The following is a 57,671-nucleotide window of genomic DNA, read 5'->3' on the forward strand; positions in this document are numbered from 1 at the left end:
CCTAAAACCCATTTCCGACACTCAAAAAACGCCCAGCCTTATCAGCTAAGCGGGTGCAAATATAGAGAGGTTTAAATGATACCACAAAACAATTTTGAAAAAAAATTCAAAAAAAATACAATGATTTGATTTTCAATGTTTTACAGTTAAAATAAATTAACCAGCGGGCACCACTAAACTTCCCTTCAAATTATTGCGACTTGTAAGATACTGAAAGAAAGTTAAATAGCAATCTAAACCGTCCACTATTGTAAGCATCACATCAAGATACTATCTTTGCGCTCCATCCAAAACAAAGGAGAACAAATGATCGAGATTACATTGCCTGATGGCGCAATTAAGAAAGTTTCCGAAGGGACCACTCCCATGGAAATAGCGAAAAGCATAAGTGAAGGGTTAGCCCGTAATGTTATTGCAGCTAAATTCAATGATACGGTTGTGGAAACCGTCACTCCTTTAAGCCAAGATGGAACACTGACCCTATATACATGGAATAACACCGAAGGCAAACATGCGTTTTGGCATTCTTCTTCACATGTGTTGGCCCAAGCTTTGGAGGAACTTTACCCAGGAATCAAATTGACTATTGGGCCTGCAATTGAAAATGGATTCTATTATGATGTCGATTTCGGTGATCACACCATTTCTGAAAAGGACTTTCCGAACATTGAAAAGAAGGCATTGGAAATTGCCAGAGGAAAGCATGATTACAAAATGCGAAGTGTATCCAAATCAGATGCGTTGTCCTATTACAAATCACAAGACAACCAATACAAGGTAGAATTAATTGAAAACCTGGAAGATGGTACCATCACCTTTTGTGACCATAGCTCCTTCACCGATTTATGCCGAGGTGGACATATTCCAAATACGGGCATCATAAAAGCTTTCAAAATCCTTAGTGTTGCCGGAGCGTATTGGAGAGGCGACGAAAACAACAAACAACTCACTCGAGTATACGGGATTTCCTTCCCAAAGCAAAAAGAGCTGACTGAATACTTAGAGCTACTAGAGGAGGCCAAAAAAAGAGATCATAGGAAACTTGGTAAGGAATTGGAGCTTTTCACATTTTCTCAAAAGGTAGGACAGGGTCTTCCGCTTTGGTTGCCAAAAGGTGCTGCTCTTCGGGATCGATTAGAGCAATTCCTAAAAAAGGCTCAAAAGAAAGCTGGGTATGAAATGGTGGTTACACCACATATCGGTCAAAAAGAACTTTATGTGACTTCTGGTCACTACGCTAAATATGGTGAAGACAGTTTTCAACCCATACATACTCCAAAGGATGATGAAGAATTCTTGCTAAAACCAATGAACTGTCCGCATCACTGTGAAATCTACAATAGTAGCCCTTACAGTTATAAGGATCTACCTAAAAGATATGCCGAATTTGGAACGGTTTATAGATATGAACAAAGTGGTGAGCTTCATGGTTTAACGAGGGTGCGCGGATTTACGCAAGATGATGCACATATATTCTGCACGTCTGACCAATTGAATGAAGAGTTCAAAAATGTAATAGATCTTTCCTTATACGTATTGAATTCTCTAGGTTTTGAAAATTTCACAGCTCAAGTATCTGTTAGAGATTTGGATAAACCGGAAAAGTATATTGGGGAACCAGAAAATTGGGAGCGCGCGGAACAGGCCATAATAAATGCTGCAGAGGAAAAAGGTTTGGATTTTGTTATTGAGCCTGGTGAAGCTGCATTTTACGGTCCAAAATTGGACTTTATGGTTAAAGATGCGTTAGGCAGACAATGGCAATTGGGTACAATACAAGTAGACTATAATCTACCGGAACGATTTGATCTTACCTATAAAGGCAGTGACAACGAATTACATAGACCAGTGATGATTCATCGCGCACCTTTTGGAAGTTTAGAGCGATTCGTAGCAATTTTGCTGGAACATACTGGTGGAAATTTCCCATTATGGCTAATTCCAGATCAAGCTATTGTATTGCCTGTCAGTGAGAAACATGAAAAATATGCACAAAAAGTTTTGAATTCACTGGAAAATCACGAAATTCGCGCGCTCATTGATAATAGGAATGAGACGGTCGGGAAGAAAATCCGTGAAGCTGAAATGAAGAAAATCCCATTCATGCTTATTGTCGGTGAGCAGGAAGAAGCGTCTGAAACCATATCGGTTAGAAGACATGGAGGGGAAGATTTTGGAGCCATCAGCATCCGTAAATTTTCTGACTTGGTAGCTACTGAAATAAATAGTACCTTAAAGTCGTTCTAAAAAATTTAGTTTAATTAAAATGTATAAGTCATAGCAATACGTAGAAGATTTAGGCCCCAACCAAGGAGGGAAAATAAAAACCCTCATAATATCAATGACAAAATAACCGCCCCAGAGGTGAGACTTGTTGGGGACAATGTAGAAGTTGGGGTTTACCCAATAGCCAAGGCGATGGCCAAGGCAAATGAACTGGAATTGGATTTGGTGGAAATTTCACCAAAAGCGAGTCCTCCAGTTTGTAAAATTATAGATTACAAAAAGTTCCTTTACGAACAAAAGAAGAGAGAAAAGGCCATGAAGGCCAAAGCGACGAAGGTAATAGTAAAGGAAATCAGGTTTGGTCCGCAAACTGACGATCATGATTACGAATTCAAGAAGCGTCATGCAGAGAAATTCTTGAAAGATGGTGCCAAGTTAAAGGCCTATGTATTTTTTAAGGGTCGATCTATTGTTTACAAGGACCAGGGAGAAATATTGTTGTTGCGTTTAGCCCAAGAGCTTGAAGAGCTAGGAAAGGTTGAACAGATGCCAAAATTGGAAGGTAAGCGTATGACCATGTTCATAGCACCTAAAACAAAAAAGTAGAAAGCGGGATACCGAGCTTTTTCGGTATATTATATAAACAGGAGAAAATGCCTAAAATGAAAACAAAATCCAGTGCCAAAAAGCGTTTTAAGCTTACCGGTTCTGGTAAAATCAAAAGAAAGCACGCTTTTAAAAGTCACATTTTGACTAAAAAATCGAAAAAGCGTAAGCTTAAGTTAACTCACTCTACTTTGGTACATGAGTCTGATGTTAACAGCATTAAAGAACAATTAAGATTAAAATAATTGTTCCAACAGGTACATTAATTATTAACCATGGAGTCAGGCTTTTAAAGTGTCACATTTAGACCGCCTGCTACAAAAAAATGAAACATTATGCCAAGATCAGTTAATTCAGTTGCTTCAAGAGCTAGAAGAAAAAAAGTGATGAAGCAAGCAAGAGGTTACTTTGGAAGACGTAAAAACGTTTGGACAGTAGCCAAAAATGCGGTAGAAAAAGCAATGCTTTATGCTTACCGTGATAGAAGAAACAAAAAACGTAATTTCCGCGCACTTTGGATAACCCGTATCAATGCAGGTGCAAGAATGCACGGAATGTCCTACTCTCAATTCATGGGTAAAGTAAAATCAAATGGTATTGAACTTAACAGAAAAGTTCTTGCCGATTTGGCGATGAACCACCCAGATGCTTTTAAAGCAATTGTTGAAAGAGTAAAATAAGAGTTAATATAAACTTACCCCGCTTATTAAAATCCCGCTCAATTGAGCGGGATTTTTTTATTTCCCAGTTGCAGTAACCACCAAACGTCTGCTAGATGCTCGATCACGATGTTCACATAAATAAATCCCTTGCCATATTCCTAAGTTAAGTTCTCCTTGAGTAATAGGTATGGTTACTGATACGCCAAGCAGTGAAGCTTTTATATGGGCAGGCATGTCATCGGGACCTTCGTAAGTATGAATATAATATGGCGCATTTTCAGGAACCATTTTATTGAAATGGCTTTCAAAATCCAACCTTACCGTTGGGTCTGCATTTTCATTGATACTTAAACTAGCCGAAGTATGTTTAATGAAAACTTGTAGTTGACCAATGGCAATATGTTTCAATTCTGGCAGGCTTTTTAATACCTCTGGAGTTATTAAATGAAAACCTCTTGGGTACGGGCCTAATTGCAATTCTGCTTGATAAAACTTCATATAAAACGAAAATAATATAAAGTTTACATGATTGTGCCTACTTCAACTACCTTTGCGGCTTAAATAGATTTTAATGGATCTTTCAAAAATAAAAATGGTGGTCTCAGATATGGATGGGACTTTGTTGAACTCCAAACATGAAGTTAGTCCACGATTTTTTGAACTATTTCAATTATTGCAACAAAAGAATATCCAATTTGTTGCGGCCAGTGGACGACAATACCATAGCATTGTGGATAAATTAAATCCAATCAAGGAAGACATATTGGTAATTGCCGAGAATGGGGCACTTGTAAAAGACAAGGAAAAAGAACTATTGGTCACTCCAATTCAGCAAGAATTAAAAACCCAACTCTTGCAAATCATTAATAGCATTGAAGGTGCCCATGCCATGTTGTGCGGTAAATACAACGCCTACTTTGATGAAAGATCATCTACTTTTCTTGGTGATTTAAAAGAATATTACTCTAGTTATGAGATTCACAAGAACCTAGGTGATGTAACTGATGAAATCATTAAGATTGCGGTTTATCATAACAAAAATGCCGAAACCTACATCTACCCTGCATTAAAGGAGCTGGAGCACATGCTTAAGGTCAAAGTTTCGGGTTTGTATTGGGTCGATTTAAACCATTCCGATGCCCATAAAGGCTATGCCCTGGATAAACTAATGAAAGCAAATGGTGTAGCATCTGACGAAGTTCTAGTTTTTGGGGATTACAATAATGATCTAGAAATGCTGGAACTAGCCGATTACAGTTTTGCTATGGCAAATGCGCATCCCAATGTCAAAAAAATAGCCAACTACGAAACCTCAAGTAATGATGATTTTGGGGTTGAACGAATTCTGGAAAAGTTACTATGACCCGAATGGCCCAATTGATTAAACAATTTAGTCTCCTACCCCATCCAGAGGGTGGATATTTTCGCGAAAACTATAGAAGTTCGGGCGAAATCAAGAGTACATCACTTGATTCTAATTATAAAGGTTCACGCAATTATTCTACCGCTATTTACTTTTTACTTACATCGGATACCTTTTCAGCCTTTCATAAGATAAACCAAGATGAAATTTGGCATTTTTATGAAGGTTCTCCGATACGACTTTTTACTATATCTGAAAAAGGGGTACTAAGCGAACATTTGATTGGTTCGGATTTTAATAACGGGCAACTACCACAACTAGTAGTTCCAGGCACTCATTGGTTCGCGGCAGAAATTTTAGACCCTAATTCGTATGCATTTGTTGGATGTACAGTTGCCCCAGGTTTTGATTTTGCGGATTTTGTTTTAGCAGAAAGGGAGTCACTTTCAGTAGAATTTCCACAACATAGTGATTTAATTCATCGATTAACTAGAATTGATGCTTAGGTTTTCTGCTTTTTCTTCCGAGCAGCCGGAAATAATACATTGTTAAGGATTAGGCGATAACCGGGAGAGGTAGGGTGTAGTTCCAATTCTGTTTTAGGGTCACCTACTCTATGTTGATAATCCTCGGGATCATGTCCTCCGTAAAACGTAAAGAAACCTTTTCCCTTTATACCGTGAATATATCTTGCTTCCCCGTTTAATTTGCTTTCCCCTAGCACCATTACTGTGGGTTTCACCTGAGCTCTAAAAAACGAGGTGGTTTGCCCCATAAAACCTTTAACCAATGAAGTGTGGTTTTGCGTTAACATCGTTGGTACAGGGTCCCATTTTGCAGAGAATTCCATTAATGAAAAGTAGTCCGACTCCCGGGGGATTTCTCGACGTTTGTTGGTCATATCTATCGAAGAGAATTCGTAGCGCAATGGGTTACGTTCCAAAACAAAATTGGTAAATGCGAAAGTGCTACTGTAATCCAGTTTACCTTGATAATTGGCATCTGAAGGGTCACCATCAAACATGGGTTCACATATATCCACATTTTCCGCGGCTAGGGCTATGTCAAAACTATCCGTTGCAGAACACATGGCAAACATAAATCCACCTCCAATAACGTAATCTCTTATATTGAGTGCTACAGCCCTTTTAGCTTCCGAAACCTTGTTATATCCTAATTTCTGCGCCAATGCTTCTGCTTCTTTCTTGGCTTCTATATACCAAGGTGCAGCCCTATAAGCACCATAGAACTTACCAAATTGCCCCGTAAAATCCTCATGATGCAAATGCAACCAATCATACAATACCAGTTTATTATCTAAAACCTCTTCGTCATACACTGTTACATAGGGTATTTCAGCATAGGTCAACACCATGGTAACGGCATCATCCCACGGATGGTTACCCGTTGGGGTATATACAGCAATCTTTGGTGCTTTTTCCAATATTACGGCTTCCTGATTTTGGGATGGACTACTAATCCTGTCCAAAATGGATTGGGCTTCGCCATCTGACAAAATTTCAAAGGAAACTCCTCTAATTTGGCATTCCTTTCGAATTACTTCGCCATCAGGTAACAAAAAGGACCCGCCTCTATAATTGAGCAACCATTGTACTTTCTGCTGTTTGCTCAATACCCAGTAGGTAATTCCGTAAGCTTTTAAATGATTTTCCTGTCCCTCAGCATCCATAGGAATCAGTATGGCAGACCCATAGCTGGAAAAGGACGCTAATAAAAAAAATAAAAAGAAGTTGGCCACTATTTTAGGTAGTGGTAATACGTATTGCTTAGAACGGTACGTCGTTATCTGGGTCATCATCAGAATTCATAGCACTTCCGAAAGCCTCATTGGTACTTGGAAGATTTGGTGTCGCAAATGGGTTCTCTTCATCCGCATTCATCTTCGATTGGAATTCAAATGGGGAATCAAAGTCATCCAAGTTATCAAATTTACCGAGTGCACCCACAAACTTTAACCTAATATTATCCAAACCACCATTTCTATGCTTTGCCACAATAAATTCTGCCTGCCCTTGAGTAGGTGTTCTTTCCTCATCGTCCCATTCGTCAATTTTATAATATTCAGGGCGATAAATAAAGGAAACAATATCGGCATCCTGCTCAATTGCTCCGGATTCCCTAAGGTCGGATAGAATAGGACGCTTGCTACCTCCCCTGGTTTCAACAGCCCTGGATAACTGTGAAAGTGCAATGACTGGCACATCCAATTCTTTGGCCAACGCCTTTAGATTACGTGAAATTGTGGAAATCTCTTGTTCTCTGTTTCCGCCTTTCTGACTTCCGCCAGCGGTCATCAATTGCAAATAATCGATTACGATTAAACGGATGCCGTGCTGCGAGGCCAATCTTCGAGCTTTGGCCCGCAAATCAAAAATGGATAATGAAGGGGTGTCATCAATAAATAATGGTGCTTTTTCTAATGCTTTAACCTTCACATTCAATTGTTCCCACTCATGCTTTTCCAAACGACCAGTCCTCAATTTTTCTGAAGACAATCCGGTTTCTGATGAAATAAGACGCGTGATCAACTGAACGGATGACATTTCCAAAGAGAAAAATGCAACTGGAATTTCCGAATTGACGGCAATGTTCCTTGCCATGGAAAGTGTTAAAGCCGTTTTACCCATACCAGGACGTGCAGCGACAATGATTAAATCTGAGGGCTGCCAACCAGATGTTAACTTATCCAATTTATCAAATCCTGAAGGAATACCACTTAAACCTTCCTTATTGGAAATCTCTTCAATCTTTTTCTTGGCTTGAATCACCAAATTTTGGGCAGTCTCAGCAGACCGTTTTAAGTTGCCTTGGGTGACCTCATATAATTTAGCTTCAGCATTGTCCAGTAAATCAAAGACATCTGTTGAATCGCTATACGCATCTTCGATTATTTCATTGGAAATCTTGATTAGACTTCGCTGAATGTATTTTTGGAGTATAATTCTGGCATGGAACTCAATATGGGCGGATGATGCCACTTTTTGAGTCAATTTTATCAAATAAAAGTCGCCGCCAATTGCTTCCAAGTGTCCATCCTTCTTTAATTGCGATGAAACCGTTAATAAATCCACTGGTTCAGAGGTTTCAAACAATTTGAAGATAGCTTCGTAGATGAATTTATGCCCTTCCTTATAAAAGACTTCTGGATGTAAGATATCTATTACTTCGTCCACACCCTTTTTGTCAATCATCATTGCTCCAAGTACAACTTCCTCTAAATCAACGGCTTGTGGCGGTATTTTACCACGCTCCAAGTTGATGAGCGTTGATTTATCGATTCTATGTGCACTGATTGGGCTAGGCTTGTCCATAGCTACGAATGTAGGTATTTAACCTTTAGTTAACTTTAAATTTTCACTAGGTGATGTCCACAGGTCATTAACAAAGTTACTGTTGATAACTTGGATTTTATGTTAATAACCCAAAATACTTTGAAGAAAAAAACTGAAAAAATCAGACAGTCCCCAGAAACCCTTGATTAGCCGTTAAAAACACCCATGGAAGCGTATTTTTCCATTCGTGTTTTCACTAATTCTTTTGGTGATAACTTTTTGAGTTCCTCAAAATGAGCAGAAATCTTGCTACGAACTGTTTCAAAAGTCTTGTCCCTATTTGAATGTGCTCCACCTAAAGGTTCTTTGACGATCTCATCAACCAGTTTCTGCTTTTTCATATCTGTTGCGGTCAGTTTAAGCGCATCTGCCGCTTGCTCTTTATACTCCCAGCTCCTCCATAAGATTGAAGAACAAGATTCAGGAGAAATCACGGAGTACCAAGTGTTTTCAAGCATAAGCACTTTATCCCCAACACCTATTCCCAAGGCACCACCAGAAGCACCTTCTCCGATAATTACAACAATGATCGGAACTTTAAGTCGGGTCATCTCCAGAATGTTTCTTGCAATAGCTTCACCCTGTCCTCTTTCCTCAGCTTCAATGCCTGGATAGGCCCCAGGAGTGTCGATAAAGCATACTACAGGAATTCCAAATTTTTCTGCGGATTTCATTAATCGTAGCGCCTTTCGGTACCCTTCAGGATTTGCCATCCCAAAATTTCGATATTGTCTGGTTTTGGTATTATAGCCTTTTTGTTGGCCAATGAACATATAGCTTTGATCTCCTATTTTACCGAGACCACCAATCATTGCCTTGTCGTCCTTTACATTTCTGTCTCCATGTAATTCCAAGAATGTGTCCCCACAAATGGCATTGATGTAGTCCATGGTATATGGTCTATTTGGATGCCTGGAAAGTTGGACACGCTGCCAAGCAGTAAGGTTTTTATAGATATCCTTTCGGGTCTCTTCCAGTTTCTTTTCAATTTGCAAACAGGTTTCGCTTACATCCACATCACTTTCTTCACCAATGATCATGCATTTCTGCAGTTGCTCTTCAAGTTCTTTTATGGGATGTTCAAATTCCAAGTATTCCATGGTAGGTAGTTTCAACTAAAATATAGGGGTCAAATATATAACATTATTGGCATAACCATAGTGCCTCAATTTTTCAAATCCCAGGTAAACTTTAAGGTTATTTTCTAGCGTTTCGCTTTCATCAACATATATACCGCGAAGACGCCGAATATCACATTGGGAATTGTAACTGCGAGGATGGGTGAAAATCCAGATTGCTCTGCAAGTGTGCCAAAAACTTTATCAAAAAAGATGTAAATAAAGGCCACTCCAATTCCAAAAGCAAGGTTCAGTCCCATTCCGCCTCTACGTTTAACTGATGACACTGCAACTGCTATAATAGTTAGGATAAAGGCCGTAATGGGAAGGGCCCAACGCTTGTATTTCACCAATACATAGGTATTGATATTGGACGCGCCTTTACTTTTTTGATCTTCGATAAAGCTATTAAGTTCAAACAGGTTTTTCGTTTCCGCTACATAGGAAACCGGCGTCAAATCCTCTATTTTAAAGCTAAACAAAGTATCCAATCTTCGTTTGGTTTCCATGATTTCCACTCCATCACGTAGCTTTCGTTTTACGTAATTGGTCATTCGGTAAAGGCTATCCTTTTCTACCCACCTTATATTGGAAGCGGAAATTTTATAATCCAACTGTTTGATGGAATCAAAGTGTTCAAAAGTGAAGTTATAGCCAACTTTTCTACTGGGTTCAAATCGACTTACATAAATGTAATCCGTGTCGTTCAATTGATTGAAAATATTCGAAGTTTCCTGGACTTTTCTTCCACGCTTGAAGTATTTGTATTCAAACTCATTGTAGCCAATACTTGCATGTGGCACAATAAACATACCCATTAAAAAAATCAATATGGCCACCATGGTGGCACCTATAAAATACGGTCGTAAAAAACGCCAATAGGAAACCCCTGAACTTAAAATGGCTACGATTTCCGTATTACTTGCCAATTTGGAAGTAAAGAAGATTATGGAGAGGAATAGAAAAATAGGTAACAATAAGTTTCCTATGACCAAGGTGAAATTTCCATAAAATACAATGACTTCTCCTAAGGGTGCTTCATTGTCAATGATTTTCCCCACTTTTTCGGCCAAATTGGCCATAATTCCAATGGGAATAAACAGCAATAACATCCCCAGGAAGGTAACTAGGTAACGCTTTAATATGTATCTGTCAAGAATCGTGAGCATTACAATCTTTTGTCCATTTGTTGAACCATTTGGGTTTTCCACTGGAAAAAATCCCCTGCTAAAATACGTTCTCTAGCTGTACGCACCAACCACAAGTAAAAACCTAGATTATGTATGGTGGCAATTTGTTTACCTAAATATTCATTGGCCGCAAATAGATGCCTCAAGTACGCTTTGGAGTATTCTGTATCTACAAATGTGATACCCATTTCATCAATCGGTGAAAAATCATTTTCCCATTTTTTGTTTTTGATGTTTATGGTCCCGTGAGCCGTGAAAAGCATACCGTTCCTGGCATTTCGAGTTGGCATCACACAGTCGAACATATCAACGCCCAATGCAATATTTTCCAAAATATTAATTGGTGTTCCAACACCCATGAGATATCTAGGTTTGTCTTCTGGAAGAATATCACAGACCAATTCTGCCATTTCATACATTTCCTCCGCCGGTTCTCCAACCGATAATCCTCCAATGGCATTCCCCTCAGCACCAACAGAAGCAATATATTCAGCTGATTGTTTTCTAAGGTCCTTAAAAGTGGACCCTTGAACAATAGGAAAAAACGTTTGTGAATAGCCGTATTTGTAAGGTAGTTTTTCCAAATGGGCAATACAACGATCCAACCACCTGTGGGTTAAATGCATGCTGCGTTTTGCATAATTGTAATCACAGGGATACGGCGTACATTCATCAAAAGCCATGATAATATCAGCCCCAATGGTTCGCTGGATTTCCATGACGTTTTCTGGGGTGAAGACATGCAATGAGCCATCAATATGCGATTTGAACTTTACCCCTTCTTCTTTGATTTTTCTGTTATTGGAAAGGGAATATACCTGATAACCACCACTATCGGTCAAAATATTTCTATCCCAACCCATGAATTTATGTAGCCCACCAGCTTGCTCCAATATCTCAACGCCTGGCCTTAAATACAAATGGTAGGTATTCCCGAGGATAATATCAGGATTGATATCATTGGTCAATTCCCGTTGATGCACTCCTTTCACTGATGCCACGGTACCAACAGGCATAAAAATGGGCGTTTGTATGCTACCGTGGTCTGTCTGGATTTCTCCTGCTCTTGCCTTACTGAGTTCGTCCTTCTTTACTAAAGTAAAATCCAAAAAAATCGCTTTTAAAACCGCAAATATAGGTATCTCGTTAGCAGAAAGCCTTAACAAAAAAATAAAGTTTGTATCCGCAAACCGTTTCGTAAATTATGAGGCAAGTGCTTGTTTAACAAAGTGAATGCCGTTACTTTTGGAACCTTAAAATCAATGCAATGCCAAATACACAAGAATTACAGGATTTAGTGACCCAAGTGCGTAGGGATATTTTGCGCATGGTCCACAAGGTAAATTCAGGTCACCCAGGAGGCTCCTTGGGTTGCACAGAGTACTTTGTTGCCCTTTATAATGATATCATGGATTTGAAAGAGGGTTTTGATATGGATGGAATTGGAGAAGATGTATTTTTCTTGTCCAATGGTCATATCTCACCTGTATATTATAGTGTACTTGCAAGAAGGGGGTATTTCCCGGTTGATGAATTGAATACCTTCCGTTTAATAGATTCAAGACTTCAAGGTCATCCTACCACGCATGAAGGTTTGCCAGGTGTACGAATTGCTTCTGGTTCTTTGGGACAAGGGATGTCTGTTGCCATTGGTGCCGCGCAAGCCAAAAAACTGAATGGCGACGATACGTTGGTCTTTAGTTTACATGGGGATGGCGAGTTACAGGAAGGTCAAAATTGGGAAGCTATAATGTACGCTGCTGGTAATAAAGTAGATAATCTAATTGCCACAATTGATCGCAATGGCCAACAAATAGATGGTGGTACCGAGGATGTATTGCCGTTAGGTGATGTTGCCGAAAAGTTCCGCGTATTTGGATGGGATGTATTGGAAATTGAAAACGGTAATGATTTAGAGCAGGTAATTGCTGGATTAAACGAAGCTAAAAGCAGAACTGGAAAAGGAAAGCCAGTTTGTGTTGTTATGACTACCGAAATGGGTAATGGTGTAGATTTTATGATGTACACCCATGCATGGCATGGTAAAGCACCAAGCGACGAACAATTGGAAACGGCTTTGGCGCAAAATCCAGAAACTTTAGGCGATTATTAATATTCAAGACATCAAGATGACAAAATATACAGACCAAGGAAAACAGGATACTAGAAGTGGGTTTGGGGCAGGAATGACCGAACTTGGACGAACCAATCCTAATGTAGTTGCGCTTTGTGCCGATTTAGTTGGTTCCCTGAAAATCCAAACTTTTATTGATGAAAACCCAGAACGTTTTTTCCAAGTTGGGATTGCCGAAGCAAATATGATGGGCATTGCGGCTGGATTGACCATTGGTGGTAAAATTCCATTTACCGGTACTTTCGCCAATTTCTCAACTGGTAGGGTTTACGATCAAATTCGTCAATCCATTGCCTATTCTGATAAAAATGTAAAAATCTGTGCTTCCCATGCCGGTATTACCTTAGGAGAAGATGGTGCCACACACCAGATTTTGGAAGATATTGGATTGATGAAGATGCTTCCGGGCATGACGGTAATAAATCCCTGTGATTTTAACCAGACCAAGGCCGCCACGTTAGCCATTGCAGAGCACCATGGCCCAGTCTATTTACGATTTGGAAGACCAAAAGTGGCCAATTTCACTCCTGTAGATCAGAAATTTGAGATTGGTAAAGCGCTGATGTTAAATGAAGGTACCGATGTTACCATCATAGCAACAGGACACTTGGTATGGCAATCCCTAATTGCCGCAGAAAATTTGGAAAACCAGGGAATTTCAGCCGAAGTCATTAATATTCACACCATTAAACCACTTGATGATGCAGCAATTCTTGCCTCTGTCAAAAAAACAGGGTGTGTGGTTACTGCTGAAGAGCACAACTATTTAGGTGGACTTGGCGAAAGTGTTTCCCGCGTGCTAAGTACAAACCATCCTGCACCACAGGAGTTTGTAGCTACACAGGATACTTTTGGTGAAAGTGGTACACCTGACCAGTTAATGGACAAGTACGGACTAAACAATAAAGCCATAGAAGCAGCCGTTTTAAGAGTGTTGAAACGAAAATAGTTTTCGGTATCATCTTTGATACATTTCATCAAACTAAAAAACGATGCACGTATGAAAAAAACACTTTTCATGGCAGCTTTTGCCCTGTTGGGAACTGCTGCATTTGCCCAAAGCGGTTCTGGCTTTGGTATTAAAGCAGGATTAAGTTATAACAAGAACGGTGATCTTATCGGCACTGTTGGAGATGCCGCCCAAAACATTGTTGAAGGCGCAGAAGGTAAAACTGGTTTCCATTTTGGTTTCTGGGGTAAATTGGATTTCCCAAAAATCTACATTAGACCTGAAGCTGTTTACACCCGCACCAAAAGTACATATAGCTTGGATGGTGAATCCAATGACTATGATGTCTCTAAACTTGATGTTCCTGTACTTTTAGGATATAAACTCGTTGGTCCGTTACATATTTTTGCTGGTCCAGCTTTCCAATATACGCTTAGCAATGATTTGGGCGATTTGGAAATAGCGGACGTGGAAAACGATTTTACCGTTGGTCTTAATGCTGGGGTTGGCGTTAATTTAGGTAAAGTTGGAGTTGATGTGCGTTACGAACGTGGGTTTTCAGAAAATGAGGCTGAGTTTATTGGCAACAATATCACAGATATTTCTGGTCGTGTAGATTCACGTCCTTCTCAAGTTATTTTTGCAGTATCACTGAAGCTATAAGCTGAAGTTTAGCATTATAAAAAAGGCCCCAAATTGGGGCCTTTTCTATTTTTAGTTTACATCAGGGTCCAAATAATTTGGTATCCCATCGTTATTATCATCTGGGTATGGAAAGATAATCTCACCTTGATCATTGGTAATCTCATCTCTTGTGGTAACACCATCACCATCGTCATCTGCATCTTGGAAATTGGCAAATGAAACGGTAATAGGCTCCGTATCAGCATCAGCATTGTCATCGTACAAATATCCATTCATATTAAAATCCTCTTGAATGGAAGGAATCCCATCGCCATCATGATCCGTTGGATTATACGTATATAAGTCTATTGAAAAAATCAACGGACTGTACTGCGGAATATCGCCTTGTATTCTATTGAAATTGCCGAGTCCAGATGGGAAAATAATCATTCCTACACCGTAATCATTTACAGTCACCGTACCATCACCGTTATCTATGGGTGGTGTTTCTCCTGTTTTAAAACTTGGCACTCCTTCAGCAAAACCGCGGAAACCTTGCGTAAGGTCTTGCAAACGTGCTAAATCAAACCAAACTGGATTGTTTAGCGCACTATCAAACGAAGAACCACTTAGTAGTGTTCCTTCATAGCGCACGAACACTGAATCTGCAACGGTTGGGTTTTCACCAACGCCAGTCCTTGCATCCAATACATAAAATTTATGAGGTATGTCTACTTCGTCTTGATCCAATAAAAACTCTGAAGCTGAAACCGTTACCGATTTCTCCTCAACAAAATCGAGCATCGGGGTTTTGGTAGCATTATCACCTGCAATAGTGTCTATCTTGATTCTAAAATCAAAACCTGCCGGTGGAGCCATAAACTCCTCATAGTTATAAAAATGCGTTTGTAAAAACTCTCTAATTTCCTCATCATTTTCCGCAGCAACCTCGGATAGTGACCTTGGTGGTATGGAGATGATATCGTTATCATCATCATTGCTACAGGAAACAATCAACAAAACGGCAAACAAATAAACAAATACTCCGTGCTTCATCAAGTTTGGTAATTAGCTGCGCAAGATACAATTTTCCACTATTTTTGTTGCGGGCATTAACAAAGATTTGCAGACTTTATGCGCATTGATAAATATCTCTGGTGTACTAGATACTTTAAAACCCGAAACGTTGCCGCAAATGCTGTTAAAAAAGGGCAAGTTAAGATCAATGGCAGTGCAGTAAAACCTTCTCGTGAGGTGTATCCAATGGATGTAATCGTGCTCCGTAAGAATCAAATTGACTACCAATTAACCGTTTTGGATATTCCTGAAAGTCGCGTTGGTGCAAAACTGGTAGACATGTACCGCAAGGATACCACGCCAAAAGAAGCATTTGAACATAACGAGCTATTGAAATTTGCTAAAGACCATTACCGAAAAAAAGGAATGGGAAGACCCACAAAAAAAGACCGCAGGGATATTGACGATTATATGGATGAATCTGAATAAACTGTTTTTTATCTTTGAAGGCATAAAACCCGTTTCATGTTGAACAAAATACTTTCCCACGACCAAATACAGCACAAAGTGAAGCGCATTGCCTATCAGATTTATGAAGCAAATGTGGATGAAAAGGAAATCATTGTAGCTGGTATTGACGGCGGGGGATTGACATTTGCGAAAAAGATAGGAACGGTTCTAAAAAAAATAACAGAGGCCGAAATTGTTTTGTGCAACCTAAAAATGGACAAAACCAATCCTTTGGAAAGTGGTGTCAGCACTTCAATCTCTGACGAAAAGTATAAAAACAAGTCCATTGTTGTTGTGGACGACGTTCTGAACTCAGGAAGTACGTTGATTTACGCAGCGCATCATTTTTTGAAAACGCCGATCAAACAACTGAAAACTGCTGTTTTGGTTAACAGGAACCATAAAAAGTATCCCATAAAAGCTGATTATAAAGGGATTTCATTATCCACCTCACTCAACGAGCACGTAAAGGTGGTGTTCGAGACTAAAAATGATGCCGTCTTCCTAGAGTAATTCCTGCTTGATTTCTGTAATCAACTCTTCAATGGATTTATCCAAACAGTCCAAAACAAGAGTGGCTTGGGAATAGTAATTACGCCTTTCGAACAAATGTTTCCCTACAAACTCCGCTAATTCATCTTCTGATAAGTCTTTTACCAATGGTCTTTGGTCTTTTTCTATGGCCATTCGATTTACCAAAGCCATGACCGGTAGCTGCAAATAGATGGAATGATCGGATTTGGCAAGAATGGTATTCATATTACCAGCATAGCAGGGTGTCCCTCCGCCTGTGGACAAAACCATGTTTTGCTTCTCTTCCAGCACTTTACTTAGCATTTGATGTTCCAATTTTCGAAAGAAAATCTCTCCTTTTTCCTGGAAAATCCCATTTATTGTATTTTGTTGTTCTTGTTCAATATAGTTGTCTAAATCCACAAATTCCAACCCTAATTCTTTTGCAAGTTGCTTACCCACAGAGGACTTTCCGCTTGCCATATAACCTACAAGTACTACTTTCATTCGTCAGATTGAATTTAGTTTTCAAAAAAACACAAATTTATCATTAAATCAACTTGTAAAATAGATTATTGATATTATATTTGCACCCGCTTAGCGCAACATTTTTAGTGTTACCAAAGCAAGACCTGATAGCTCAGTTGGTAGAGCATCTCCCTTTTAAGGAGAGGGTCCTGGGTTCGAGCCCCAGTCAGGTCACGGAAAAAGCCAGCTTTATGCTGGCTTTTTTTTGCGTTAACCCCAAAATAGTCCCCGCTTTCCGAATACCACACAGAAACCTTATCACTTTAACGAAATATCCATTGTAATCCGGCGACGCCAATAACTGGCAACGGTTTCTAGTAGTTGACCACAAGGTAGTTCAACGTACTCAGAATATTTTTTGTTTAATTTTTTTCATTTTTTCTTAAACATTTTATATATTAGTTCTATCCCTCATAAATAAAACGATTTGCGATGCTTAAGATTTTCAGAAAAAAAACGGAGCTAGAACGACTTCAAAAGGAATATTCCAGACTCTTAAAAGAAGCCCATATCCTTTCCACTTCAAACAGAAAATTAAGTGATCAAAAAATCTTCGAAGCTGAAGAAATCATAAAACAAATGGAAACTTTGGTTTAAGTTATTTAACAAGTTAAATCACCCTTTGCTTTTTGTATAGACACTTTTGGAAAATGGAAACCAGGTTTCCCCTCCGTCATAGGTTCCCTCTACCCAATGTTCAAAACCGGTATCTGAGATGGTAGCATAGGTTAGTTTGAAGTTGAGCTTTTTACCATCTTGCATAGCAATGGCCAAATCGGATTTCAAATTGGTAAACACAAAATCGTCCCCTACTTTATCACCTTCATATATATCCATGGAACCATATTCTTTATCCATAGCGCATAGTTTTAATTTTCCTAAACGGTAATCAAAGCCGATGTAGGTTATCATATTGATTTCCCCAAACCCTGTGATGTACTTCACTTTTTCTTGAATGAATTTGCCATCATGTTCTAGTGTTACATGAGCGATTGAATTACCGATTGAGTTCCAAGTTTTTTGATCTTTGGTTTCAAAGTTTTCCAAAGACCACTCCCCTTCCAGAAATTGTAGTTCCTTTAAAAAATCTGGCTTGGAATTTTCCTGACCAAAACCCACGATTACTATCAATAGAAAGGTTACGATATGTAAAACTTGTTTCTGTTTTCTTTTCATTGTTTTCATTTATTTGAATTGCTATCTAATTTATTATTAATCAACGTTTTAAAAAATCATATTTGGCTTGTAAGAACCAATTTTCACCACCATTTTTAGTTCCATCAATCTGCATACTAAAACCATCGTCATTCAAATCATCAATAATTATTCGATTGAACACTTTGACCCCTTCAGCATCCAAATAATGTGTACCTGATTCTAAATTGGTAAGTATTAATTGACCCTTTTCATTAAAATCTCCTTGATAGATGTCAATCATTGAGGTGGCTGAATCCAATGAGGTCAATACATATACTTTTCTAAACTGGTCATAAGCCATCGTGAGCTCATAAATGGTCCCTGAAGCGGTCATGTCCAGATGCAGGTAAGCCGCATTGAAACTATTGTGTATGACCAACAATTGGTCCTTGCCGTGATCTGGTTTACTTTCTTCCAAAAGAACCAAACTTCCTTGTTGATCTTGATAGTACATCTTATAATCATACAAGCCAAGTTGCATGGGAATAGTTTCACTCAGATTTTGCTGTCCATAGCATACATTGCAGAAAATCACAAGTAGCACTAGGTATATTATCCGTAGGGAAATCAATCGTTTCATTTGCTGTTTTTTAAGTTATGCCAATCCGGTTATGAGTTGTTCGCGTAGGGCTTCTTCAATTGGGGCTTCTCGCAGTCGAATCCCTGTTATGTTGTAAATCGCATTTAACACTGCAGGCGCTACCCCGGGAACACCTGGTTCACCAACACCTGTGGGAAGGTTGTCTGTCTCAACTATATGTACTTCAATTTTAGGGTTGTCAATCATTCGTAGTGGTTCGTAATCATGAAAGTTGGACTGTTGAACCTTACCTTCCTCAACAGTTATAACCTGTTTCATCAACGCGCTCAAACCCCAAACAATGCTTCCTTCAATCTGAGATTTCACCTGACTCGGGTTAATTACCCGGCCACAGTCCACTACTGAAGTGAATTTGTGGATCTTCAATCTGCCATTTTCCACAGATACTTCTGCGATATGACTACAATATGAATAATTATACATGATAGCCGATACGCCCACGCCTGTTTGTCCCTGCTTTGTTCCTTTATAGTTGGCTTTTTCCTTGGCAACTTCTAAAGTACGTCTCAATCGCTTGGCATCCAGTTGATAATCGGAATCAGGATTTCGGTTTAATCCGGAAACATCAGCATTCTGCAAGTACTCCAATCTCAATTCCAATGGGTCTCGAGCCATTTCATGGGCAACCTCATCCATAAACGATTCCATGGCAAATCCCCATGGATAAGCCATCACGCTTCGCCACGACGCCCTTGGTAATACGGATTTAGCCATATGTGGAATACTTTCGTGAAAGGCAATTGGTTTACCATACAAATACGATGGGTAATTAGAAGCTCTAGTGAAATAGCCTTTGTTTTTAAATCTCAATAATCGATTTCGAGTATCAAATTCTGCAGACCAATACTCGATACTATACGGATGGTATTTGGAAGTGGCAATGGTATCTTCCCGCGTCCAAATCAATTTTACCGGTTTTTTGACTTTTCTTGAAAGAATAACCGCTTCCTCAACAAAATCTGTAAAAAACCGTCTGCCAAAGCCTCCTCCCGCAATCTTGTTATGCACAACTATCGATGCTTCCGGCATTCCAGTGAATTGAGCAATACGCCAGCGCGTCATTTGTGGTGCCTGTGTTCCAACCCAAATTTCAATCTCGGTACCCTTATGATGCGCCACGGTATTCAATGGCTCCATACACGCATTGGCTTGATATGGAATCTTGTAGGCTGCTGAGATGGTTTTTGCAATAGAAAGATTCGCCCTCGTGTTCAATGAATTGACCTGGGACTTTTTTTGCTCAAAATCAGCGATTACGGTATCCGTATTTTTAGCTTCATTAGGCCCATCTTCCCATGTAATGTCCAATAATTCGCTCGCTTGGATTGCCTTCCAATAAGAATCTGCAATTACTGCAACGCCAGAACGTACTCCGCCTAAAAAATCATCTTCTTCAGGAATTGGAACCGGTTCCACTTCAAAAATGTCAAGAACTCCCTCGATTTCTCGTGCTTTTGTGGAAACAAAAGATTTTACCCTCCCACCAAATACCGGACTTCTTTTAATTCGGGCATAGACCATATCAGGTACAGAGACGTCTATAGCATATTCCAATGCTCCCGTTACTATTTTTTTATTTTTGGGTCCCGATGGGGAACTACCAATATATTCGTAATCAGAGGCATCCTTGAATTTTAAATCTGTGGGTGGGTATTCAGTTTTGACAGAAGTCAATAATTCGCCAAATGGGATTTTATTGGCATTGTCTCTTTGATGGACATATCCCATTTTAGTGTAGCAATCCTCGATACTAATTTTCCATTTTCTTGCTGCTGCTTGTATCAACATTTCTCGTGTTGCAGCAGCGGCTTCCCTTAAAGGAACCCATAACTTTCGTATGCCATTGCTCCCTCCAGTTCCTTGCGTATTGGGAAATTTTTCAGAGCTCCCATCTGCCAACTCAATTTTAATTTGATTCCAATCTGCGCCTAATTCATCAGCCAATATCTGGGCCAGTCCTGTTGAAGTACCTTGACCAAGTTCCGATTGTGGGCAGGTGAATGTTATGGCTCCTGTTTGGTCAATCTTAATGAAAAAGTTAGGTTCCCAGGTATCAACATCAGTAGTAGAACACGCCTGTAACCCAATCATGGAACTTACCAAAATTCCTCCCGACCCAAGACTTGTGACTTTGATAAAATTTCTTCTATTTAATCCCATCACCATCATTTTTAAGGGTTAATATGGCCTTTTCTACACGGGGATAGGTTCCACACCTACATAAATTCCCATTCATTGCAGTTTTTATCTCTGCTTCGCTTGGATTTGGATTGTTTTCCAAAAGAGCGACTGCACTAATAATCTGTCCACTTTGGCAATACCCGCATTGTGGCACATCGTGTTCAATCCATGCTTTTTGAACGGGATGCAATCCACTGTCATCGGATAATCCTTCAATGGTTGTTATTGATTTTCCGTCCAACATTTCAATTGGTAACATGCAAGCGCGTCTAGACTGTTCATCAATCAGTACGGAACATGCCCCGCACTGGCCTATTCCGCAACCGTATTTGGTACCGGTCAGACCAATTATGTCACGTAATATCCATAGCAAGGGTGTTTTTGGGTCCTCCTCTACATTGTAGGGTTTACCATTGATTTTGAGTGAAATCATTGGAAAGTAATTTTAGTTAGTTCTATTAATATACACTTGGCTTAGGTGGCTTTACAACAACTAAAATCCTTAGGATGTTCAATCCTTGGTTGAAGTAAAACCATAGCCTGATTATGTATTCCGAACTATTGGTGATATTAGTTGTGCAGATTTGACCAATTTGGAATGCCCCAATTTACCATTTTGAATAGGTAACAAGAAACTTCCGTTGTTAAATTTGATGTTCATACTTTGATTTACTTATTTCGTTCCAAAGCATCTTGACTAAAACCGCGAATACAACCCCGAAAAAGAACATCGTAGACATACTCTTTATCCATGTAAAAGTATTAGCTGTTCTTACGGTGCTTTCATGTAGCTCTGGATAAGAACTCAGCATTTTTAGAATCCAAAAATTCTCCATATAATCTGCCATCCCGGCCAAGATGGGTAAACAACACAACCACCATAAAGGGGGTTTATATTGATTGGACTTTTTTAATAATAGACCCAATATCATGGCATAGGTAATGGCAAAAAGAAAGGGATAAATCATATCCAATGGCAGTTGACTTCGCAGGTATACCAATCTGCCATTGTTCCCTAAGCTACTGAAAAGGCTGTTCACATAATTCCAATCATAACCCATGGGCATCATGTCCAGTAAAGGCATATCATTGGCATATATCATTGTCATTGGTATGGTTACCATCAACATAATCACGTAGATTATATTGGTAAGTATGAACAATCCCAAAATCGTCATTTTCCCTTTCTTAGAATCCAGAAAGTGACCAATCCGATAAATTCTATGACTCATGCGAAATGCCCTGAAAATTTAACCTTCTTTCAATTGAAGTTTAATTTGTTTTTGATAGTTATTGTAGTCCACATAATCTTGATGTGAAACTAGTTTACCGTCTTTGAATCTAAGAATTGTTGTAATTGGAACAGAAACAAAGATTTCGCCATCCGCAGCCTCTCCGTACCATTGTTTTGGAAGTACTAATTCAAATGTTGAATTGACCACCGCATAAGTTCCTGACACAAAATATTCCTTAACAGCAAAATTCACGTACTCGGGTGGGCCATCAGGAAAAATCCCCGCCATCAGTTCTACCAATTTATCTTTGCCCTTCACATTAAACTTGGGACCAAACACCTCTAGCGCTGTTGGGTCCTTAAATTGAACTGAATCCTCGTAATACGTGCCCATCTTTTGTGGATTCCATTCACTATATGCCGCCATATAGCCTAAGGCCAGTTCTTCAATAGATTTGGTTTCGTTTTGTGCATTCATGTGTATACCAAGCAGGGTGATACCCAGTATTAAAACCATCGTTTTTTTCATATTCCAAGAGTTGTTTTTTAATCCAATTTCGTGCTGAATTAGTTGGTTTCCACCTAAAAAATCGGATTGTGATTTGGCTAAAATTATCTGGTTTTAACATTTAAATAAATAAAAAAGCAGCGACCGGTTGATATTTGGGCATTTTTAGGTAGGTATAGACGGTGAATTACTTGAATACGGAGTTAATGCCACCAATATTGGAATTTCAGCATTTTTTTATTGTTTAAAATTGATTGAAAATTGAGTTTGACAATGCTGATTTCAACTTTAGTTGTAGATGATGAAAGGGAGTCGAGAGGAAAAATCTGTAGGCTACTCCAACAAGTGCCTGCTATGGAATTACTAAAAGAATGCGGCACAGGTAGGGAAGCAATGGATTGCATTGAAAAATTGTTGCCAGATCTTGTTTTTCTGGACGTTAATTTGAAGGACATGAACGGTTTGGAAATGTGGGAACATATTCCAGAAGAGAAACAACCAATACTTGTAGTGGTTAGCGCACATCATATTTATGGCAGCAAAGCATTTGACAACCATGCGTTGGATTATCTGTTGAAACCCTATGATGTAGAACGTTTTTTGATGGCTACCAATAAGGTTTTGGTGGAACATACCAAACGCAAACAGCGTAAAATGGAAAATAGCTTAAAACAAGCTACCGGAAACATTACCAGACCTAATTCTTTGCTTGCAGACAACGACATACTTCCGCTAAAAACGGTCAACGGTCTTTTTTTTGTTAAACGTTCGCAAATATTGTATTTCATATCTTCACGTCAACATCACGTAATTGCGCACACAATGGAAGGAGATTTAAAATTTAGATCTACTTTGAGTGAATTGAGCAATAAATTGAATTATCACGGCTTCTTACGTATACATAGGTCAACTATCATCAATTTGGCTTTTGTAAAAGATGTGATCAATTCCAACTATGGAGAAATTGATGTACGGATGGTAAACGATAAATTACTACGCATTAGCAAAATCCATCGAACAGAATTTCTAATCCAAATGGGGCTAAACAAATGAATAAAAAGCTTTTTTTAATCCTCGTCGTTTTTTTCTTCTTCAGCAATTTGGTGAAAACAATCGCCAATGCACTAATGAAGTATTATGGGGTTTTTATGGTCAATGAATCTTGGGGTACGCTCATAAAAGACAGTTTTGTTGTAGAGATGGCTTTTAATTTATTGCTTATTGTCTCTCTTATGTTCATTTCCAATTGGATGTTCGCTAAATCCTATCGATGGTCAACCAGTATATTTGTGCACCTGTTTTTTTACCTCGTTACACTTTTACTGGTATATTGGTTTTACGACATCTATTTGGTAAGCATCAATGCGGAAAGAAGGCAAAACACGTTTGACTACCATATCATCAACATAGCAGCCTACATGGGCAGTCACTTTCTGCAATACTTTGCAACAGTATTTATCATTTATACCTATCACTACTTAAATAAGATTGCTGCTATTGAATTGAATCGAAGTAACCTCAGAGAACAATTGGTAAACGTAAAGGTAAATATCCTTAAATATAAATTACACCCTCATTTTTTCTTTAACACCTTGAATACCATTACCAATTTAATTGAAACCAACACACAATTAGCTCAAAAAACACTTGTGGATTTTAGCGGTCTTTTGCGTGACATACTCTATTTGAAAGACTCCAATCTCCTTACGATTGAAGAAGAATACACTATTCTGAAAAAATACTTGGATATTCTATCCGTACGGTTTTCCGATGATTTAGAAATCAATATAGATTTGGATAATAGCTTAAATAAAGCTTTGATTCCTAGTTTGATCTTACAACCAATAGTAGAAAACGCCATAAAGCATGGCTACTCCTTGGATCATCCTACGTTGCAATTAGATATCAAAATCGCGATTGAAAAAGATCAAATAAAATGCACCGTAGTCAACAACGGAAAACCTTTGTCAGGTACTCCAGTTACTTATGGCACAGGGTTACAAAATACCTTAGATCGCCTAACAACCTTGTATTACGACAATTTCACACTATCCATAAACAATATAAGTGGAAACAAAGGGGTAATTACAACAATTGGAGTTCCTTTAATTTACCAAGATACCCCAAATGCTAACGATTAACTTTTTACTAGTGTTTAGATATCAAATTTATTCTGGAAGTTCTTTTTGTAACTCTTGCTTACCTTAAATCGTTCATCATATTTCATGATGACTACAATATCCCCATAGGCAGTATATTCTAGCTGTCGGATATAATTTATGTTGATTATGGTGGAACGATGGATTCGAATAAACTGCGAATTTAGTTTTGACATCAATTTGGTAAGTGATTCCCGAAGCAGATACTTACGTTCAACAGTAAATATGTCAACATAATAACCTGAAGCGATAATATGCTTTATTTGATCTTGGTCTACAAGTTCAATAGTTGAGCCGTGCCTAATCGGGAGTTTTGTTTCATCCCTGGTTAACCTACTTTTTTCTTGACCATCAATGTATTGAAAAAATTCCGATAGCTTGTCTTCAAATGAAATGGATTTACGGGATTTCAATTCATTCAAAGCTCGTTCCACGGCCAAATCAAATCGTTCATTGTCAAAAGGTTTTAATAAATAATCAAAAGCAAAAAAATCAAAAGCCTTTATTGCATATTCATCAAAAGCTGTTGCAAAAATGACCAAGGGTGCTTTCTCAATATCAATTGCCTTCAAAACATCAAATCCAGTTAAATCCTTTAACTGAATATCCAGAAAAAGCAAATCGGGCTGTAAATTGTTTATGGCATCAATGGTTTGTCTGCCATTGGCGCATTCGTCCACGACCTTAATTGTACTGTGCTTTTCCAATAGTCGTAATATTCTGGAACGTGAATGCATTTCGTCATCTGCCACAATGGTATTTACAAGATCTTGATGCATAATTTCATAGGATGTAGGCGGAAAAGTAAGACATTATTTCTTGTCAAAAAAACAATGGAGTTTGAAGGAATCAATCCACATGTTTAGAAGACCAACCATTTTCAAAACATCAAGCAAGTGGTAAGATTCAATTATTTAGGTTTTTGGGACAACTTCCATGCAGTTCATATCATAATCACCATGACCGCTTTGCTATTTCTCTTTTTTTACTGCGCAATTGTAAAGGTAGGGCGGTGAGAGGCCTTACTTCATATGGCAATAACCATTAGGTTTTGTTCTCCATTTTGAAAGTACTTTGAATTAGCTATCAACGCGTCACTTCCGCCTGCCTTTCTCAGTTGCCTAACTCATTTTTTTAATAAAACTCAAACTTTATGAAAGTAAAAAAGCTAATCGGGGTAGCACTGTTGTGGATGGCCTGCATCTCTACCGTTGCCGCCCAAGAAAAAACGATTACTGGGACGGTTACCGACCAAGAAGGTCTAGAACTTCCCGGAGTTAACATCGTTGTGCAGGGTACCACTAATGGTACTCAAACAGATTTTGACGGTAACTATGCAATCAATGCGAGTGAAGGTCAAGTTCTTGTCTTTACCTATATAGGTCAAAGAACAACGGAGATTGCTGTTGGGGCTTCCAACACCATCAATATTCAGATGGAAGAAGATGCCCAAGCATTGGAAGAAGTTGTAGTAACGGCACTGGGTATTAAAAGAGAAAAGCAAGCACTGGGCTATGCCGTGACCGAAGTGGGTTCCGAAGATTTGGAACAACGTCCAGAAGGTGATGTTGCTCGTGTACTCCAAGGAAAAGCTTCTGGTGTTCAGATTACCCAGCAAAGTGGATTGTCTGGTTCAGGTACCAACATTGTTATCCGGGGCCAAACCACTTTTAGTGGAAGTAACCAAGCCTTGTTCATTGTAGATGGTGTACCATTTAGTACTGATACCAACTCACAGGGACGAAATGGGGATCGTAGTGATTTTATTGATGGAAACAATGGATCCAGTAGGTTTTTGGATTTGGATCCAAACAGTATTGAAAGTGTAAACGTTCTTAAGGGTCTAGCCGCAGCTACTTTATATGGTTCCCAAGGGCGTAACGGTGTAATATTGATCACCACAAAGGGTGGTACAGCAAACCAAGGCCCAAAGAAAACTGAAATCACTGTAAATTCTTCTTTATTCTTTAATGAAATTGCTTCGTTACCAGATTATCAAAATGAATATGGTAATGGATTTGACCAATCCTTCGGATGGTTCTTCAGTAACTGGGGGCCAAGTTTTAGAAGAGAAGGAGCTTCCGGTTGGGGAGCCCAAAATGCAATCGATGATAACGGAACCCTGGCACACCCATATTCCACATCAACAGCAGCCATTCAAGCGGCATTTCCAGAATTTCAAGGTGCTAGATACGAATGGAGACCTTATGACAGTGTAAAGAATTTCTTTAGAACTGGAACGGTTGCAAATACATCCATCAATGTTAGAGGAGGTTCGGATGATGGCAAAATAGGCTATAATATGAATTATGGTAATTTGAAGGATAATGGTTTCACACCAGGAAACAGTGTAAGTAGAAATACGCTGTCCGTTGGCGGAAGAGCCATACTTTCCAACAAATTCACAGTTAATGGAACCTTGAATTTCTCAAGAACCAAATTCCGTTCACCCCCTGTTGCTTTAAGTCAAGGTAACGGTGCAACAGGTACAGGTTCTTCAATCTTTGGAGACCTTTGGTTTACACCTCGTAGTATAGATATTCAAGGATTACCTTACCAAGATCCAATTACTGGAGGTAGTGTTTATTATCGTCAAAACAACTCTATTCAGCATCCATTGTGGACTATTGACAATGCGGGATCAGTTCAAGAAACAAATCGAGTTTTTGGTCAGGCTTCTGTGCAATACGAGTTAAATGACAATTTGAATATTATTTACCGTGCTGGTATTGATATTTACAACGAAGGAAACACAAGATTCCAAAACCGTGGTGGTGTAAACAGTAACAGTGGAGATGTTCGTTTAGCCAGTGGGGTGTATAGCACATGGAACAATGTTAGAACCATATGGGATCATAACTTGGTGATCAATGGTGATTATGATATCACTGAAAAAATCGGTTCCACATTCAATGTTGGAGCAACGACAAGACGTTCCATATTTGACCAAAATGGTGTTGCCAGTGATGGACAACAAGTATTTGGAGTGCTAAGACACTTTAATTTCTTGAACCAGAATGAAATCCAAACGTTCAATGAGCGAAACATTGTAGGGGTATATGCTCAAGCCGATTTTGATTATGACAATTTCGTTTATGTAACTCTTGCCGCTCGTAATGATTGGGTTTCCAATTTCTCAACAGATAATCGATCACAGTTTTATCCTAGTGCAAGTATTTCCTTTATCCCAACTGCTGCCATAGATGGGCTAAAATCACAAGACATCCTTAACTATCTTAAAATTAGAGGTGGAATAGGTGTTTCTGCAAACTTTGACGTGCTGGGTGTAAATTATCCGGTTTCCAATGTCCTAACCTTGGATACGCAAGATGCACAAGACGATTCTGGAAGGAACGTAGTAACCAATACAACAGGTATAACACTAGGTAATCCTAACCTAAAGCCAGAAACCTTGCAAGAAATCGAGCTCGGTATCGAATCTAGATGGTGGGATGGCAGAATCACAATGGATGCTTCACTTTATAAAAGGAAAACGAATGATTTGATAATCAATCGTCCATTAGATGCTTCAACTGGATTTACTAACACAGCCACCAATATTGGAGAAATTCAATCTAAAGGAATGGAATTGGATTTAGGAATCAACTGGTTTAGAGCTAAAGATTCCGGCGGATTTGATTGGACGACCAACTTGAACTTTACCACATACGAAACCACTGTGGAGGACCTTGGATTGGATACCGATCAGGTGATTTACTCTGGCTTCTCCAACCTTGGAAATGCTGCGATAGAAGGTGAAGCTCTAGGTGTATTATATGGTAATCGAATATTAAGAGATGACAATGGGGATTTTGTTGTTGGAGCGGACGGGAATTACGTGCAAGATCCAACCGATGGTATTATAGGAGATCCAAATCCAGATTGGGTAGCCAATGTTCGAAACACGATATCGTATAAGAATTTCACCTTAGGCTTCCAATGGAATTATACCGATGGTGGTGATGTCTATTCTTCAACAATTTCAACGCTATTGGGTAGAGGATTGATAACTGAAACCATTGATAGGGAAAACACCTTTATCCTTCCAGGGGTTGACAGCAATGGAAACGTTAACAACAGACAAATCAATAACTCAACTTATTTCTTTAGTAATCTTTTATTTGGCCCTCACGAACTACAGGTGTATGATGCCACTACAATTAGACTGCAAGAAGCTTCTTTGAGCTATTCACTACCAAAACAATTTTTGGATAAGACTCCATTCGGAAATCTAACCTTCACCGTATCTGGTACTAACTTGTATTTCAGGGCATTTAACACACCAAAGGGTGCAAACTTTGATCCAAATACTTCAGGAACAGGTGTAGGTAACGGTTTTGGATTTGACTTTTTGAATGGTCCAAGTTCAAGAAGATATGGTCTAAGCATAAAAGCTTCATTCTAAGAATATTAACTATGAATATAATGAGAAAAATAAATAAATATTTAACCGTTATTCTATCAGGAGCAGTGCTTGCTTTCACTGCCTGTGAGACTACGGAGCTAGATCTTACAGCAAATCCTAATGCACTCACGCCCGACCAGGCCGGTGTGGATTTCTATCTAAGTTCTATTCAAGAGGACTTTGTTCGACAATTTGAAGGAGATGCAGATTTTGATATCAATGACAACTGGACATCAGGCGGAAATACGAATGGTGATGGTTTCAATGAATTGGGAATGCAATTGACCCGTATACTTAATATGAATGGGCGTAATTACAATACCGTCTATCAAGGAAGTGATATGGATGATGAATGGTTCAACGCCTATCGAGGAATCTTGGCAGACATAAGAGCAATGATGCCCTTGGCTGAAGAAGCAGATTTAGTACATCATATCGGAATCGCACAATTCATTGAAGCCTATTTGATGATTAGCTTGGTTGACTTCTTTGGCGATGTACCCTATTCTGAAGCCATTCAAGGTGCTGAGCAAAACTTTAATCCTGCTTTGGATTCTGGAGCAAGTATTTACGATGCCATGCTTGTATTATTGGATGAGGCCATAGTAAATTTCAATGCAACAGCTACAGCTGAACCAACTGTGGATTTCTATTATGGAAATGATTATGACAAGTGGGTTAGAGCTGCCAATACTTTAAAGTTAAAGATATACTTACAGCGAAGATTGGTGGATACGAATGCAGCGGCTAGTTTTAATGCAATTATTGCTGGTGGCAATTATATTCAGGACACCGCCGATGATTTTGTATATAATTGGCCTGCTAGTAGCGCCACACAACCAGATGCCAGACATCCTAGATACGGATTGAACTACCAAGCAGCTGGTGCCAATGACTATATGTCCAACTGGCTGATGCGTTTAATGGATACTTCAGATGACCCAAGAACACGTTATTTCTTCTACCGCCAAACAGACGCGGTACCTGGTGCCGAAATAGCACCAAATGAAGAATTATTGAATTGTTCACTAGAAGCAGCTCCTCAACATTACATTGATGCAGGTTTTGGGGATAATTTCTGTTACCTACCGAATGGATTCTGGGGTCGGGATCATGGAGATGCAGATGGAGTTCCTCCAGATGGTTTATTAAGAACCACATTTGGCACTTATCCTGTTGGTGGTCGTTTTGATGACGATAGTTTTCAATCCATTGGTTTGAACTCTGGTGGCGAAGGAACGGGTATCACAAATTTATTGACCGCTTTCGGTGTTGACTTAATGAGAGCAGAAATGGCACTTGCTGCCGGAAATACCGGTGAAGCTAGAACCTTTATGTTAGCAGGATTGACTAAAAACATGGCTAAAGTTCAAGGGTTTTTAGCAGGAAGAGAAGCAGGTGCGGATGTATCTTTTGCACCTTCTGAAGGTGATGTAAACAGTTATATCACTCAGGTAGGAATCAATTTTGACGATGCAGATAGCGATGGTAAATGGGATGTTTTGGGAGAGCAATTTTTTATCGCTCATTTTGGTAATGGAGTGGATCCGTACAATTTTTATAGAAGAACAGGATTCCCTACTACTTTACAGCCCAATTTAGAGCCAGACCCTGGAACCTTTATTCGGTCCATGTACTATCCGGTGAATGCAGTGAACAACAATTCCAATATTTCACAAAAATCCAATCAATCGCAGCCCGTTTTTTGGGATACGAACGCGAGTGGACCTGTAGCAAACTAATACAAGAGCAATGAACAAAAATTTAGAATTCATGAAAAATTATAGGATATACGCCTTGCTCCTAATGGTGCTTTTAGGCATAGCTTGTGAAACGGATGATAAAGTCACAATAGATGTCCAAGAAACGGTTACAAGCGGGGCAATTTTAAGAACTTTGAGTTCTTCAGGAGAATTGGACATGTTCAATACGGCCAGTGCTTTGACCTTCAGCATCCAAGAGCAAGATGATCAAGGTGGGGCATTATTGGATCGTGTAGAAGTTACGGTAAGCTATGTGGATAACAATGGTACGCCAGATGAGTCTATCGTTAACGCAGCATTAGCTACGATTCCGGCAAGTGAGTTTGGAAGCACTGAAGGGTTACCAAGTTTTGATTATACGGTAACACTGGCAGAAATACTTTCTGCCGCAGGTGTAAATCTTAATCAAGTACTTCCTGGCGATCAATTCGTATTGGATATGGAGTTGTTCACAACAGATGGTAGATCATTCAAAAATGATGACACCACTGGTAATGTAAGTGGAGGGTCATTCTTCAGTTCACCATATCAATATACCTTCTCAACAGACGATGGAATCGAGTTTGAGGTAGACGATGTAAATGCGAACGAAGTCTCGTTAACAAATCCAAATTTTGATTATTCCGTTGAAATCACAATTAATGATGGTAACGACCAAGCATTGTTGGAGACATTGAATGTATATCGTGCATTTGTAGACAGAAGTATTGGTGATGGTGAAACCAGTAGATCTGAAGAAGAGGCGCTGTTTGCCACATTCACTATTGCCGACTTGGATATTGCTGAAGGAATTAGTTCCTTGGATTATGTGATTACATTGGATGACCTATATGGTCCAAATTTAACTTTTGACGATCTAGGAGTGAATGATGAATTCCAACTACGTTATGAAATTGTAACTGCAGACGGACGAATTGTAACCACAGATGAGAATGAAACGGAGTATTATAGAGCTGTATTCGTAACTGAATGCGTACAATTGAATGCCGATGCTCCTTATCCAGGAGAATATACCGTTAACTTCTTTGATAGCTATGGTGATGGTTGGGATGGTGCATTTTTCACCGTTAACATTGATGGAGTTGACATTGAAGACCTGACTTTGGAAGCAGGAGATAATGGCACGGCAAACTTCACAATTCCAGATGGAGCAACAACTTTTATGTTGACTTATACTTCCGGGAATTTTGAAAATGAACACACCTTTACAATCCTTGATCCAAACGGAAATACGTCTGCCAGTGGTGGGCCATTCATTCCTGTGGGTGAAGTAGTATTACAAGTATGTGAGTAGCAAGTTTTGAATAATGATGTCATGATGGGCCATCCTAATATAGGATGGCCCATTTTATTTGGTGGTGCCTACAGTGCTTCAACTGTTTTTACCTACTTTTAAAACTTGTTAATTCAAGATCCATGCGTACTGAAAATCTTGCTGGCATTCTCTTCGTACTACTATTTTCGATTTCGGCCTGCAAACAAAACACCACTAATAAACCCATCAAAACAAACCATCACCAAGCAGCTCTCATGTCCAAGAATATTAACCCGTCAAGCTTTAAATCAGAAATAGAAGGAGATTCAACTGACCTTTTTGTTCTAGAAAACAAGGCAGGAATCAAAATTTACTTTACAAATTATGGCCAGCGGATTGTTGCATTGCACACTCCTGATAAAAATGGCAATATGGAAGATATTGTTTTGGGGTGCAACACCCTAGAAGGATATGGTAAACCTGGCACCGGATATTTTGGAGCTACCATTGGACGTTATGCCAATAGAATTGCAGCAGGTAAATTCTCATTGGATGGTGTAACCTACACCTTGGCGCAAAACAACGGCACAAATAATCTGCATGGCGGAAATAAAGGTTTTGATTCCGTAGTTTGGGATGCGGACATGGTCAATGACCAAGAAATTCAGTTTTCAAGGACGTCTCCAGATGGAGAAGAGGGCTTTCCTGGAAACTTAACAGTTAAAGTTCGTTATGCACTAACGGATTCGAATGAGCTTCAAATCTTTTACGAAGCCACCACCGATAAAAAAACCATTGTTAATCTTACCCATCATTCCTTTTTTAATTTGAAGGGAGAAGGCAACGGAAACATTGAATCGCATTTAATTGAAATCAATGCGGACCATTATACCCCGGTTGATGAAAATTTGATCCCTACTGGCGCACTAAGTTCAGTAGTAGGAACACCAATGGATTTTAGGGTTCAAAAAAGTATAGGACAAGATATTAATGAAAACTTTAATCAACTTGATTTAGCGGGAGGTTACGATCACAATTATGTACTCAACTCCAATCCAACGAATACCGATAGCCTGACATTTGCAGCGCGGGTAATCGAACCAGAATCAGGCAGAACAATGGAAGTATACACTAACGAACCCGGTATTCAATTCTACAGTGGAAATTTTATGGATGGTAGCGTGCAAAGCAAAAATGGCAATGCCTATGTTAAACGAGGGGCATTTTGTTTGGAAACCCAGCATTTTCCCAATTCACCCAATCAGGATAGCTTCCCTTCTACAGTTCTTAATCCTGGAGAAAAATACACCTCTGTATGCGTCTATAAATTCGGTATTGTAGAGTGACCCATGGAAATGCTAAAGCGGTAGGACAGACTTCCCTTCCTTAACATCGGAAATTAAATCCAATATCGTCGTCTGCTCTAATCTTTTAATGAATTCAGAATTGGTATTGCCTACCAAATCATGTAGCGCGCATGGATTGTCGCTGTCACATTCCTTAATACTCAACATACAAGAACGAAGTCGTTGTTTCCCATCTATTACATCCACTATCTTGATCAATGGCAAATCAAAATTGGCCTCACTTAGGTAAAATCCACCTTTTGGTCCTCTGGAAGATGAAATCACATCCCTTTTGGACAACTCCTGTAATATTTTAGCCAAATAAGATTGTGGGACATTGATGCGGCTGTAAATGTCCTTTACCATCCATTTTTGATTATCGTTGGTATGAAGTGCCAAAAAAAGAACAGCCTTCATGGCATATTTTGCTGAATTGGAAAACATAACGCAATCTAAAAAAGAAATATAAAACTAAAAAGATATTTTTATCCTAAATCTGATTAATATCATATTTTAGGAATCTTAGTACACATACATTTGGTCACAAATTCAACACCTGTAATCAAATGACTATGTTCAAAAAAATCAGCTTTCTAATTCTTCTGGGAATCCTTATTTCCTGCGGTGGAAAAGAAGAAAAAAAACAAGATGGGTTTCAAGTCCAGAGACAAAAAACGACGGAAAAACCGAAAGAAACCACCAACTCCGACATCACCAAAGCTTCTGAGCGAATAGATCTGGAAAGCAAAGGAGTTGGACCAATTTCCACCATCAACCTCAACGATGTAATAAATGAAGATATGGCCGCGGAAGGAAAGGCCGTATATGATCAAATGTGCCTTGCTTGCCATAGGGTAGGCAAAAAATTTATTGGTCCTGCACCTAACGGTATTCTGGAACGACGTACACCAGAATGGGTAATGAACATGATACTTAATCCAGAAGGAATGGTTAAGGAAGACCCGCTTGCCAAAGACCTATTTATGGAATTCAATGGATCTCCCATGGCTAATCAAGGGCTTTCAGAAGAACAGGCCCGAGCCGTGCTTGAATACTTTAGAACCTTATAACAATACCTATGAAACATTCAACCAATAGTATTTTATTAATCGGTCTGCTCTTGATTTTTTCCGTTTTTATCGGATGCAAGAATGAGACCAAAACAACGAACATCAACGTTCCTGCTGCCGTTGAAAATGACACCAAAAAGCAAGGACAAGCTTTCTTAAAAGATGATGAGGCAACTCCCAATGTATTGGACATTGCAATTGGATCCAAAGACCATACCACTTTGGTTGCTGCTGTACAAGCTGCATCGTTGGAAAATGCCCTCGTTAATGCAGGGCCTTTAATGGTATTTGCACCTACTAACGAGGCTTTCAGTGCACTACCAGAAGGTACCGTGGAGCATTTGCTAAAGCCGGAAAACAAAGCAGCTCTAGCCAACATTCTACAATACCATGTTACACCAGGCAAATACTCCAAAGATTTCTTGAAAAAGTTTAAAAAACTAGGACAAGCGAACAATCAAAATGTATCGGTAGAAGTAAAAGGAGATGATGTTTTTATCGGAGGAGCCAAAATCATTGCAAGTGTACCAGCTGGAAATGGAATTGTCCATGTAGTTGACAAGGTAATACTACCTCCAGAAGAATAATACCTAATATTTAAAAACAAGTAAGATGAATAAATTTCGATTAGTAATGATTGCCACTTTAGTTGCAACCTTCCTCTTTGTAGGTTGCAACCAGCAAGGCAAGGATTCAAGTGGAGCATTGGCTTCAAGTGCTGCAGAGAAGGTATATGTTGCCCCCGGGGAGCATGATGATTTCTATGCATTTATTTCCGGAGGTTTCAGTGGCCAATTATCAGTCTATGGCCTACCTTCAGGAAGATTGTTCAAGGTAATCCCAGTGTTCTCACAAGATGCCGAAAAAGCTTGGGGTTACAATGAAGAGACCAAACCCATGTTGAACACTTCCCATGGATTTGTGCCTTGGGACGATTCGCATCACCCTGACATTTCCCAAACCAATGGTGAATTGGACGGTCGATTCGTTTTTATAAACGGGAACAATACCCCGCGTATCGCGAAAATTGACCTTAGCGTATTTGAAACTACGGAAATCATAGAGATTCCGAATAGCGCAGGTAATCACAGTTCTGCATTCGTTACCGAAAACACCGAATATGTTGTTGCCGGAACCCGTTTCTCAGTGCCTATACCACAAAGAGATATGCCTATCAACGAATACAAAGGGAATTTCCAGGGCTCGCTGTCCTTCATCAGTGTTGACCCAGAAGATGGTGGAATGGATCTATCATTTCAAATTCTAATGCCCGGTTTTGACTATGATTTGGCTCACCCAGGTCGTGGAGCGTCTCATGGATGGATGTTTTTTTCTACCTATAACTCGGAGGAATCCCATTCACTAATGGAGGTTAACGCCTCCCAAAATGACAAAGATTTTATCGCGGCGGTCAATTGGAAAAAAGCAGAGGAATATATCAATGAAGGTAAGTTCAAAACAATGCCGGCGAATTATGCACACAATGTGTATGATGAGGAAACACATACTGCAACTTCAACTATGAAAAAAGAAGTACGGGTATTGGATGCCTCGGAACTTCCTGGTTTGGTTTATTTACTACCTACACCTAAATCACCTCATGGATGCGATGTAAACCCAACTGGAGAATATATCGTTGGTAACGGAAAATTGTCGTCTGACCTTACCGTGCACTCTTTTGCTAAAATGATTGATGCCATTGAAAGTGAAAAATTCGATGGAGAAGCCTATGGAATTCCAATACTTAGTTTTGAGGATGTATTGGCAGGTACCGTTAAGCAAGCTGGCTTAGGTCCACTACATACAGAGTTTGACGGACAAGGAAACGGCTATACTACTTTTTTCATTTCGTCCGAAGTGGTTAAATGGAAAGTAGGTACCTGGGAAGTTGTTGATAGACAACCCTGCTACTATTCTGTAGGTCACTTAATGATTCCTGGAGGTAACTCACGTAAACCCTACGGAAAATATGTTGTAGCAATGAACAAGATTACCAAAGACCGTTATCTACCTACTGGCCCAGAGGTTACACAATCTGCCCAGCTTTACGATATCTCTGGTGAAAAAATGGAATTGCTCTTGGATTTCCCAACTGTTGGTGAACCACATTATGCGGCTGGTATTCCCGCTGATTTGATAAAGGAAAGATCTAAGAAGATTTACAGTTTGGAAGAAAACAAACATAAATATGCCACTACTTCAGACGCCAATGTGCGTGTAGAACGCAACGGAAATGAAGTGCATATATATATGACCATGATCCGTAGCCACTTCAACCCGGACAATATTGAAGGTATTAAGGTTGGGGATAAAGTTTACTTCCATGTCACCAATCTGGAACAGGATTATGATGTACCACATGGTGTAAGTATGATCGGTGCAAATACCTCGGAACTTCTCATTATGCCAGGGCAAACCGAAACCTTCGTTTGGGAGCCGAAACAAGTAGGTGTTTGGCCATTTTACTGTACAGATTTTTGCTCAGCACTTCATCAAGAAATGCAGGGTTATGTAAGGGTTTCACCCGCCAATTCAGACTTGGAACTAAGCTGGAGTTTGGGCGAAGATTAAACAGGATTAATGATGATTGGAATATAGCGGGAGGAAATCCTCCCGCTTATTCAACCACAAATTTGAAAAGATGAAGAAGAAGGCACGCATATTAATGTTCGCAGGGGCTTTATTGCCGTTGTTATTGTTTGTTTTTCCACTATGGAAAATTACATTGGAGGCTCCCCAATATCCAACACCATTGGGCATGTTCATTTATATCAATGATTTTGCAGATGCCAACCCCCATGATATAAAAAACATTAACCTAATGAACCACTATGTGGGAATGAAATACATTCCGGAAGCCATTCCAGAATTTAAAATATTTCCTGCTGGGATAATCATAACTACCATTTTAGGCCTCCTCATAGCTTGGAAAGCCAACTACAAATGGTATCTCTATTGGTTTATACTAATGATACTTCTGAGCAGTGCCGGGCTGTATGATTTCTATTTATGGGAACATGATTACGGCCATGATTTAGACCCAAAAGCAATCATGAAGTTCACGAATCCAGATGGATCAGTCATGGGATTTCAACCTCCCCTGTTCGGAACCAAGGACATATTGAATTTTACGGCCCACTCCTACCCTCAACTTGGTGCGTTTAGTCTTGGATTGGGCATGGCATGTTCTTTTGTTGGCTACTTACTGGTCCGAAAGGAAAACAAGAAACAATAAACTGTAAAAAATGAGCTTGAATAGGATTGGAAAATATGCGATTGTCACTTGCTTTTTAGTACTTACGGCTTGTTCACCTAGACCAAAGGAAATCGTTTATGGAACCGATGGTTGTCATTTTTGTAGGATGACCATAGTGGATGCACAACATGCAGCCCAATTGGTGACGAAAAAAGGCAAAGCCTATAAGTTCGATGCCATTGAGTGCATGATCAACCATCTAAAGGAAGTTGATACCAGTGAGGTAGCAGTTTTGGTATGCAATCATTATTCAAAACCCAAAGAACTTATTGACGCTACCCAAGCAACATTTTTGGTGAGTGAATCGATTCCCAGTCCTATGGGGGAGTTCCTTACGGCCTTCAAAGAACGCAAAGAAGCAGAAAACATCTTGAAAGATAATCCGGGTAACTTATATAATTGGCAACAAATAGTGGAAGTTCTAAATCATTGACAATGATGTACAAAATCAACAATTTAATACGTACTGAACCATTTGACGGGTTAACAATAAATAAGCTGGCCCATACCGAAGCATTGGAGGTATTGTTAATCAATATGGAAAAAGAAAGTTTGTTTCCTGAACACACTTCCCCAAAAGATGCTAACCTTTTGGTACTATCGGGCAATATCACATTCCATATAAACGGTAGCAGTTACGCTCTTGATAAAAGCCAGTTTTTCCAATTTCCAAAAGATGAAGTGCATTGGGTAAAAGCCAATTCAAATAGCCAATTTTTAATCATCAGATAACACAATAACGATGCAATTAAACAAATACCTTACTATACTTTTTTTCTTACTGTTTACCGCAGTTCAAGGACAAAAGGTCCACAGATGTTCTTTATGTGGAATGGATATAAATCAGCCAGAGTTTAAAGCCTTGGTTGAAAAAGAGAATGGAAAATTTGAACATTTTGATTCGGTTGAATGCTTGGTCAATTATGTCAAAACAAAAGATGAAAATGAATTTGAACAATTACTGGTCACAGATTTTAATTCTGAACAGGAAATTGATGCAGAAAAGGCATTTTATTTGAAGAGTAAAAATGTACCCAGTCCCATGGGTGCATATCTTTCAGCATACAAGTCTAAAAAGGATGTGCAATTGGCGCAGGAAAAAAATGGTGGTGAAATTCTAGACTGGAACACGTTAAATGAGCGTTTTACATCTTCATCCTTCGGTAAAACGGAACATCTGCACCATCATCATGGGCCAAACTCCTATGCTCCTAGTGGCATTATGGGTGACCATTTGCACCCAAAAGGTGGGGTAATGGTTTCCTTTCGTTCCATGTTCATGAGCATGGCTGGAAACCGTATGGGGAGTAGTAAAATTGAAGATGCGGATATCTTTCAAAATTACATGGTGGCTCCCCAAAATATGACAATGGAAATGTTCATGTTAGGATTAATGTATGCCCCATCGGATAAGGTAACCTTGATGCTTATGCAAAACTTGGTAACCAAGGACATGGATTTAACCTCGCAGATGACCATGCCTAATGGAATGGTTATGAATAATGACTTTTCCACTAGTTCAAGTGGACTAGGCGATTTAAAGTTAGGAGCTTTATACGGGATTGTGGCCAACGGAAAACACGCATTGCACCTTAACGCCAAAGTTAACATACCCATTGGAGAGATTGAAAACCGAGCCACTACCCCAATGATGGAAAATGCCAAATTACCCTATGCCATGCAACTTGGGACAGGAACATTTGATTGGACTTTAGGGGCCACTTATAAATATAATTTCTCCAACATACTTGTAGGAATCCAACAGCTAAATACACTTAGCACTGGAAGAAACAGTCAAGGATATCGGTTTGGTAACATTCATGAACTAAATATTTGGGCAGGATATAACATCACTAACAAAATTGGAATTAACACTCGTATATCTGCAAGTACACAATCTGCTATATCTGGAAATGATGAAGATCTCAATCCCATGATGGTACCAACCGCCCGCGCATCCAACTACGGTGGTGAACTAGTAAACGCCGGTTTAGGAACAAACATTCTTCTTGCCAAAGGAAAATTAATTCTGGGACTGGATTTTAATGCGCCAATCTATCAAAAATTCAATGGGCTATTTATGAGTTCAGATTACACCATAAATGCCGGGATTAGATACAATGTGCTATAATATTTAAAGTGCCATGAAGAATACGTATTTGCTTGTTTTTTTGATAAGTATATGTTCCATGCAAAATGTTGACGCGTCTGTGCTAAAAATATGTGCAGCATGTCCAATTAAGAGCATAAAACAAGGAATAGTGCAAGCAAATGCCAATGACACACTCTTAATAAAAAAAGGAGTCTACAAAGAATTTGACATCCAAGTAAACAAGCCGCTTACATTATTGGGTGAAAATTACCCAATTATTGACGGAAGTGACCAAGGTGAAATCATAACAATTACTGCGGATAATGTAATAGTCGATGGACTATTTATCATTAACGTCGGCACAAGTTATACTTCAGATTATGCCGCTATTCGAGTTGTAAAAAGTAAACACTTCATTATTCGGAATGTAGTATTGGAAAAGCTGTTCTTCGGTATATATCTAGAAAAGTCTTCTTATGGCAAGGTGTACCATAACAAGATAATAGGAGATGCCGTAGAGGAATTCAATTCTGGGAACGGTATTCAACTCTGGTATAGCAATAATATTACTGTCGAAAAAAACATAGTACAGCATGTACGTGACGGTATATATCTAGAGTTTTCAGACGATATAATCATCAAGGACAATATAAGTACCAATAACATCCGATACGGCCTACATTTCATGTTTTCAAACAATGACAGTTACACCGGGAATACATTTGAAAATAATGGTGCAGGCGTAGCCGTAATGTTCTCCAAGAAGATTAGGATGCACAACAATGTGTTCAAGAAAAATTGGGGAGCAGCCTCTTTTGGACTTTTATTGAAGGAGATCAATGATTCGGAGATTACAGGGAATACTTTTGAAGAAAACACAGTAGGAATAAGTATAGAGGGCTCAAATCGAATTGACTATAAAAACAATGATTTTACAAACAATGGGTGGGCCCTAAAAGTGAGAGGTGCCTGTTACGGTAATTCGTTTATAGCTAATAACTTTTTGTATAATTCTTTTGATGTCTCATACAACAGTAAGCTAAATGACAACCTGTTCGACCAAAACTATTGGAGCAATTACACTGGGTATGACCTAAATAAAAATGGTATTGGAGACATCCCTTACAGACCTGTAAAACTATTTTCATACATCGTAAACAGAACTCCGGAAACTATCATACTGCTTCGCAGTCTGTTTATGGATATCATTGACTTTTCAGAAAAAGTTTCACCAGTTTTTACACCAGATAACTTGCAAGATAAAAACCCATCAATGAAGAGAATACGATGATACAAATTAATAACCTATGCAAATCTTTCGGAAAAAATAAGGTCTTGAACAATCTAGATCTTGATGTGGAAAATGGCGGCATATATGCCGTTTTAGGACCTAACGGTTCCGGAAAAACCACGCTGATAAAGAGTATCCTTGGTATGGTAATTATGGATGATGGGCAGATTGAAGTATCTGGACAGAGCATTAAGAACAATTGGCTCTACCGTAAGGAGATAAATTACCTTCCTCAAATTGCCAATTTCCCTGGGAATTTACGTGTAAACGAACTTATCAAAATGATCAAGGACTTGCGTAATAAAAACAACAGGGCAGATGAATTGATTCAACTATTCAATCTAAATTCATTTTTAGACAAAAAGCTGTCAACGTTATCGGGTGGCACCAAGCAAAAAGTAAATATCCTATTGGCATTTATGTTTGACTCCCCAGTTTACATATTAGACGAACCCACAACAGGACTTGACCCTGCCGCCTTGCTTAATCTCAAAGATCTGATCAGAAAAGAAAAACAAGCAGGGAAAACCATTCTGATAACCTCTCATATACTACAATTTGTGGAGGAAATGGCCGATCAGATTATTTATCTGTTGGAGGGTAAGATATACTTTAGAGGGACGATGCAATCACTTCTTAAAAAAACACATCAAACCAAATTCGACCATGCCATTGCGGCAATTGCAATACCCTCTGAACATGTTTAAAATCCTAAAATATAGTTTTTTTGACCTGATGCGAAGCCGCTGGAGCTACGTCTATTTTATGTTTTATCTCCTATTGGGATTTGTATTGCTTTTCCTGAATAATGATATATCGAAGGCCGTAATCACATTGATGAACATTATCATTGTTTTGGTTCCCTTGATAGCAACAATTTTTGGCGTGATGTACTATTACAACTCAAAAGAATTCACGGAACTCTTGCTGGCTCAACCCGTTAAAAGAACGTCCATATTTTTAGGACAATACTTAGGAGTGGCCGGATCCTTGACGCTAAGTCTAATCTTTGGATTGGGTATTCCATTTCTTTGCTACGGCCTGTTTAGGAGTATGGTGATTTGGGATTTTGCGCTGCTTCTTGTTGTCGGTGGTTTTCTTACCATGATTTTTACTGCACTGGCTTTTAATATTTCACTATCCAATGAAAACAAGATAAAGGGGTTTGGGTATGCCGTATTGATGTGGTTGTTCCTTGCGGTCATTTATGATGGTATCTTCTTGGTTTCCCTGATTGTTTTTGAAGAGTATCCTCTAGATAATTTTTCTCTTGCAGCCACCATGCTAAATCCAATTGATCTGTCTAGAACACTGATTTTGCTAAAACTGGACATTTCGGCATTACTCGGTTATACAGGTGCGGTTTTCAAACAATTCTTTGGTACTAATCTTGGATTTTTGGTTTCACTTGGCACATTAATCCTATGGACTGTTTTACCAATTTCTAGATTGATGTTGAAATCCAAACGAAAGGACTTTTAACCCATAATTACCTTCCGAGATGTCAGTGACTTTAGTTTAGCTGTTAAAAAGCGAAAAAAACACTTAGCACCAATTTTTATTCCTAATTTGTTGGTCAAAGAATACCAACACATGCAGATTATTGAAGAATCTAAAACTTACGATGTAATTATCGTAGGTTCCGGAGCTGGAGGTGGGATGGCTACCAAAATATTGTCAGAGGCAGGATTGAAAGTTGCGGTAGTTGAAGCAGGTCCTTTTTTTGACCCAGCGGACCCGGAGCAAATGACACAGTTAAAATGGCCTTATGAATCTCCCAGAAGAGGCGCAAGTACTATTAGACCTTTTGGCGATTTTGATACCGCCTATGGTGGATGGGAAATTGAAGGAGAACCCTACACCAACACTGATAATACTGACTTCAAATGGTTTCGGTCGCGAATGCTTGGCGGACGAACCAATCATTGGGGAAGAATATCACTGCGTTTTGGACCCAAGGATTTTAAACGAAAAAACTATGACGGCTTAGGTGACAATTGGCCCATTGGCTATGAAGATGTTAAACCCTACTATGACAAAGTAGATAAGTTAATAGGCGTTTTTGGTACTAACGAAGGCTTGCCAAATGACCCAGACGGCTTTTTCCTTCCGCCACCAAAACCAAGACTACATGAACTATTCTATATAAAGGGTGCCAGAAAATCCAATGTGCCGGTATATCCTTCGCGCATGTCAATGTTGACGAAGAAAATCAACGACGAGCGTGGTGTCTGTTTTTATTGTGGGCAGTGTTCTAGAGCTTGCCAAGTTTACGCGGATTTTTCTTCCGGCTCCTGTTTGATTTTTCCAGCCCAGAAAAATGGAGGGCAAGTAGACCTTTTTGTAAACTGTATGGTACGTGAAGTAACAACCAACGAAGAAGGGGAAGCTACTGGTGTATCATATATCAATAAAGAAGACCGTAGAGAGTACAAACTAAAAGGTAAAATTGTGGTGCTTGCCGCATCAGCCTGTAGTTCTGCGCGAATATTATTGAACTCCAAAAGCAAACAGCATCCCAATGGGTTGGGTAACAGTAGTGATATTGTTGGTAAATACCTTCATGATTCCACCGGAAGCAACCTCATGGGTTTTGTGCCAGAACTGATGAACCGTAAAACCTATAACGAAGATGGTGTAGGTGGAATGCATGTTTACTCCCCGTGGTGGTTGGAAAATGAAAAACTGGATTTTCCTCGTGGTTACCATATTGAAATGTGGGGCGGTCTTGGAATGCCCAGTTATGGATTTGGCTTCAATCCGAATGATTTGAACAAGTATTTTGGTCTAAAAGTAGGCGGGTATGGGAATGATCTAAGAAAGGATGTCAAAAAATACTATGGTTCGGTTATTGGCATGGCCGGCAGAGGGGAATCGGTAGCGCAAAAAGAAAATTCCTGTGAACTAGACCCGACCAAAGTGGATGAATTTGGAATCCCGATCCTAAAATTCAATTACCAGTGGACCGATCACGAAATCAAGCAAGTTAAGCACATGCAAGATACCTTTGAAGAAATCATTCATAACATGGGTGGCCACGTAATTGGTGAAAAGGCGGGTAAAGAACAAAATTATGGCATTCTTGCTCCCGGTGAAATCATTCACGAAGTGGGAACAACACGGATGGGAGACGACAAAAAGACCTCTGTTGTGAATAGTCACCAACAATTACATGATGCTAAAAATGTATTTGTTGTTGATGCAGGACCTTTTGTATCCCAGGCAGATAAGAATCCTACATGGACCATATTGGCCTTGTCATGGAGAACTTCAGATTATATTGTAGAACAGCTTAAACAGCAAAACATTTGATCATGGACAGAAGAAAAAGTTTAAAATCCATACTTCTTGGTGGCGTGGCTAGCGGACTGGCTGTGCATGGTTGTAATCCAAAGCCAGAATCAGCTCCAGAGGAATCCGTATTGACACCAAAATACAATTATGGACGTACACCCAAAGAAGCTGAATTGATTGCTGAGCTTTTGGAAGAAACATTTTTTAATGCACACGAAATGGAAACCATTGCAGTATTATGTGGTTTGATTCTTCCATCCACTGAAGAACTAAAAGGTGCTTTAGACGTACAAGTTCCAGAATTCATAGAATTCATGGTAAAAGATATCCCAGAGTACCAACCTACATTGCGAGGAGGGTTAATGTGGCTCGATCACAAATCAAATTCGGACTTCAACAATCAATTTATCTCACTTACTGGAGAACAACAAAAACAGCTGCTGGATACCATAGCCTATCCGAATATGGATATGCCAGAAATAGAACGACCATTGGAAATTCAATTCTTTTCCTTGATGCGTAACCTTACATTAACCGGTTATTATACGTCCAAAGAAGGTATTGAGGAATTAGGCTATAAAGGCAATTCACCCAATGTATGGGATGGGGTACCTCAAGATGTATTGGAACAACATGGTGTTTCTTATGATGAGGAATGGCTGGCAAAATGTGTAGATCAAAGTAAGCGTGCGGTAAAGGCAGAATGGGACGATGCCGGCAATTTGTTGACATAAATTGTAGTCTGAAAAATAGAAATTAGCTTGTTTGGCAAGTTTATTTTTGCCGATATTTGCGATCACATTTTTAAAATGCATACCAAAGGCCCACGTGGTGGAATTGGTAGACACGCTACCTTGAGGGGGTAGTGTTCGAAAGGACGTGCTGGTTCGACTCCAGTCGTGGGCACACAAAACTGAAAACACTTTTCAGATTTCAAGTACAAAGGGAAAATTAGGATTCAAATCCTTGTTTATCCCTTTTTTTTATACCTCTGAGTTGAGAAACACATACGTACCGTTTCGTAATGAAGTAAATATTCAAAAGTCTAAATAAGGCTCCGTTTTCAAGTTCACCCTTAAATAAACCGCTAAGATTCTCTAAATATTGAGGTATTTATTAGGATACCTGCATTAAAATCGTAAATTTGTTTAACTTTTATATGAAAAAGATGAACAATGTTAAAAAATCTTTCAGTATCCGAGATATGGAAAATCTTTCCGGTATCAAGGCACACACCATTCGAATCTGGGAAAAAAGATACAATTTGTTCACCCCTGAACGTACGAGTACTAACATTAGAACATACAGCCTAGCAAGCTTACAAAAACTATTGAATGTAACCTTGCTCTATAACAATGGGTACAAGATTTCCAAAATAGCCAAATTGGAGGATACCAAGATTCCTATTTTGGTTCGTGAAATTGTTTCCCAAAGTAGTGAAAAGGATCATGCAATAAATGCGTTTAAGTTGGCCATGGTCAATTTTGATCAAACCTTATTTTTGAATACCTACAATAGTCTTTTATCCGATAGGTCATTCAGGGATATATTCAACGAAGTATTCATTCCGCTACTTAATGAATTGGGTTTGCTATGGCAAACAGATACCATCAGTCCTTCCCATGAGCACTTCATTTCTCACTTGATAAAACAAAAAATCCATATCAACACTGAAAAGTTGCAATTACTTGAACCAACCAAGAAAGACAAGGTTTTTGCACTTTTCCTGCCTGAGAATGAGATTCATGAAATAGGATTGTTGTACTTGAATTACGAGATCAACCTATTAGGGTATAAATCCATCTATTTGGGTCAAACCATGCCTTTGGAAAATCTAGTGGATTTACTTAAGTATTACGACAATGTCCATTTTGTTAGCTACTTTACCGTTTCACCAACTAAGGATGAATTAAGTTCATATTTTGATAAATTTTCCACTATAGTCAGTAATGGTGAAAACCGAGCTAAACTTTGGGTTTTGGGCCATCAAATTAAACACATTTCAGAGGAGGATTTACCTGCACATATCCAGACATTCAATTCCATTGAGCAATTGATAAATTTTGCTTAATACATGAAGAAGGCCATAGTCATAGGTTCAGGATTTTCCTCACTTTCTGCCGCTTGCTATTTGGCGAAAGCCGGATTGGAAGTCGAGATCTTTGAAAAAAACACCACAGTTGGCGGACGTGCTAGACAATTGGTGCGTGACGGATTTACCTTTGACATTGGTCCAAGTTGGTATTGGATGCCTGACATCTTCGAAAAGTTTTTTGCCGAATTCGGTAAGCAACCATCCGATTACTATCAGCTAAACAAACTAAATCCAGCCTACAAGATTTTTTTCAAAGATGATGAAATTACCATTGGGGATTGCATGGACCAGATATGCCTGGAATTTGAGCGTATCGAAGCGGGTAGTAGTAATCAGTTAAGGAGTTTTATAAAAAAAGCACAGGACAACTATGACATTGCCATCAATAAAGTTGTCCTTAAACCAGGTATTTCACCCTTGGAATTAGTGACCAAGGATACCGTTTTACGCTTGGACCAGTTTTTCAAAACCATTAGTCAGGAAGTTCGCAAACGGTTTGATAATCCAAAATTGATTTCAACACTAGAATTTCCGGTGCTTTTTTTAGGCGCTAAACCAAGCAATACGCCATCATTCTACAGCTTTATGAATTTTGCGGATTTTGGTTTGGGTACATGGCATCCCGAAGGTGGTATGTATCAAGTTATCCGCGCCATGGCAGATTTAGCAAAAGAATTAGGTGTTACCATACACACGGATCACTCCATAGATAAAATCCTAGTTTTGGATGGCGTAATATGTGGCGTTAATACTAGAGGTAAAAACGTCACATCAGATTATGTGGTTAGTGGTGCTGACTATCATCATTCAGAAACTCTATTGGACAAGAAGTACCGACAGTATTCTGAGAATTATTGGCAAACCCGTACGTATGCACCTTCTTCCCTCCTATTCTACATCGGATTTGACAAAAAACTTGAAAATGTAAATCACCATAACCTCTTTTTCGATACTGATTTTGAACTACATGCCAAAGAGATTTATGACCATCCGCAATGGCCTACCAATCCATTGTTCTATGCTAACTTTCCTTCCATAACGGATAGTAGCATGGCTCCAAACGGTTGTGAAAATGGTTTTTTCTTAGTCCCTATAGCGCCTGGACTGGAAGATACCCCAGAATTAAGGGCCCAATATTTTGATATTGTAATGGACAGATTTGAATCCATTACCAATCAAGTAGTTAGAAATTCCATTATCTTTAAAGAGAGCTTCTGTGTAAAAGACTTTATTGAACAGTACAATTCCTTTAAAGGAAATGCCTACGGTATGGCCAATACCTTAAAACAAACGGCCTTTTTAAGACCTAACCTCAAAAGTAGCAAGGTTAAAAACCTGTTTTTCACAGGACAGCTTACAGTTCCAGGCCCCGGAGTACCTCCATCATTGATCTCAGGTAAACTTGTAGCGGACCTGTTAACCAAAAACTTATAACAATGAAATCTATTTTTGACGATGTTTCCAGAAGCTGCAGTAAGATTGTTACCCAGTCTTATAGCACTTCCTTTTCATTGGCGACCAAAATGTTGTCTCCAACCATTCGAAAAGATATTTACAATATATATGGTTTTGTTCGCTTTGCTGATGAGATAGTGGATAGCTTCCACGATTATGAAAAAGAAACCCTTTTCAACAAATTTGAAAAGGATATGGAACTAGCTATTGAGAATAAAATTAGTTTGAATCCTATTCTCAATTCCTTCCAGCACACGTACCATAAATACAATATACCCCATCATCTGGTGGAGGCATTTATGAAAAGTATGCGAATGGACCTCACCAAAAAAGAGTACCTAAGTCTCGGTGAATACAAAGAATACATCTACGGTTCTGCAGATGTTGTAGGCCTCATGTGCTTATGCGTATTCGTGAATGGGAACATGGAAAAATATGATGAATTGAAAGCATCAGCCATGGCATTAGGTTCAGCATTCCAGAAAGTCAACTTTTTACGGGATTTAAAGGCCGATTTTGAAGATTTGGAACGTACGTACTTCCCAAACACAAATTTGATGGAGTTGGATGAAGCTTCAAAAAAACGTATTGTGGATGAAATAAGAGCTGATTTTGCATTGGCATATTCAGGACTTATAAAACTTCCCAAGGAGGCTAAATTTGGAGTTTACACTGCCTATAAATATTACAAAAAGCTACTTCAAAAATTACAGAGTACACCACCTTTGGAAATCAAGAATACACGTATTCGAGTTCCTGATTATCAAAAATTGGGATTGTTGGCCCAATCTTATGTAAACTATAAACTGCAGCTGTTTTAAATGAAAATTGCACTTTGGATTTTAATTTTTTTAGGAACATTCTCCATCATGGAGTTTATGGCATGGTTCACTCATAAATATGTGATGCATGGGTTTTTATGGCATTTCCATAGAGATCACCACAAAAAAGACCATGACTCATGGTTTGAACGCAACGATGCCTTTTTTATATTCTACGCTGTTGTAAGCATGGTTTGCTTCTATTTAGGAGCGGAAACCAGTTTTTGGTACGGTTGGCCCTTGGGTTTTGGTATTCTGGCCTACGGTATCGCTTATTTTTTAGTTCACGATATTTTTATACATCAGCGATTTAAGATGTTTCGAAATGCCAACAATTGGTATGCCCGAGGTGTACGAAGGGCACATAAAATCCACCATAAACACTTAGGGAAGGAAGACGGCGAGTGCTTTGGTATGTTGGTCGTCCCTTTTAAGTATTTTAAAAAGTAGGTGATTCAGCCAATAGCTCCTCTAAAAGTTGTTTGTTTCGATTGCTGTCCCATTTCGCAACACCGAACTCCTTAACAACAATTTCTCCAGTCTTACTTATGATGTAAGTTGCAGGTATCGTCTGTGAAAACAACAAGTCAGGAGTCCGACTGGTCTCAAAATAAACAGGTAATTGATATCCTTTTTTAACTAGAAACTTTCTCACCTTTTCCTCCTCATCTTCGGCAACAAAGGCGAAAACAACTTTTGACCCATATTCTTGATGCAAACGGACTAGACTTGGTAATTCAGCAACACAAGGTGGGCACCAAGTAGCCCAAAAGTTCACAAAAACCACTTTACCTTTTAAATCTTGAAAACTAAGGGTGTTTCCTTGTAAATCAATCAGATTCCAATTGTAATTTTCAAGTATTTCCCTATCATCTTTAGCAACAATGTGCGTACTTCCAAAAAGAATATTCCCAACAAACATTCTAAGATGATATCGTACAGGAGTAAATAGTATGAGAAGTATTGCAACTATCCAAAGTGCATTGGTAATTTGAGATCTACTAAGCTTCATTCAGTTTTATTCTGCAATTAATTCATCCAATAGGTTGTAAACTTTGGATGTGCTCCATTTCGCTATTTTTTTCTTGTAGATCACTACATTACCAGATTTATCAATAAGATAGGAAGATGGCACTTCATCCGGATTAATTGGCATTTTTTCACCTATGATCAAATACGTAACCGGAAAAGAAAATGCATGTTTTTCCATAAATTCCTCCACTGGAGGTCGATTCTCATTGGTAATAATGTAGAAATCCATTTTGTCCTGATAGGAGTCGTACATTTTTTGAATACTTACCAATTCTGCTTCACTTGGCAACTTCCAAGATGCCCAAAGATTGATAAACACAACCCTTCCTTTTGATCTATCAAAATTGAAGAAATTCCATTCAGCATCTTTTAACTTCCAATCATAATCCGTGATTTTCTCACGTGCTGAAACTTCTATAATTGGTGGTGAAGTAGCAAATACCCTATTGAGAAGTACTTTACCATAGTGCCCCATTGGAGTTACAAAAAAGGAAAGTACAAAAAGTATTAAAAGAATATTTATAAAGGTTTTTTTACCTTTTTTCATGGTGATTGGTTTGTCTCAAAACTAAAAAACTCCTGACATTAAATCAGGAGTTTTTAACTATTTAGTTACAATTATTTTAGGCGTTTTCCTTTTTGATCATGTTCAATGCTGATCCTTCCTTGAACCAATCAATTTGGGAGTCATTGTAAGAATGGTTAACCATAATGGTGTCCTTACTACCATCAGAATGAACAACTTCCAAGGTCAGCTGTTTACCTGGAGCGAAGTCTGCAATATCAACAAAGTTGAAGGTATCATCCTCCTGAATCAAATCATAATCGCCCTCATTCGCAAATGTCAAGGCCAGCATTCCTTGCTTTTTCAAGTTGGTCTCATGTATTCTAGCAAAGGATTTTACCAAAACAGCAGCAACGCCTAAATGTCTTGGTTGCATCGCAGCATGTTCCCTTGAAGAACCTTCACCGTAATTGTGATCACCAACCACTATTGTTCTTATACCTTCTTTTTTATAAGCACGTTGTGCATCTGGTACAGCTCCATATTCGCCGGTTAGCTGATTCTTGACAAAATTCGTTTGCTTATTGTACGCATTAACGGCACCAATCAATGTATTATTTGCTATGTTATCCAAGTGCCCCCTATAGCGTAACCAAGGTCCAGCCATGGAAATATGGTCTGTCGTACATTTTCCAAATGCCTTTATCAATAGTTTTACGCCTTGCAGGCTTTCCGTTGAAATTGGCACAAAAGGCTCCAATAGCTGTAATCGTTCAGAAGTTGGTGATACGATTACCTGTACACCACTGCCATCTTCCATTGGTGCAATAAATCCTGCATCTTCCACAGCAAATCCTTCTGGAGGTAATTCATAGCCTCTTGGTTCAGCCAACATCACTTCCTCACCATCCTCATTGATCAACTTATCCGTTACCGGATTAAAATCCAATCTTCCTGCAATAGCAATAGCGGTAACCAATTCTGGCGAACCTACAAAGGCCAATGTATTTGGGTTACCATCTGCTCGTTTGGCAAAATTCCTGTTGAAGGAGTGTACAATGGTATTACGCGGGCCATTTGCGGCCTGATCACCATATCTATCCCACATACCAATACATGGTCCACATGCATTTGCGAACACTGTGGCTCCAATAGCATTAAAGGTTTCGATAAAACCATCACGATCGATGGTAAAGCGAACTTGTTCTGATCCTGGTGTTATGGTGAATTTTGATTTTGTCTTAAGATTTTTATCCGCTACTTGTTTCGCCAAGGAAGCGGCCCTTGAAATGTCTTCGTAGGAAGAATTTGTGCATGAACCTATCAAACCAACTTCAACGTTTAGCGGCCAATCATTGGTTTTTGCTGCCTCACTCATTTTAGAAATTGGCGTAGCTAAATCCGGAGTAAAAGGACCATTCAAGTGAGGTTCCAATGTATTTAAATCAATTTCTATCAACTGATCAAAGTACTGTTCTGGATTGGCATAAACTTCAGGGTCTGCGGTCAGATGTTCTTTAACCTCCAATGCTGCATCCGCCACATCCGCTCTGTCTGTAGCTCTTAAATACCTGTCCATGGATTCATCGTATCCAAATGTCGAGGTTGTGGCACCTACTTCAGCACCCATGTTACAAATTGTTCCTTTTCCTGTACAAGACATGGACGTTGCTCCTTCACCAAAATATTCGATGATCGCACCGGTACCTCCTTTAGCAGTCAAGATATCTGCAACTTTTAAAATCACATCTTTTGGAGCAGTCCAACCTGAAAGTTTTCCTGTCAATTTAACTCCAATCAGTTTAGGAAATTTCAGTTCCCAAGCCATACCGGCCATAACATCCACAGCATCTGCCCCACCAACTCCAATAGCTACCATTCCCAATCCACCTGCATTTACGGTGTGAGAATCCGTACCAATCATCATCCCCCCTGGGAATGCGTAGTTTTCCAAAACAACCTGATGGATAATTCCTGCACCAGGTTTCCAAAATCCAATCCCATATTTATTCGAAACGGATTCTAAAAAGTTGAATACCTCGTTGCTAGTTTCATTAGCTCTTTTTAAATCGGTTTTGGCATCAACTTTTGCTTGAATAAGGTGATCACAGTGAACGGTTGTTGGTACTGCCACCTTGGGTTTACCTGCGTGCATGAATTGCAACAGGGCCATTTGCGCCGTTGCATCTTGACATGCTACCCGGTCCGGGGCAAAATCAACATAGTCTTTTCCTCTTTCGAACTTTTTGGATGGAGTCCCATCCCATAAATGTGAATACAGTATTTTTTCTGCTAGGGTCAGTGGTTTTCCCACCAATTCTCGGGCTTTTTCCACACGTTCCCCCATGGAAGCATAGACACCCTTGATCATATCAATGTCAAACGCCATTCTGCAATTGAATTTTAGATTTTTGTAATTCCGTAAATTTAAGAAAATACCAACGATTAAGGTATTAGAATCTACTAAATAAGTCGAGGATAAATTGAATTTATAACAATTCTGAGATGATATCTTCTTCAGAAATGCCTTCAGCTTCAGCTTTATAGTTTTTTAGAATTCTATGGCGAAGAATTCCCATGGCCACTGCCTTCACATCTTCCATATCCGGAGAATATTTTCCATTGACAGCTGCATGGGCTTTTGCCCCTAGTATAAGGTTTTGAGAAGCTCTTGGTCCTGCACCCCAATCCACATAATTATTCACGTAATCAGATGAATCTGGCATTCCTGGTCTAGTTCTGTTGACCAAACGAACCGTATAATCAATAACATTATCCGGAACAGGAATCCTACGGACCAATTGCTGAACCGCAACAATTTCATCGGCAGAAAACAAAGTACTTAAGTTTACCTCTTTGTCTGTGGTTGTGGATTTAACCACTTGGATTTCTTCCGCTATTGAAGGGTATTTTAATTCAATGGCGAACATGAACCTATCCAATTGGGCTTCTGGTAAGGGGTAGGTACCTTCTTGTTCTATTGGATTTTGAGTGGCCAAAACAAAATACGGCATGGCCAATTTATGTTGTTCACCAGCAATTGTCACTGCTTTTTCCTGCATTGCCTCCAACAAGGCAGCCTGCGTTTTAGGGGGCGTACGGTTTATTTCGTCTGCCAAGATGATATTGGCAAAAACGGGACCTTTAATGAATTTGAAATTACGGTTTTGGTCCAAAACCTCACTCCCTAGGATATCGCTGGGCATTAAATCAGGGGTAAATTGAATTCTCTTGAAATCCAAGCCCAATGTCTGCGCAATAGTATTGACCATTAATGTTTTGGCCAATCCCGGCACGCCAATCAAAAGCGAATGGCCACCGGTATAAACGGATAATAGTATCTGTTCGATCACCTTTTCTTGGCCAACAATGACCTTAGCAATCTCATTTTTAAGTTCCTGATGTTTCTTAACTAGGTTATCTACCGCAGTAACGTCTGACATGCACCTATTCCTTTACCCAATTGTTAGCAAAATCACATGACCTATTGTCCGTATTTACATGAATATAGGTATCCTCAATGTGTTCGTCCATCCAATCCGTGATGGCCTTAAATTGTTTTTCCCGAAGTGCCAATTCTTGGATTTTCAAATAATCTTGCGCAAAATCAGCCTTGTGTTCATCATATCGATTTGAAATCTTCATGATCTTGAACTTTGGTGCTCCGCCTCGTGGATCATCTTCTTTGAGCGGTCTTGAGATTTCTTCATCCTTAAGATTACGGACTTGATTGTACAACGCTGGATCCATTTTGGTCAACTCGAACCTAGAATCAAAATTGATTGGATTACGCAACAAACCACCATCAAATTTGGTCTCCTTTTCATCAGAAAAGTTCAATGCAGCTTCTGCGAAGGTATATTTACCATCTAAAATATGTTGACGGATACTATCCAATTCCTTAACAGCATTATCCAAAGTCTCTTGAGGAATCTCCGGTATCAACAGAATATGTCTTAAATCCAATTCTTGACCCCTTATCTTCTCTATGTAAATGATATGATATCCAAAATCAGTTTCAAAAGGTTCTGAAATTTCCCCTTCCTGCAAACTAAAAGCCACATCCTTAAATTCTTTTACAAATGGGGTCTCCCTTGTCATACTGTAAAAACCACCTTTAGATTTGGAACCAGGGTCTTGTGAATAAAGAATAGCCTTGACATTGAAACTGGCATCGTTATCCTCTACATCCTGTTTAATTTGATTCAAACGATCAATGACCTTCTGCTTCTCCTCTTCAGGAGCGGTAGGCTGTTTAACAATTTGCGCAATTTCCAATTCCGCGCCAAACACAGGACGCTCATCTTCCGGAATTCGTTGGAAAAACTGTCGTACTTCTTCTGGTGTAACCTCAATTTCCTCAACAATGCTACCTTGCATTTTTTCTGATAACATTCTAAGCTTATTAATCTCGAAAAGTTCTTCTCTAAAACTTTCAATATCTGGTTTTTTATAAAACTTAAGCACTTTATCAATAGATCCAACTTGACTTACTAACTGTTGGATTTGACGGTCACTTTGGGCATTTACCTGATCATCAGAAACCAATAAACTATCTTGAACGGCTTGATGTGCGTATAAGCGATCCTCCATAAGTTTCCCCAATAAACTACATCGTGTTATATCTTCGGTGGAAGCACCTTGACTTTTCAAATCAATGAGGGTTTTATCCACATCGGAATCCAAAATCACATAATCGCCGATTACGGCAGCAATTCCATCCAACTTAATCCTATTTGTGGCCTCAGTTGAATCTTTAATAGCTGTTGCCTCATCCAATTGCTGGGCATTTGTTACGCCAACAAAGGTTAGCGCTAACAATCCAAATGCCAGTTTAGTTATCCTTTCCATAAACTTCAAATTCATTCTTCTTAATTGCTTCATCTATGATGTCTGTCTCCAAGTTTCGAATGTAATCCATTCGTCTTCTGTTCAAAATCAATTGTCTAATATCCGGTGCAACATAGTCAAAAGGAGCTATGTCATTAATTTCCAAGACATCTGTCACTTGTCCCAAATATACCTCCAACGAATCCTGTATTTCAAAAAATTGTGATTTTTTTAAGTAGTCCTCCTCGTTCAAAGGGGTCAAAGGTGGTATTTCTTCCATAACCCTGGATGTATTCACCCAAATGGAATCGTTGAAATGGATTTTTTTGAATTGAATGGCTACGGAATCCAAGTAAATGCGATCATCTTCACTCCAATTCTTCATTTTATCCACTACATTATCCTTATCAAGAAATTGTAATGGAAGACCAATGAATCGCAATTGAACCAGTTTTTCACTCAACCTGAAATTCTCTTTTTCTTGCTCGTAAAATTCTCGTAACTGAAAATTGGAAATAGCGGTATCCTGTCCTTTGAACACCAAGGCCTCCACATAGGCCCTAGTATACAAATCTGCCCTATAATCAGATACGAGACGGTCAAATTCCGCAAGCTTTTCCTCGGGAAGGTTAATCTTGGATTTAGATAGTAATAACTGCTTTGAAGCCCAATTATTTATGTAATTGGTCACAAATAAGATACTATCCTGTGCAGACATATCGTCTGGTAAGAAAGGTACCAGGTCCTCCTTGTATAAAAACGCTTCACCAACTCGTGCTATGGGTTCTTTCTCTGTTTTTTCCCGAAAAAGACCCTCGCATGAGGTAAATGCCATTAGGCCAACAACAAATAGTAGGTAGATTGTTCGCTTTTGATGAGAATACATTCCGCAAAAATAACAATTACTTAAACCTCTGCAAGTAGGTTTTCATTGCGTTAACAGATTTTTAGTAAGCTATTGTAACTGTATATTTTACTACATTAGTACCAGAACCTAATGTCATGAAATACACTTGTGAAATCACGATAGACCTGCCAAGAGACAAGTTTATCGAAAAACTGGATAACCCGGAGCACATGAAGCACTGGCAGCGTGGGCTAGTAGGCTACGAACATTTATCGGATTCACCAGAGTCGGAAGGAGCTCAGATGCGCCTAAAATACAAAATGGGAAAACGGGAATTTGAAATGGTTGAAACCATTATTAAACGGAATTTACCTGAGGAATTCCACACTACTTATGATACCAAAGGTGTTCATAATATCCAAAAAAACTATTTTCAAGAAGTAAATGGTAAGACACAATGGACCTCAGAAAGCGAATTTCAATTTTCAGGTTTTGGCATGAAATTGATGGCATTTTTAATGCCCGGTGCATTTAAAAAGCAATCCATGAAGTATCTAATGGATTTTAAAGCCTTTGCAGAAAACGGAACCTCAGTTTTGGATCAATAAGAATGGAAAAAGTATTAGACAGAAAAATCAAGATGATTTGGGATTTTCGCGGACCAGGGGCTTCCGGAACCGCGGAACACTACCAGAAACACTTGGAAGAATTCATCGTAATAGAGGAATTGAAATTTGATATAACCGGTTGCCAACATTATAGCCCTACACATAGCATTACTTATATGGTGGTAGCTGAATTTGAGCTAAAGGAAGTCAAGGATATTTTAAAACCGCATCGAGGGGAAATCTACACGGATGAAGTTTGAATATAAAGTTGGGCTTTGGTTTTTAGTTGTTGGACTTTGTATTTCCAGCTGTAAAAAAAATATTGATAAACCCTTAGAATCAGTTTTAGCTTCAAAAGATCCCAAAATCCGTTACGTCATGGATTCCTTGGATCAATATGAAGTACAAATTCGATATACCCAGATCAATCGGAGAAATGATAGTGTACTTTTTAAGGATTTCGATTTTCAAGTGAACACGGACAATTACTTCTATCCTGCCAGTACGGTAAAATTTCCAGCTGCTGTTGCCGCCCTGGAAAAACTCAATGAAACTGATACTTTAAATGTTAACACTCGTTTTTACATCGAAGGAGATTCCATTGAAACCACATTTGCAAAAGCTGTTTCTGAAATCTTTGCAGTTTCGGATAATGCAGCCAATAATCGGTTATTGGAATTTCTAGGCCAAGACGATTTGAATGAACGGATGCGAAAACGTGGCGTGGAACCAATACGGATAGCACATCGTTTGTCCACTCCAAATGCGGATGAGGTGACTACCAAATCGCTTGTCATTTATCTGAATGACACCACTACGGTAAATAGTAAGCCAATTACCAACCATGCACCACTTCCTTTAAAAATTGATAAAACACAAAAAGGAACTGGTTATTACGCTGATGATGAGCTGCAAACTGGAGCTTTTGATTTTTCATTAAAAAATTATTTTCCCATTGCTGCACAACATGAACTTCTTAAACGCATCATCTTTCCCGAATACTTCCCAGAAGAATCGAGATTCAATCTTAGTG

At 39.0% G+C, this 57,671-nt stretch carries 59 protein-coding genes and 2 tRNA genes (1 of these 61 running past the window's edge); 39 read left to right on the plus strand and 22 right to left on the minus strand.

Features of this window, described 5'->3' with window-relative positions; translation table 11 throughout:
- The first annotated feature begins 306 nt into the window (after positions 1-306).
- The 4 genes from thrS (at position 307) to rplT (ending at position 3,512) form a co-directional block, all read left to right on the plus strand.
- On the plus strand, positions 307-2,247 hold the full coding sequence (gene thrS / locus M3P19_RS16215) for a threonine--tRNA ligase (protein WP_249658751.1): 1,941 nt from the start codon (positions 307-309) through the stop codon (positions 2,245-2,247).
- 30 nt (positions 2,248-2,277) lie between these two features.
- The gene (infC, locus tag M3P19_RS16220; RefSeq protein ID WP_417953934.1) at positions 2,278-2,832 is read left to right on the plus strand and encodes a translation initiation factor IF-3; all 555 of its coding nucleotides are present in this window, start codon (positions 2,278-2,280) and stop codon (positions 2,830-2,832) included.
- A 47-nt stretch (positions 2,833-2,879) separates the two neighbouring features.
- Positions 2,880-3,077: a 50S ribosomal protein L35 gene (gene rpmI / locus M3P19_RS16225; RefSeq protein WP_073181711.1), complete on the plus strand. Its 198-nt coding sequence runs from the start codon at positions 2,880-2,882 to the stop codon at positions 3,075-3,077.
- Between the two features lie 90 nt (positions 3,078-3,167).
- Positions 3,168-3,512 carry a 50S ribosomal protein L20 gene (gene rplT / locus M3P19_RS16230; protein WP_249658753.1) on the plus strand — a complete coding sequence of 115 codons (345 nt, stop codon included), beginning with the start codon at positions 3,168-3,170 and terminating at the stop codon, positions 3,510-3,512.
- Positions 3,513-3,569: 57 nt separating this feature from the next.
- Here rplT and M3P19_RS16235 read toward each other — a convergent pair whose 3' ends face one another.
- Entirely contained in the window at positions 3,570-3,992 is a 423-nt protein-coding gene (locus tag M3P19_RS16235) for a secondary thiamine-phosphate synthase enzyme YjbQ (RefSeq protein WP_249658754.1), read from the minus strand.
- Between the two features lie 73 nt (positions 3,993-4,065).
- Between M3P19_RS16235 and M3P19_RS16240 the strand changes: the two genes are divergently transcribed.
- Positions 4,066-4,857 carry an HAD family hydrolase gene (locus M3P19_RS16240; RefSeq protein ID WP_249658755.1) on the plus strand — a complete coding sequence of 264 codons (792 nt, stop codon included), beginning with the start codon at positions 4,066-4,068 and terminating at the stop codon, positions 4,855-4,857.
- A 5-nt stretch (positions 4,858-4,862) separates the two neighbouring features.
- A complete protein-coding gene (locus M3P19_RS16245; protein WP_313791630.1) occupies positions 4,863-5,363 on the plus strand; it encodes a cupin domain-containing protein in 501 nt (166 codons plus the stop codon).
- Here the strand turns inward: M3P19_RS16245 and M3P19_RS16250 are convergent.
- The 5 genes from M3P19_RS16250 to tgt all read right to left on the minus strand — a co-directional run bounded on the left by M3P19_RS16250 (position 5,360) and on the right by tgt (position 11,627).
- Positions 5,360-6,547 (minus strand): asparagine synthetase B, encoded by a 1,188-nt coding sequence (locus tag M3P19_RS16250; RefSeq protein WP_249658757.1) that lies wholly within the window; start codon positions 6,545-6,547, stop codon positions 5,360-5,362. The genes M3P19_RS16245 and M3P19_RS16250 overlap by 4 nt on opposite strands.
- Positions 6,548-6,644: 97 nt before the next feature.
- Entirely contained in the window at positions 6,645-8,189 is a 1,545-nt protein-coding gene (dnaB, locus tag M3P19_RS16255) for a replicative DNA helicase (protein ID WP_249658758.1), read from the minus strand.
- A gap of 167 nt (positions 8,190-8,356) precedes the next feature.
- Positions 8,357-9,310, minus strand: a complete 954-nt coding sequence (locus M3P19_RS16260) for an acetyl-CoA carboxylase carboxyltransferase subunit alpha (protein WP_249658759.1) — start codon at positions 9,308-9,310, stop codon at positions 8,357-8,359.
- 104 nt (positions 9,311-9,414) lie between these two features.
- Positions 9,415-10,497, minus strand: coding sequence for an LptF/LptG family permease (locus tag M3P19_RS16265; protein WP_249658760.1), 1,083 nt, complete (start codon positions 10,495-10,497; stop codon positions 9,415-9,417).
- On the minus strand, positions 10,497-11,627 hold the full coding sequence (gene tgt, locus M3P19_RS16270) for a tRNA guanosine(34) transglycosylase Tgt (protein ID WP_249658761.1): 1,131 nt from the start codon (positions 11,625-11,627) through the stop codon (positions 10,497-10,499). Before tgt ends, M3P19_RS16265 begins: the two co-directional genes overlap by 1 nt.
- Positions 11,628-11,785: 158 nt before the next feature.
- Here tgt and M3P19_RS16275 point away from each other — a divergent pair, with 158 nt between their 5' ends.
- Genes M3P19_RS16275 through M3P19_RS16285 form a run of 3 tightly spaced genes read left to right on the plus strand, consistent with a single transcriptional unit; the run spans position 11,786 to position 14,264 of the window.
- On the plus strand, positions 11,786-12,631 hold the full coding sequence (locus M3P19_RS16275; protein WP_249658762.1) for a transketolase: 846 nt from the start codon (positions 11,786-11,788) through the stop codon (positions 12,629-12,631).
- A gap of 16 nt (positions 12,632-12,647) precedes the next feature.
- On the plus strand, positions 12,648-13,601 hold the full coding sequence (locus tag M3P19_RS16280) for a transketolase family protein (RefSeq protein WP_249658763.1): 954 nt from the start codon (positions 12,648-12,650) through the stop codon (positions 13,599-13,601).
- A gap of 51 nt (positions 13,602-13,652) precedes the next feature.
- On the plus strand, positions 13,653-14,264 hold the full coding sequence (locus M3P19_RS16285; RefSeq protein ID WP_249658764.1) for an outer membrane beta-barrel protein: 612 nt from the start codon (positions 13,653-13,655) through the stop codon (positions 14,262-14,264).
- Between the two features lie 51 nt (positions 14,265-14,315).
- On the opposite strand, the gene M3P19_RS16290 is transcribed toward M3P19_RS16285, so the two are convergent.
- Positions 14,316-15,281 carry an FKBP-type peptidyl-prolyl cis-trans isomerase gene (locus M3P19_RS16290; protein ID WP_249658765.1) on the minus strand — a complete coding sequence of 322 codons (966 nt, stop codon included), beginning with the start codon at positions 15,279-15,281 and terminating at the stop codon, positions 14,316-14,318.
- A gap of 78 nt (positions 15,282-15,359) precedes the next feature.
- On the opposite strand from M3P19_RS16290, the gene M3P19_RS16295 reads away from it, so the two are divergent.
- Both M3P19_RS16295 and M3P19_RS16300 read left to right on the plus strand, forming a co-directional pair.
- A complete protein-coding gene (locus M3P19_RS16295; RefSeq protein WP_249658766.1) occupies positions 15,360-15,731 on the plus strand; it encodes an RNA-binding S4 domain-containing protein in 372 nt (123 codons plus the stop codon).
- 36 nt (positions 15,732-15,767) lie between these two features.
- Entirely contained in the window at positions 15,768-16,265 is a 498-nt protein-coding gene (locus M3P19_RS16300; RefSeq protein ID WP_249658767.1) for a phosphoribosyltransferase family protein, read from the plus strand.
- Here M3P19_RS16300 and M3P19_RS16305 read toward each other — a convergent pair.
- Positions 16,257-16,772: a shikimate kinase gene (locus M3P19_RS16305; protein WP_249658768.1), complete on the minus strand. Its 516-nt coding sequence runs from the start codon at positions 16,770-16,772 to the stop codon at positions 16,257-16,259. The genes M3P19_RS16300 and M3P19_RS16305 overlap by 9 nt on opposite strands.
- A gap of 122 nt (positions 16,773-16,894) precedes the next feature.
- On the opposite strand from M3P19_RS16305, the gene M3P19_RS16310 reads away from it, so the two are divergent.
- Positions 16,895-16,967: transfer RNA gene (locus M3P19_RS16310), tRNA-Lys, on the plus strand.
- A gap of 258 nt (positions 16,968-17,225) precedes the next feature.
- Positions 17,226-17,390, plus strand: a complete 165-nt coding sequence (locus tag M3P19_RS16315; RefSeq protein WP_249658769.1) for a Lacal_2735 family protein — start codon at positions 17,226-17,228, stop codon at positions 17,388-17,390.
- A gap of 18 nt (positions 17,391-17,408) precedes the next feature.
- Here the strand turns inward: M3P19_RS16315 and M3P19_RS16320 are convergent, their stop codons facing one another.
- The 6 genes from M3P19_RS16320 to M3P19_RS16345 form a co-directional block, all read right to left on the minus strand.
- Entirely contained in the window at positions 17,409-17,969 is a 561-nt protein-coding gene (locus tag M3P19_RS16320; RefSeq protein ID WP_249658770.1) for a hypothetical protein, read from the minus strand.
- Between the two features lie 40 nt (positions 17,970-18,009).
- Entirely contained in the window at positions 18,010-18,570 is a 561-nt protein-coding gene (locus M3P19_RS16325; RefSeq protein WP_249658771.1) for a DUF1579 family protein, read from the minus strand.
- A 15-nt stretch (positions 18,571-18,585) separates the two neighbouring features.
- The gene (locus tag M3P19_RS16330) at positions 18,586-20,751 is read right to left on the minus strand and encodes a xanthine dehydrogenase family protein molybdopterin-binding subunit (protein WP_249658772.1); all 2,166 of its coding nucleotides are present in this window, start codon (positions 20,749-20,751) and stop codon (positions 18,586-18,588) included.
- Positions 20,738-21,205, minus strand: coding sequence for a (2Fe-2S)-binding protein (locus tag M3P19_RS16335; RefSeq protein ID WP_249658773.1), 468 nt, complete (start codon positions 21,203-21,205; stop codon positions 20,738-20,740). Before M3P19_RS16335 ends, M3P19_RS16330 begins: the two co-directional genes overlap by 14 nt.
- Before the next feature lie 211 nt (positions 21,206-21,416).
- Complete coding sequence (locus M3P19_RS16340; protein ID WP_249658774.1) at positions 21,417-22,004, minus strand: hypothetical protein; 588 nt, start codon at positions 22,002-22,004, stop codon at positions 21,417-21,419.
- 18 nt (positions 22,005-22,022) lie between these two features.
- The gene (locus tag M3P19_RS16345) at positions 22,023-22,535 is read right to left on the minus strand and encodes a nuclear transport factor 2 family protein (RefSeq protein WP_249658775.1); all 513 of its coding nucleotides are present in this window, start codon (positions 22,533-22,535) and stop codon (positions 22,023-22,025) included.
- Between the two features lie 252 nt (positions 22,536-22,787).
- Between M3P19_RS16345 and M3P19_RS16350 the strand changes: the two genes are divergently transcribed.
- Positions 22,788-23,567, plus strand: a complete 780-nt coding sequence (locus M3P19_RS16350; protein ID WP_249658776.1) for a LytR/AlgR family response regulator transcription factor — start codon at positions 22,788-22,790, stop codon at positions 23,565-23,567.
- Positions 23,564-24,655: a sensor histidine kinase gene (locus tag M3P19_RS16355; protein ID WP_249658777.1), complete on the plus strand. Its 1,092-nt coding sequence runs from the start codon at positions 23,564-23,566 to the stop codon at positions 24,653-24,655. The genes M3P19_RS16350 and M3P19_RS16355 overlap by 4 nt, the downstream gene beginning before the upstream one ends.
- A gap of 14 nt (positions 24,656-24,669) precedes the next feature.
- Here the strand turns inward: M3P19_RS16355 and M3P19_RS16360 are convergent, their stop codons facing one another.
- Positions 24,670-25,452 (minus strand): LytR/AlgR family response regulator transcription factor, encoded by a 783-nt coding sequence (locus M3P19_RS16360; RefSeq protein ID WP_249658778.1) that lies wholly within the window; start codon positions 25,450-25,452, stop codon positions 24,670-24,672.
- Between the two features lie 374 nt (positions 25,453-25,826).
- Here M3P19_RS16360 and M3P19_RS16365 point away from each other — a divergent pair, with 374 nt between their 5' ends.
- From M3P19_RS16365 to M3P19_RS16380, 4 genes are all read left to right on the plus strand, one after another.
- On the plus strand, positions 25,827-29,078 hold the full coding sequence (locus M3P19_RS16365; protein WP_249658779.1) for a SusC/RagA family TonB-linked outer membrane protein: 3,252 nt from the start codon (positions 25,827-25,829) through the stop codon (positions 29,076-29,078).
- 20 nt (positions 29,079-29,098) lie between these two features.
- The gene (locus M3P19_RS16370) at positions 29,099-30,820 is read left to right on the plus strand and encodes a SusD/RagB family nutrient-binding outer membrane lipoprotein (RefSeq protein ID WP_249658780.1); all 1,722 of its coding nucleotides are present in this window, start codon (positions 29,099-29,101) and stop codon (positions 30,818-30,820) included.
- Between the two features lie 31 nt (positions 30,821-30,851).
- Positions 30,852-32,135 (plus strand): hypothetical protein, encoded by a 1,284-nt coding sequence (locus M3P19_RS16375; RefSeq protein ID WP_249658781.1) that lies wholly within the window; start codon positions 30,852-30,854, stop codon positions 32,133-32,135.
- Positions 32,136-32,371: 236 nt separating this feature from the next.
- Positions 32,372-33,442: an aldose epimerase family protein gene (locus M3P19_RS16380; protein ID WP_249658782.1), complete on the plus strand. Its 1,071-nt coding sequence runs from the start codon at positions 32,372-32,374 to the stop codon at positions 33,440-33,442.
- 12 nt (positions 33,443-33,454) lie between these two features.
- Here the strand turns inward: M3P19_RS16380 and M3P19_RS16385 are convergent, their stop codons facing one another.
- Positions 33,455-33,886, minus strand: a complete 432-nt coding sequence (locus M3P19_RS16385) for an RrF2 family transcriptional regulator (protein WP_283777970.1) — start codon at positions 33,884-33,886, stop codon at positions 33,455-33,457.
- A 122-nt stretch (positions 33,887-34,008) separates the two neighbouring features.
- Here M3P19_RS16385 and M3P19_RS16390 point away from each other — a divergent pair, with 122 nt between their 5' ends.
- The 17 genes from M3P19_RS16390 to M3P19_RS16470 all read left to right on the plus strand — a co-directional run bounded on the left by M3P19_RS16390 (position 34,009) and on the right by M3P19_RS16470 (position 49,266).
- Positions 34,009-34,512, plus strand: a complete 504-nt coding sequence (locus tag M3P19_RS16390; RefSeq protein ID WP_249658784.1) for a c-type cytochrome — start codon at positions 34,009-34,011, stop codon at positions 34,510-34,512.
- An 8-nt stretch (positions 34,513-34,520) separates the two neighbouring features.
- Positions 34,521-35,099 carry a fasciclin domain-containing protein gene (locus M3P19_RS16395; protein ID WP_249658785.1) on the plus strand — a complete coding sequence of 193 codons (579 nt, stop codon included), beginning with the start codon at positions 34,521-34,523 and terminating at the stop codon, positions 35,097-35,099.
- A 46-nt stretch (positions 35,100-35,145) separates the two neighbouring features.
- Positions 35,146-37,083 carry a Sec-dependent nitrous-oxide reductase gene (gene nosZ / locus M3P19_RS16400; protein ID WP_417953935.1) on the plus strand — a complete coding sequence of 646 codons (1,938 nt, stop codon included), beginning with the start codon at positions 35,146-35,148 and terminating at the stop codon, positions 37,081-37,083.
- A 70-nt stretch (positions 37,084-37,153) separates the two neighbouring features.
- Positions 37,154-37,747 carry a hypothetical protein gene (locus M3P19_RS16405; protein ID WP_249658787.1) on the plus strand — a complete coding sequence of 198 codons (594 nt, stop codon included), beginning with the start codon at positions 37,154-37,156 and terminating at the stop codon, positions 37,745-37,747.
- A 10-nt stretch (positions 37,748-37,757) separates the two neighbouring features.
- Positions 37,758-38,201, plus strand: coding sequence for a nitrous oxide reductase accessory protein NosL (locus tag M3P19_RS16410; protein WP_249658788.1), 444 nt, complete (start codon positions 37,758-37,760; stop codon positions 38,199-38,201).
- Positions 38,202-38,203: 2 nt separating this feature from the next.
- Entirely contained in the window at positions 38,204-38,500 is a 297-nt protein-coding gene (locus M3P19_RS16415) for a cupin domain-containing protein (RefSeq protein ID WP_249658789.1), read from the plus strand.
- 10 nt (positions 38,501-38,510) lie between these two features.
- Positions 38,511-39,899, plus strand: a complete 1,389-nt coding sequence (locus M3P19_RS16420) for a nitrous oxide reductase accessory protein NosL (RefSeq protein WP_249658790.1) — start codon at positions 38,511-38,513, stop codon at positions 39,897-39,899.
- A gap of 58 nt (positions 39,900-39,957) precedes the next feature.
- A complete protein-coding gene (locus M3P19_RS16425) occupies positions 39,958-41,151 on the plus strand; it encodes a nitrous oxide reductase family maturation protein NosD (protein WP_249658791.1) in 1,194 nt (397 codons plus the stop codon).
- On the plus strand, positions 41,148-41,858 hold the full coding sequence (locus tag M3P19_RS16430) for an ABC transporter ATP-binding protein (RefSeq protein ID WP_249658792.1): 711 nt from the start codon (positions 41,148-41,150) through the stop codon (positions 41,856-41,858). The genes M3P19_RS16425 and M3P19_RS16430 overlap by 4 nt, the downstream gene beginning before the upstream one ends.
- The gene (locus tag M3P19_RS16435; protein ID WP_249658793.1) at positions 41,851-42,633 is read left to right on the plus strand and encodes an ABC transporter permease; all 783 of its coding nucleotides are present in this window, start codon (positions 41,851-41,853) and stop codon (positions 42,631-42,633) included. Before M3P19_RS16430 ends, M3P19_RS16435 begins: the two co-directional genes overlap by 8 nt.
- 111 nt (positions 42,634-42,744) lie before the next feature.
- The gene (locus M3P19_RS16440) at positions 42,745-44,463 is read left to right on the plus strand and encodes a GMC family oxidoreductase (protein ID WP_249658794.1); all 1,719 of its coding nucleotides are present in this window, start codon (positions 42,745-42,747) and stop codon (positions 44,461-44,463) included.
- A 2-nt stretch (positions 44,464-44,465) separates the two neighbouring features.
- Positions 44,466-45,179, plus strand: a complete 714-nt coding sequence (locus M3P19_RS16445) for a gluconate 2-dehydrogenase subunit 3 family protein (RefSeq protein ID WP_249658795.1) — start codon at positions 44,466-44,468, stop codon at positions 45,177-45,179.
- An 88-nt stretch (positions 45,180-45,267) separates the two neighbouring features.
- Positions 45,268-45,351: transfer RNA gene (locus tag M3P19_RS16450), tRNA-Leu, on the plus strand.
- Between the two features lie 262 nt (positions 45,352-45,613).
- Positions 45,614-46,516: a MerR family transcriptional regulator gene (locus tag M3P19_RS16455; RefSeq protein WP_249658855.1), complete on the plus strand. Its 903-nt coding sequence runs from the start codon at positions 45,614-45,616 to the stop codon at positions 46,514-46,516.
- Positions 46,517-46,519: 3 nt separating this feature from the next.
- Complete coding sequence (locus tag M3P19_RS16460; protein WP_249658796.1) at positions 46,520-47,974, plus strand: phytoene desaturase family protein; 1,455 nt, start codon at positions 46,520-46,522, stop codon at positions 47,972-47,974.
- Positions 47,975-47,976: 2 nt separating this feature from the next.
- A complete protein-coding gene (locus tag M3P19_RS16465) occupies positions 47,977-48,816 on the plus strand; it encodes a phytoene/squalene synthase family protein (protein WP_249658797.1) in 840 nt (279 codons plus the stop codon).
- A complete protein-coding gene (locus tag M3P19_RS16470; protein ID WP_249658798.1) occupies positions 48,817-49,266 on the plus strand; it encodes a sterol desaturase family protein in 450 nt (149 codons plus the stop codon).
- Here the strand turns inward: M3P19_RS16470 and M3P19_RS16475 are convergent.
- The 6 genes from M3P19_RS16475 to M3P19_RS16500 form a co-directional block, all read right to left on the minus strand.
- Complete coding sequence (locus M3P19_RS16475) at positions 49,256-49,828, minus strand: TlpA family protein disulfide reductase (RefSeq protein WP_249658799.1); 573 nt, start codon at positions 49,826-49,828, stop codon at positions 49,256-49,258. The two genes, M3P19_RS16470 and M3P19_RS16475, sit on opposite strands and share 11 nt — an antisense overlap.
- Positions 49,829-49,834: 6 nt before the next feature.
- Positions 49,835-50,395 (minus strand): TlpA family protein disulfide reductase, encoded by a 561-nt coding sequence (locus M3P19_RS16480; RefSeq protein WP_249658800.1) that lies wholly within the window; start codon positions 50,393-50,395, stop codon positions 49,835-49,837.
- A gap of 76 nt (positions 50,396-50,471) precedes the next feature.
- A complete protein-coding gene (locus tag M3P19_RS16485; RefSeq protein ID WP_249658801.1) occupies positions 50,472-52,742 on the minus strand; it encodes an aconitate hydratase in 2,271 nt (756 codons plus the stop codon).
- 100 nt (positions 52,743-52,842) lie between these two features.
- Entirely contained in the window at positions 52,843-53,796 is a 954-nt protein-coding gene (locus tag M3P19_RS16490; RefSeq protein ID WP_249658802.1) for an AAA family ATPase, read from the minus strand.
- Positions 53,797-53,800: 4 nt separating this feature from the next.
- A complete protein-coding gene (locus M3P19_RS16495; protein ID WP_249658803.1) occupies positions 53,801-55,204 on the minus strand; it encodes a peptidylprolyl isomerase in 1,404 nt (467 codons plus the stop codon).
- Positions 55,188-56,069: a peptidyl-prolyl cis-trans isomerase gene (locus M3P19_RS16500; protein WP_249658804.1), complete on the minus strand. Its 882-nt coding sequence runs from the start codon at positions 56,067-56,069 to the stop codon at positions 55,188-55,190. Before M3P19_RS16500 ends, M3P19_RS16495 begins: the two co-directional genes overlap by 17 nt.
- Positions 56,070-56,185: 116 nt before the next feature.
- On the opposite strand from M3P19_RS16500, the gene M3P19_RS16505 reads away from it, so the two are divergent.
- The 3 genes from M3P19_RS16505 to M3P19_RS16515 all read left to right on the plus strand — a co-directional run.
- On the plus strand, positions 56,186-56,638 hold the full coding sequence (locus tag M3P19_RS16505) for an SRPBCC family protein (RefSeq protein WP_249658805.1): 453 nt from the start codon (positions 56,186-56,188) through the stop codon (positions 56,636-56,638).
- A gap of 2 nt (positions 56,639-56,640) precedes the next feature.
- Positions 56,641-56,898 carry a hypothetical protein gene (locus M3P19_RS16510; protein ID WP_249658806.1) on the plus strand — a complete coding sequence of 86 codons (258 nt, stop codon included), beginning with the start codon at positions 56,641-56,643 and terminating at the stop codon, positions 56,896-56,898.
- Between the two features lie 118 nt (positions 56,899-57,016).
- Positions 57,017-57,671, plus strand: the 5' portion of a protein-coding gene (locus M3P19_RS16515) for a serine hydrolase (RefSeq protein WP_313791631.1). 362 nt of this gene lie beyond the right edge of the window; only the first 655 of its 1,017 coding nucleotides appear in the window; its start codon is at positions 57,017-57,019; the stop codon falls past the right edge of the window.

It is taken from the genome of Flagellimonas spongiicola (assembly GCF_023502425.1).
GTDB classification, from domain to species: domain Bacteria; phylum Bacteroidota; class Bacteroidia; order Flavobacteriales; family Flavobacteriaceae; genus Flagellimonas; species Flagellimonas spongiicola.

Bases quoted from the DNA above. Each gene is read 5' to 3' on its own strand.
- M3P19_RS16380 (WP_249658782.1), top strand. From the start codon at position 32,372: ATGTCCAAGAATATTAACCCGTCAAGCTTTAAATCAGAAATAGAAGGA.
- M3P19_RS16375 (WP_249658781.1), top strand. From the start codon at position 30,852: ATGAAAAATTATAGGATATACGCCTTGCTCCTAATGGTGCTTTTAGGC.
- M3P19_RS16495 (WP_249658803.1), bottom strand. From the start codon at position 55,204: ATGGAAAGGATAACTAAACTGGCATTTGGATTGTTAGCGCTAACCTTT.
- M3P19_RS16390 (WP_249658784.1), top strand. From the start codon at position 34,009: ATGACTATGTTCAAAAAAATCAGCTTTCTAATTCTTCTGGGAATCCTT.
- M3P19_RS16455 (WP_249658855.1), top strand. From the start codon at position 45,614: ATGAACAATGTTAAAAAATCTTTCAGTATCCGAGATATGGAAAATCTT.
- M3P19_RS16365 (WP_249658779.1), top strand. From the start codon at position 25,827: ATGAAAGTAAAAAAGCTAATCGGGGTAGCACTGTTGTGGATGGCCTGC.
- M3P19_RS16330 (WP_249658772.1), bottom strand. From the start codon at position 20,751: ATGGGATTAAATAGAAGAAATTTTATCAAAGTCACAAGTCTTGGGTCG.
- M3P19_RS16470 (WP_249658798.1), top strand. From the start codon at position 48,817: ATGAAAATTGCACTTTGGATTTTAATTTTTTTAGGAACATTCTCCATC.
- nosZ (WP_417953935.1), top strand. From the start codon at position 35,146: ATGATTGCCACTTTAGTTGCAACCTTCCTCTTTGTAGGTTGCAACCAG.
- thrS (WP_249658751.1), top strand. From the start codon at position 307: ATGATCGAGATTACATTGCCTGATGGCGCAATTAAGAAAGTTTCCGAA.
- M3P19_RS16345 (WP_249658775.1), bottom strand. From the start codon at position 22,535: ATGAAAAAAACGATGGTTTTAATACTGGGTATCACCCTGCTTGGTATA.
- rplT (WP_249658753.1), top strand. From the start codon at position 3,168: ATGCCAAGATCAGTTAATTCAGTTGCTTCAAGAGCTAGAAGAAAAAAA.
- M3P19_RS16435 (WP_249658793.1), top strand. From the start codon at position 41,851: ATGTTTAAAATCCTAAAATATAGTTTTTTTGACCTGATGCGAAGCCGC.
- M3P19_RS16250 (WP_249658757.1), bottom strand. From the start codon at position 6,547: ATGGATGCTGAGGGACAGGAAAATCATTTAAAAGCTTACGGAATTACC.
- M3P19_RS16295 (WP_249658766.1), top strand. From the start codon at position 15,360: ATGCGCATTGATAAATATCTCTGGTGTACTAGATACTTTAAAACCCGA.
- M3P19_RS16290 (WP_249658765.1), bottom strand. From the start codon at position 15,281: ATGAAGCACGGAGTATTTGTTTATTTGTTTGCCGTTTTGTTGATTGTT.
- M3P19_RS16260 (WP_249658759.1), bottom strand. From the start codon at position 9,310: ATGGAATACTTGGAATTTGAACATCCCATAAAAGAACTTGAAGAGCAA.
- M3P19_RS16300 (WP_249658767.1), top strand. From the start codon at position 15,768: ATGTTGAACAAAATACTTTCCCACGACCAAATACAGCACAAAGTGAAG.
- M3P19_RS16430 (WP_249658792.1), top strand. From the start codon at position 41,148: ATGATACAAATTAATAACCTATGCAAATCTTTCGGAAAAAATAAGGTC.
- M3P19_RS16485 (WP_249658801.1), bottom strand. From the start codon at position 52,742: ATGGCGTTTGACATTGATATGATCAAGGGTGTCTATGCTTCCATGGGG.
- M3P19_RS16320 (WP_249658770.1), bottom strand. From the start codon at position 17,969: ATGAAAAGAAAACAGAAACAAGTTTTACATATCGTAACCTTTCTATTG.
- M3P19_RS16385 (WP_283777970.1), bottom strand. From the start codon at position 33,886: ATGTTTTCCAATTCAGCAAAATATGCCATGAAGGCTGTTCTTTTTTTG.
- M3P19_RS16280 (WP_249658763.1), top strand. From the start codon at position 12,648: ATGACAAAATATACAGACCAAGGAAAACAGGATACTAGAAGTGGGTTT.
- M3P19_RS16325 (WP_249658771.1), bottom strand. From the start codon at position 18,570: ATGAAACGATTGATTTCCCTACGGATAATATACCTAGTGCTACTTGTG.
- M3P19_RS16510 (WP_249658806.1), top strand. From the start codon at position 56,641: ATGGAAAAAGTATTAGACAGAAAAATCAAGATGATTTGGGATTTTCGC.
- M3P19_RS16305 (WP_249658768.1), bottom strand. From the start codon at position 16,772: ATGAAAGTAGTACTTGTAGGTTATATGGCAAGCGGAAAGTCCTCTGTG.
- M3P19_RS16460 (WP_249658796.1), top strand. From the start codon at position 46,520: ATGAAGAAGGCCATAGTCATAGGTTCAGGATTTTCCTCACTTTCTGCC.
- M3P19_RS16355 (WP_249658777.1), top strand. From the start codon at position 23,564: ATGAATAAAAAGCTTTTTTTAATCCTCGTCGTTTTTTTCTTCTTCAGC.
- M3P19_RS16405 (WP_249658787.1), top strand. From the start codon at position 37,154: ATGAAGAAGAAGGCACGCATATTAATGTTCGCAGGGGCTTTATTGCCG.
- rpmI (WP_073181711.1), top strand. From the start codon at position 2,880: ATGCCTAAAATGAAAACAAAATCCAGTGCCAAAAAGCGTTTTAAGCTT.
- M3P19_RS16395 (WP_249658785.1), top strand. From the start codon at position 34,521: ATGAAACATTCAACCAATAGTATTTTATTAATCGGTCTGCTCTTGATT.
- M3P19_RS16315 (WP_249658769.1), top strand. From the start codon at position 17,226: ATGCTTAAGATTTTCAGAAAAAAAACGGAGCTAGAACGACTTCAAAAG.
- M3P19_RS16420 (WP_249658790.1), top strand. From the start codon at position 38,511: ATGCAATTAAACAAATACCTTACTATACTTTTTTTCTTACTGTTTACC.
- M3P19_RS16440 (WP_249658794.1), top strand. From the start codon at position 42,745: ATGCAGATTATTGAAGAATCTAAAACTTACGATGTAATTATCGTAGGT.
- M3P19_RS16505 (WP_249658805.1), top strand. From the start codon at position 56,186: ATGAAATACACTTGTGAAATCACGATAGACCTGCCAAGAGACAAGTTT.
- M3P19_RS16285 (WP_249658764.1), top strand. From the start codon at position 13,653: ATGAAAAAAACACTTTTCATGGCAGCTTTTGCCCTGTTGGGAACTGCT.
- M3P19_RS16475 (WP_249658799.1), bottom strand. From the start codon at position 49,828: ATGAAGCTTAGTAGATCTCAAATTACCAATGCACTTTGGATAGTTGCA.
- dnaB (WP_249658758.1), bottom strand. From the start codon at position 8,189: ATGGACAAGCCTAGCCCAATCAGTGCACATAGAATCGATAAATCAACG.
- M3P19_RS16360 (WP_249658778.1), bottom strand. From the start codon at position 25,452: ATGCATCAAGATCTTGTAAATACCATTGTGGCAGATGACGAAATGCAT.
- M3P19_RS16445 (WP_249658795.1), top strand. From the start codon at position 44,466: ATGGACAGAAGAAAAAGTTTAAAATCCATACTTCTTGGTGGCGTGGCT.
- M3P19_RS16425 (WP_249658791.1), top strand. From the start codon at position 39,958: ATGCAAAATGTTGACGCGTCTGTGCTAAAAATATGTGCAGCATGTCCA.
- M3P19_RS16480 (WP_249658800.1), bottom strand. From the start codon at position 50,395: ATGAAAAAAGGTAAAAAAACCTTTATAAATATTCTTTTAATACTTTTT.
- M3P19_RS16275 (WP_249658762.1), top strand. From the start codon at position 11,786: ATGCCAAATACACAAGAATTACAGGATTTAGTGACCCAAGTGCGTAGG.
- M3P19_RS16350 (WP_249658776.1), top strand. From the start codon at position 22,788: ATGCTGATTTCAACTTTAGTTGTAGATGATGAAAGGGAGTCGAGAGGA.
- M3P19_RS16490 (WP_249658802.1), bottom strand. From the start codon at position 53,796: ATGTCAGACGTTACTGCGGTAGATAACCTAGTTAAGAAACATCAGGAA.
- M3P19_RS16410 (WP_249658788.1), top strand. From the start codon at position 37,758: ATGAGCTTGAATAGGATTGGAAAATATGCGATTGTCACTTGCTTTTTA.
- M3P19_RS16415 (WP_249658789.1), top strand. From the start codon at position 38,204: ATGATGTACAAAATCAACAATTTAATACGTACTGAACCATTTGACGGG.
- M3P19_RS16340 (WP_249658774.1), bottom strand. From the start codon at position 22,004: ATGAGTCATAGAATTTATCGGATTGGTCACTTTCTGGATTCTAAGAAA.
- M3P19_RS16500 (WP_249658804.1), bottom strand. From the start codon at position 56,069: ATGTATTCTCATCAAAAGCGAACAATCTACCTACTATTTGTTGTTGGC.
- M3P19_RS16370 (WP_249658780.1), top strand. From the start codon at position 29,099: ATGAGAAAAATAAATAAATATTTAACCGTTATTCTATCAGGAGCAGTG.
- M3P19_RS16240 (WP_249658755.1), top strand. From the start codon at position 4,066: ATGGATCTTTCAAAAATAAAAATGGTGGTCTCAGATATGGATGGGACT.
- M3P19_RS16235 (WP_249658754.1), bottom strand. From the start codon at position 3,992: ATGAAGTTTTATCAAGCAGAATTGCAATTAGGCCCGTACCCAAGAGGT.
- M3P19_RS16265 (WP_249658760.1), bottom strand. From the start codon at position 10,497: ATGCTCACGATTCTTGACAGATACATATTAAAGCGTTACCTAGTTACC.
- M3P19_RS16245 (WP_313791630.1), top strand. From the start codon at position 4,863: ATGGCCCAATTGATTAAACAATTTAGTCTCCTACCCCATCCAGAGGGT.
- M3P19_RS16335 (WP_249658773.1), bottom strand. From the start codon at position 21,205: ATGATTTCACTCAAAATCAATGGTAAACCCTACAATGTAGAGGAGGAC.
- M3P19_RS16465 (WP_249658797.1), top strand. From the start codon at position 47,977: ATGAAATCTATTTTTGACGATGTTTCCAGAAGCTGCAGTAAGATTGTT.